The 57,281-nt window shown below is 42.6% G+C and carries 62 protein-coding genes, 1 pseudogene and 1 riboswitch (2 of these 64 only partly in view); of the genes and pseudogenes, 22 read left to right on the top strand and 41 right to left on the bottom strand.

Annotated features, from left to right (window positions below; genetic code table 11):
• The 17 genes from cobU to A7985_RS16125 all read right to left on the bottom strand — a co-directional run.
• Positions 1-48, bottom strand: partial view of a bifunctional adenosylcobinamide kinase/adenosylcobinamide-phosphate guanylyltransferase gene (cobU, locus tag A7985_RS16045; RefSeq protein WP_065791440.1) — the start only. Its footprint begins 495 nt before the window's first position; the window shows 48 of its 543 coding nt (coding positions 1-48); it begins with the start codon at positions 46-48; its stop codon lies off the left edge, out of view.
• On the bottom strand, positions 45-821 hold the full coding sequence (locus A7985_RS16050; RefSeq protein WP_065791441.1) for an adenosylcobinamide-GDP ribazoletransferase: 777 nt from the start codon (positions 819-821) through the stop codon (positions 45-47). The genes cobU and A7985_RS16050 overlap by 4 nt, the downstream gene beginning before the upstream one ends.
• 1 nt (position 822) lies before the next feature.
• Positions 823-1,878: a nicotinate-nucleotide--dimethylbenzimidazole phosphoribosyltransferase gene (cobT, locus tag A7985_RS16055; protein ID WP_065791442.1), complete on the bottom strand. Its 1,056-nt coding sequence runs from the start codon at positions 1,876-1,878 to the stop codon at positions 823-825.
• Positions 1,879-1,890: 12 nt separating this feature from the next.
• Positions 1,891-2,883, bottom strand: coding sequence for a FecCD family ABC transporter permease (locus A7985_RS16060; protein WP_065791443.1), 993 nt, complete (start codon positions 2,881-2,883; stop codon positions 1,891-1,893).
• The gene (locus tag A7985_RS16065; protein WP_065791444.1) at positions 2,880-3,698 is read right to left on the bottom strand and encodes an ABC transporter ATP-binding protein; all 819 of its coding nucleotides are present in this window, start codon (positions 3,696-3,698) and stop codon (positions 2,880-2,882) included. The genes A7985_RS16060 and A7985_RS16065 overlap by 4 nt, the downstream gene beginning before the upstream one ends.
• A gap of 84 nt (positions 3,699-3,782) precedes the next feature.
• Positions 3,783-3,915, bottom strand: a riboswitch (cobalamin riboswitch).
• A gap of 15 nt (positions 3,916-3,930) precedes the next feature.
• Complete coding sequence (locus A7985_RS16070; protein WP_065791445.1) at positions 3,931-4,530, bottom strand: histidine phosphatase family protein; 600 nt, start codon at positions 4,528-4,530, stop codon at positions 3,931-3,933.
• A gap of 53 nt (positions 4,531-4,583) precedes the next feature.
• Entirely contained in the window at positions 4,584-4,796 is a 213-nt protein-coding gene (nqrM, locus tag A7985_RS16075; RefSeq protein WP_023399569.1) for a (Na+)-NQR maturation NqrM, read from the bottom strand.
• A gap of 134 nt (positions 4,797-4,930) precedes the next feature.
• On the bottom strand, positions 4,931-5,959 hold the full coding sequence (locus tag A7985_RS16080) for an FAD:protein FMN transferase (RefSeq protein WP_065791446.1): 1,029 nt from the start codon (positions 5,957-5,959) through the stop codon (positions 4,931-4,933).
• A 98-nt stretch (positions 5,960-6,057) separates the two neighbouring features.
• Positions 6,058-7,284, bottom strand: a complete 1,227-nt coding sequence (gene nqrF / locus A7985_RS16085) for an NADH:ubiquinone reductase (Na(+)-transporting) subunit F (protein WP_063359352.1) — start codon at positions 7,282-7,284, stop codon at positions 6,058-6,060.
• A 19-nt stretch (positions 7,285-7,303) separates the two neighbouring features.
• Positions 7,304-7,912 (bottom strand): NADH:ubiquinone reductase (Na(+)-transporting) subunit E, encoded by a 609-nt coding sequence (gene nqrE / locus A7985_RS16090; RefSeq protein WP_063359353.1) that lies wholly within the window; start codon positions 7,910-7,912, stop codon positions 7,304-7,306.
• Between the two features lie 10 nt (positions 7,913-7,922).
• Positions 7,923-8,555: an NADH:ubiquinone reductase (Na(+)-transporting) subunit D gene (locus A7985_RS16095; protein WP_063359354.1), complete on the bottom strand. Its 633-nt coding sequence runs from the start codon at positions 8,553-8,555 to the stop codon at positions 7,923-7,925.
• Positions 8,555-9,301 carry a Na(+)-translocating NADH-quinone reductase subunit C gene (locus A7985_RS16100; protein ID WP_063383211.1) on the bottom strand — a complete coding sequence of 249 codons (747 nt, stop codon included), beginning with the start codon at positions 9,299-9,301 and terminating at the stop codon, positions 8,555-8,557. The genes A7985_RS16095 and A7985_RS16100 overlap by 1 nt, the downstream gene beginning before the upstream one ends.
• On the bottom strand, positions 9,294-10,493 hold the full coding sequence (locus tag A7985_RS16105; RefSeq protein WP_063373161.1) for an NADH:ubiquinone reductase (Na(+)-transporting) subunit B: 1,200 nt from the start codon (positions 10,491-10,493) through the stop codon (positions 9,294-9,296). The genes A7985_RS16100 and A7985_RS16105 overlap by 8 nt, the downstream gene beginning before the upstream one ends.
• Positions 10,494-10,495: 2 nt before the next feature.
• Positions 10,496-11,839, bottom strand: coding sequence for a Na(+)-translocating NADH-quinone reductase subunit A (locus tag A7985_RS16110; protein WP_065791568.1), 1,344 nt, complete (start codon positions 11,837-11,839; stop codon positions 10,496-10,498).
• 369 nt (positions 11,840-12,208) lie between these two features.
• Positions 12,209-13,399, bottom strand: a complete 1,191-nt coding sequence (gene fabV, locus A7985_RS16115) for an enoyl-ACP reductase FabV (RefSeq protein ID WP_065791447.1) — start codon at positions 13,397-13,399, stop codon at positions 12,209-12,211.
• A gap of 140 nt (positions 13,400-13,539) precedes the next feature.
• Entirely contained in the window at positions 13,540-13,854 is a 315-nt protein-coding gene (locus tag A7985_RS16120) for a BolA family protein (RefSeq protein WP_065791448.1), read from the bottom strand.
• 64 nt (positions 13,855-13,918) lie between these two features.
• Complete coding sequence (locus A7985_RS16125) at positions 13,919-14,500, bottom strand: alpha-ketoglutarate-dependent dioxygenase AlkB family protein (protein WP_065791449.1); 582 nt, start codon at positions 14,498-14,500, stop codon at positions 13,919-13,921.
• A 39-nt stretch (positions 14,501-14,539) separates the two neighbouring features.
• On the opposite strand from A7985_RS16125, the gene A7985_RS16130 reads away from it, so the two are divergent.
• From A7985_RS16130 to A7985_RS16145, 4 genes are read left to right on the top strand one after another with little or no spacing between them, the layout of a single operon-like run.
• Positions 14,540-15,694 carry a methyltransferase gene (locus A7985_RS16130; RefSeq protein WP_065791450.1) on the top strand — a complete coding sequence of 385 codons (1,155 nt, stop codon included), beginning with the start codon at positions 14,540-14,542 and terminating at the stop codon, positions 15,692-15,694.
• A gap of 3 nt (positions 15,695-15,697) precedes the next feature.
• Complete coding sequence (locus A7985_RS16135) at positions 15,698-16,261, top strand: YajG family lipoprotein (protein ID WP_065791451.1); 564 nt, start codon at positions 15,698-15,700, stop codon at positions 16,259-16,261.
• 16 nt (positions 16,262-16,277) lie between these two features.
• Entirely contained in the window at positions 16,278-16,901 is a 624-nt protein-coding gene (locus A7985_RS16140; protein ID WP_065791452.1) for a peptidylprolyl isomerase, read from the top strand.
• Positions 16,902-16,909: 8 nt separating this feature from the next.
• Positions 16,910-18,289, top strand: coding sequence for an AmpG family muropeptide MFS transporter (locus tag A7985_RS16145; protein WP_065791453.1), 1,380 nt, complete (start codon positions 16,910-16,912; stop codon positions 18,287-18,289).
• 45 nt (positions 18,290-18,334) lie between these two features.
• Here A7985_RS16145 and A7985_RS16150 read toward each other — a convergent pair whose 3' ends face one another.
• Entirely contained in the window at positions 18,335-18,580 is a 246-nt protein-coding gene (locus A7985_RS16150) for a helix-turn-helix domain-containing protein (RefSeq protein WP_023399554.1), read from the bottom strand.
• Positions 18,581-18,936: 356 nt separating this feature from the next.
• Here A7985_RS16150 and A7985_RS26540 point away from each other — a divergent pair, with 356 nt between their 5' ends.
• Positions 18,937-19,113, top strand: a complete 177-nt coding sequence (locus tag A7985_RS26540) for a hypothetical protein (protein WP_176716758.1) — start codon at positions 18,937-18,939, stop codon at positions 19,111-19,113.
• Between the two features lie 49 nt (positions 19,114-19,162).
• Here the strand turns inward: A7985_RS26540 and erpA are convergent, their stop codons facing one another.
• Positions 19,163-19,501, bottom strand: coding sequence for an iron-sulfur cluster insertion protein ErpA (erpA, locus tag A7985_RS16155; protein WP_063373153.1), 339 nt, complete (start codon positions 19,499-19,501; stop codon positions 19,163-19,165).
• A 210-nt stretch (positions 19,502-19,711) separates the two neighbouring features.
• Between erpA and A7985_RS16160 the strand changes: the two genes are divergently transcribed.
• From A7985_RS16160 to A7985_RS16180, 5 genes are all read left to right on the top strand, one after another.
• Entirely contained in the window at positions 19,712-21,394 is a 1,683-nt protein-coding gene (locus A7985_RS16160; RefSeq protein WP_065791454.1) for a chloride channel protein, read from the top strand.
• A 19-nt stretch (positions 21,395-21,413) separates the two neighbouring features.
• Positions 21,414-21,848 carry a CopD family protein gene (locus tag A7985_RS16165; RefSeq protein ID WP_065791455.1) on the top strand — a complete coding sequence of 145 codons (435 nt, stop codon included), beginning with the start codon at positions 21,414-21,416 and terminating at the stop codon, positions 21,846-21,848.
• Between the two features lie 152 nt (positions 21,849-22,000).
• Positions 22,001-23,017, top strand: coding sequence for an aspartate carbamoyltransferase (locus tag A7985_RS16170; protein WP_065791456.1), 1,017 nt, complete (start codon positions 22,001-22,003; stop codon positions 23,015-23,017).
• Between the two features lie 16 nt (positions 23,018-23,033).
• The gene (gene hemL, locus A7985_RS16175) at positions 23,034-24,320 is read left to right on the top strand and encodes a glutamate-1-semialdehyde 2,1-aminomutase (protein ID WP_065791569.1); all 1,287 of its coding nucleotides are present in this window, start codon (positions 23,034-23,036) and stop codon (positions 24,318-24,320) included.
• Positions 24,321-24,471: 151 nt separating this feature from the next.
• Positions 24,472-26,313 carry a methyl-accepting chemotaxis protein gene (locus tag A7985_RS16180; protein ID WP_065791457.1) on the top strand — a complete coding sequence of 614 codons (1,842 nt, stop codon included), beginning with the start codon at positions 24,472-24,474 and terminating at the stop codon, positions 26,311-26,313.
• On the opposite strand, the gene mrcB is transcribed toward A7985_RS16180, so the two are convergent.
• From mrcB to A7985_RS16200, 4 genes and pseudogenes are all read right to left on the bottom strand, one after another.
• Positions 26,310-28,640, bottom strand: coding sequence for a penicillin-binding protein 1B (mrcB, locus tag A7985_RS16185; protein WP_065791458.1), 2,331 nt, complete (start codon positions 28,638-28,640; stop codon positions 26,310-26,312). The genes A7985_RS16180 and mrcB overlap by 4 nt on opposite strands.
• Before the next feature lie 109 nt (positions 28,641-28,749).
• Positions 28,750-29,978, bottom strand: a pseudogene (locus A7985_RS16190) (ammonium transporter).
• A gap of 11 nt (positions 29,979-29,989) precedes the next feature.
• Positions 29,990-30,328, bottom strand: coding sequence for a P-II family nitrogen regulator (locus tag A7985_RS16195; RefSeq protein ID WP_063359370.1), 339 nt, complete (start codon positions 30,326-30,328; stop codon positions 29,990-29,992).
• 131 nt (positions 30,329-30,459) lie between these two features.
• A complete protein-coding gene (locus tag A7985_RS16200) occupies positions 30,460-31,728 on the bottom strand; it encodes a response regulator (RefSeq protein ID WP_065791459.1) in 1,269 nt (422 codons plus the stop codon).
• A gap of 247 nt (positions 31,729-31,975) precedes the next feature.
• Here A7985_RS16200 and A7985_RS16205 point away from each other — a divergent pair, with 247 nt between their 5' ends.
• The 5 genes from A7985_RS16205 to serA all read left to right on the top strand — a co-directional run bounded on the left by A7985_RS16205 (position 31,976) and on the right by serA (position 36,941).
• The gene (locus A7985_RS16205; RefSeq protein WP_065791460.1) at positions 31,976-33,499 is read left to right on the top strand and encodes a S10 family peptidase; all 1,524 of its coding nucleotides are present in this window, start codon (positions 31,976-31,978) and stop codon (positions 33,497-33,499) included.
• A 281-nt stretch (positions 33,500-33,780) separates the two neighbouring features.
• A complete protein-coding gene (locus tag A7985_RS16210; RefSeq protein ID WP_065791461.1) occupies positions 33,781-34,317 on the top strand; it encodes a hypothetical protein in 537 nt (178 codons plus the stop codon).
• Positions 34,317-34,952, top strand: a complete 636-nt coding sequence (locus A7985_RS16215) for a 5-formyltetrahydrofolate cyclo-ligase (RefSeq protein WP_065791462.1) — start codon at positions 34,317-34,319, stop codon at positions 34,950-34,952. Before A7985_RS16210 ends, A7985_RS16215 begins: the two co-directional genes overlap by 1 nt.
• Before the next feature lie 93 nt (positions 34,953-35,045).
• Complete coding sequence (gene rpiA / locus A7985_RS16220; protein WP_065791463.1) at positions 35,046-35,699, top strand: ribose-5-phosphate isomerase RpiA; 654 nt, start codon at positions 35,046-35,048, stop codon at positions 35,697-35,699.
• A 12-nt stretch (positions 35,700-35,711) separates the two neighbouring features.
• Positions 35,712-36,941: a phosphoglycerate dehydrogenase gene (serA, locus tag A7985_RS16225; protein ID WP_065791464.1), complete on the top strand. Its 1,230-nt coding sequence runs from the start codon at positions 35,712-35,714 to the stop codon at positions 36,939-36,941.
• Between the two features lie 120 nt (positions 36,942-37,061).
• On the opposite strand, the gene mdh is transcribed toward serA, so the two are convergent.
• Positions 37,062-37,997, bottom strand: coding sequence for a malate dehydrogenase (mdh, locus tag A7985_RS16230; protein WP_065791465.1), 936 nt, complete (start codon positions 37,995-37,997; stop codon positions 37,062-37,064).
• A gap of 242 nt (positions 37,998-38,239) precedes the next feature.
• Here mdh and argR point away from each other — a divergent pair, with 242 nt between their 5' ends.
• Positions 38,240-38,707 (top strand): transcriptional regulator ArgR, encoded by a 468-nt coding sequence (gene argR, locus A7985_RS16235; RefSeq protein ID WP_063373139.1) that lies wholly within the window; start codon positions 38,240-38,242, stop codon positions 38,705-38,707.
• 3 nt (positions 38,708-38,710) lie between these two features.
• Here argR and A7985_RS16240 read toward each other — a convergent pair whose 3' ends face one another.
• The 5 genes from A7985_RS16240 to A7985_RS16260 all read right to left on the bottom strand — a co-directional run bounded on the left by A7985_RS16240 (position 38,711) and on the right by A7985_RS16260 (position 44,712).
• Positions 38,711-39,637 (bottom strand): Dyp-type peroxidase, encoded by a 927-nt coding sequence (locus A7985_RS16240; protein WP_065791466.1) that lies wholly within the window; start codon positions 39,635-39,637, stop codon positions 38,711-38,713.
• A gap of 25 nt (positions 39,638-39,662) precedes the next feature.
• On the bottom strand, positions 39,663-40,694 hold the full coding sequence (locus A7985_RS16245; RefSeq protein WP_065791467.1) for an ABC transporter ATP-binding protein: 1,032 nt from the start codon (positions 40,692-40,694) through the stop codon (positions 39,663-39,665).
• Positions 40,694-42,325 (bottom strand): ABC transporter permease, encoded by a 1,632-nt coding sequence (locus tag A7985_RS16250; protein WP_065791468.1) that lies wholly within the window; start codon positions 42,323-42,325, stop codon positions 40,694-40,696. The genes A7985_RS16245 and A7985_RS16250 overlap by 1 nt, the downstream gene beginning before the upstream one ends.
• A complete protein-coding gene (locus A7985_RS16255; protein WP_065791469.1) occupies positions 42,325-43,329 on the bottom strand; it encodes a Fe(3+) ABC transporter substrate-binding protein in 1,005 nt (334 codons plus the stop codon). Before A7985_RS16255 ends, A7985_RS16250 begins: the two co-directional genes overlap by 1 nt.
• 711 nt (positions 43,330-44,040) lie before the next feature.
• A complete protein-coding gene (locus A7985_RS16260; protein ID WP_065791470.1) occupies positions 44,041-44,712 on the bottom strand; it encodes a tRNA-uridine aminocarboxypropyltransferase in 672 nt (223 codons plus the stop codon).
• Between the two features lie 68 nt (positions 44,713-44,780).
• On the opposite strand from A7985_RS16260, the gene A7985_RS16265 reads away from it, so the two are divergent.
• Positions 44,781-45,317, top strand: coding sequence for a GNAT family N-acetyltransferase (locus A7985_RS16265; RefSeq protein WP_065791471.1), 537 nt, complete (start codon positions 44,781-44,783; stop codon positions 45,315-45,317).
• A 45-nt stretch (positions 45,318-45,362) separates the two neighbouring features.
• On the opposite strand, the gene A7985_RS16270 is transcribed toward A7985_RS16265, so the two are convergent.
• The 3 genes from A7985_RS16270 to folB are packed head-to-tail and all read right to left on the bottom strand — an operon-like array spanning position 45,363 to position 47,004.
• The gene (locus tag A7985_RS16270) at positions 45,363-46,166 is read right to left on the bottom strand and encodes an undecaprenyl-diphosphate phosphatase (protein ID WP_065791472.1); all 804 of its coding nucleotides are present in this window, start codon (positions 46,164-46,166) and stop codon (positions 45,363-45,365) included.
• Between the two features lie 5 nt (positions 46,167-46,171).
• Positions 46,172-46,651, bottom strand: coding sequence for a 2-amino-4-hydroxy-6-hydroxymethyldihydropteridine diphosphokinase (gene folK, locus A7985_RS16275; protein ID WP_065791473.1), 480 nt, complete (start codon positions 46,649-46,651; stop codon positions 46,172-46,174).
• Entirely contained in the window at positions 46,651-47,004 is a 354-nt protein-coding gene (folB, locus tag A7985_RS16280) for a dihydroneopterin aldolase (protein ID WP_065791474.1), read from the bottom strand. Before folB ends, folK begins: the two co-directional genes overlap by 1 nt.
• 103 nt (positions 47,005-47,107) lie before the next feature.
• Here folB and plsY point away from each other — a divergent pair, with 103 nt between their 5' ends.
• Positions 47,108-47,707, top strand: a complete 600-nt coding sequence (gene plsY, locus A7985_RS16285; RefSeq protein WP_141685387.1) for a glycerol-3-phosphate 1-O-acyltransferase PlsY — start codon at positions 47,108-47,110, stop codon at positions 47,705-47,707.
• On the opposite strand, the gene tsaD is transcribed toward plsY, so the two are convergent.
• Genes tsaD through A7985_RS16300 form a run of 3 tightly spaced genes read right to left on the bottom strand, consistent with a single transcriptional unit; the run spans position 47,704 to position 49,691 of the window.
• The gene (gene tsaD, locus A7985_RS16290) at positions 47,704-48,720 is read right to left on the bottom strand and encodes a tRNA (adenosine(37)-N6)-threonylcarbamoyltransferase complex transferase subunit TsaD (RefSeq protein WP_065791476.1); all 1,017 of its coding nucleotides are present in this window, start codon (positions 48,718-48,720) and stop codon (positions 47,704-47,706) included. The two genes, plsY and tsaD, sit on opposite strands and share 4 nt — an antisense overlap.
• A 28-nt stretch (positions 48,721-48,748) precedes the next feature.
• On the bottom strand, positions 48,749-49,348 hold the full coding sequence (locus tag A7985_RS16295) for a YjaG family protein (protein WP_065791477.1): 600 nt from the start codon (positions 49,346-49,348) through the stop codon (positions 48,749-48,751).
• A complete protein-coding gene (locus tag A7985_RS16300; RefSeq protein ID WP_247684865.1) occupies positions 49,332-49,691 on the bottom strand; it encodes a putative signal transducing protein in 360 nt (119 codons plus the stop codon). The genes A7985_RS16295 and A7985_RS16300 overlap by 17 nt, the downstream gene beginning before the upstream one ends.
• Before the next feature lie 35 nt (positions 49,692-49,726).
• Here A7985_RS16300 and A7985_RS16305 point away from each other — a divergent pair, with 35 nt between their 5' ends.
• The 3 genes from A7985_RS16305 (at position 49,727) to A7985_RS16315 (ending at position 52,728) form a co-directional block, all read left to right on the top strand.
• Positions 49,727-50,125, top strand: a complete 399-nt coding sequence (locus tag A7985_RS16305; protein WP_063373126.1) for a DUF2721 domain-containing protein — start codon at positions 49,727-49,729, stop codon at positions 50,123-50,125.
• A 57-nt stretch (positions 50,126-50,182) separates the two neighbouring features.
• On the top strand, positions 50,183-51,709 hold the full coding sequence (locus A7985_RS16310; protein ID WP_065791478.1) for a DUF3369 domain-containing protein: 1,527 nt from the start codon (positions 50,183-50,185) through the stop codon (positions 51,707-51,709).
• A 110-nt stretch (positions 51,710-51,819) separates the two neighbouring features.
• Positions 51,820-52,728 (top strand): LysR family transcriptional regulator, encoded by a 909-nt coding sequence (locus A7985_RS16315; RefSeq protein ID WP_065791479.1) that lies wholly within the window; start codon positions 51,820-51,822, stop codon positions 52,726-52,728.
• A gap of 57 nt (positions 52,729-52,785) precedes the next feature.
• Here the strand turns inward: A7985_RS16315 and ubiA are convergent, their stop codons facing one another.
• Entirely contained in the window at positions 52,786-53,649 is an 864-nt protein-coding gene (gene ubiA / locus A7985_RS16320; RefSeq protein WP_065791480.1) for a 4-hydroxybenzoate octaprenyltransferase, read from the bottom strand.
• A complete protein-coding gene (locus A7985_RS16325) occupies positions 53,650-54,183 on the bottom strand; it encodes a chorismate--pyruvate lyase family protein (protein ID WP_065791481.1) in 534 nt (177 codons plus the stop codon).
• 153 nt (positions 54,184-54,336) lie between these two features.
• On the opposite strand from A7985_RS16325, the gene A7985_RS16330 reads away from it, so the two are divergent.
• Positions 54,337-54,732 carry a flagellar basal body-associated protein FliL gene (locus A7985_RS16330; RefSeq protein ID WP_063376598.1) on the top strand — a complete coding sequence of 132 codons (396 nt, stop codon included), beginning with the start codon at positions 54,337-54,339 and terminating at the stop codon, positions 54,730-54,732.
• Here the strand turns inward: A7985_RS16330 and glpG are convergent.
• The 4 genes from glpG to A7985_RS16350 form a co-directional block, all read right to left on the bottom strand.
• Positions 54,710-55,534: a rhomboid family intramembrane serine protease GlpG gene (gene glpG / locus A7985_RS16335; protein ID WP_065791482.1), complete on the bottom strand. Its 825-nt coding sequence runs from the start codon at positions 55,532-55,534 to the stop codon at positions 54,710-54,712. The two genes, A7985_RS16330 and glpG, sit on opposite strands and share 23 nt — an antisense overlap.
• Positions 55,531-55,848 carry a thiosulfate sulfurtransferase GlpE gene (gene glpE / locus A7985_RS16340; protein WP_065791483.1) on the bottom strand — a complete coding sequence of 106 codons (318 nt, stop codon included), beginning with the start codon at positions 55,846-55,848 and terminating at the stop codon, positions 55,531-55,533. Before glpE ends, glpG begins: the two co-directional genes overlap by 4 nt.
• Positions 55,849-55,938: 90 nt before the next feature.
• The gene (tdh, locus tag A7985_RS16345) at positions 55,939-56,967 is read right to left on the bottom strand and encodes an L-threonine 3-dehydrogenase (RefSeq protein ID WP_065791484.1); all 1,029 of its coding nucleotides are present in this window, start codon (positions 56,965-56,967) and stop codon (positions 55,939-55,941) included.
• A gap of 45 nt (positions 56,968-57,012) precedes the next feature.
• Positions 57,013-57,281, bottom strand: the end of a protein-coding gene (locus A7985_RS16350) for a glycine C-acetyltransferase (protein ID WP_065791485.1). 928 nt of this gene lie beyond the right edge of the window; 269 of the gene's 1,197 nt are visible here — the last part of the coding sequence; its start codon lies beyond the right edge, outside the window; the stop codon is at positions 57,013-57,015.

Here is a 57,281-nt window from a genome sequence, read left to right on the forward strand (position 1 = left end):
TTTACCAGAACGCGCGCCGCCGATGATTAATTCAACGCGCTTTGTCATAACAAACTCACTACACAAAATGTCAAAATTGCGATTTCGCAGATCTGCTGTGCGGCCCCCAAACAATCTCCTGTATAACCACCGAGCTGGTGAGAAAACCATTGTTGACACACCCACCGTGTAAGCCACAAACAAACACCCAAACCGATCAAATGCCAAATGGAAAAATCAGCTAAATAAAACCCCATCGATGCCACCGCAAATCCAGTAGCGTAAAGGACAACCCTGCTCGTCGGAGTTAAACTTTTTGCAACTGGTTTTACTTTGCTTTGCGCATCCAATTGTACATATGGCAACTTGCCTATTATGCTGGTTGCCGCCATTCTGCTCAGCGCATGTGCTAGTACAATGCTGAATAGTAAAACGGACATATCCACACTTAAAGCCAACAACAATTGGTATTTACTCAGCATTAAAATTATCAGTGCTGTACCACCATAGGTGCCAATTCTACTGTCTTTCATGATGTCTAGCTTTTGCTGCTGGCTCCAACCGCCGCCAAAGCCATCCCAAACATCGGCAAAGCCATCTTCATGAAATGCACCCGTGATAATTAACCCCAAGCCTATAGTAAAGAGAATGGCCACCCCCATGGGTAGACACAAAGATAATAGCCAAAGCGCTGACGCCAAACATAGACCGATGCAGAATCCAACTGCTGCGAAGTATCTGCTAGATAGGTTTATATCATCCTCATTAACGTCACCGTTTAATTTGATTGGTATCCGAGTCAAAAAAATCACGGCAAGCTTCAACAACATCAACTGAGACATGTTATTTAACAACCTGAGTTACGCCGGCGTCTTCAAAACTCGCCATGTCATTATAAATGGCGAGCGCGCTCTGAATAATGGGTAGCGCTAGCGCCGCACCACTTCCCTCTCCTAACCGCATTCCTAAATTTAACAAAGGCTCAACAGCCAAGTAGTCGAGCATTTTTTGATGTCCTTGTTCACTCGAGCAATGTGCAAATACCATATAGTCTTTACTGTTTGGCTCGATAGCAACGGCGAGCATTGCCGCAGCACTTGCAATAAACCCGTCCACAACAATCACTTTTTGTGCACTAGCAACCGCCAACATAGCTCCAACAATATGGACGATTTCAAACCCGCCAAGGCATCGCAAAATAGCCAATGGCTGCTCTGAAGACAATTGGTGCACAAGCAATGCCTGCTCAATTAACTGCCGCTTTTTCTGAACCACCTCACCACTGACCCCTGTTCCAGCGCCTACGGTAAATTCAGCTGCGATACCAGACAAAGCCGAGAATATCGCTGCGGCAGATGTGGTATTACCGATGCCCATTTCTCCGAAAGCAAATAAATTACACCCCTGATTTAGTTGCGCTTCTACAAGGGCCGTAGCATTTACCAAACCTTGTTCTAACTGTGTATTTGTCATTGCGGGTTGAAGATGAAACGCAGCTGTCGAATTTCCAAGTCGGCAGTCAATGACTGCGCTATTTTTTTGCGGGGTAAGTATTCCACAATCTACCACATTGAACTGCCACCCGAGCTGTCGAGCTAATACACATATTGCAGCCCCCCCTTGAGCAAAGTTTGCAACCATTTGTCCTGTGACTTCGCTTGGGGCGATCGACACCCCTTCACTTGCAATACCATGATCACCTGCAAATACACTAATACTTGGATTATTAATTGAGAATTTGGTGGTGCGCATTGCATCATCTGACATGCCTTGCGACAAAATTAAAACAAGCTGCTTAGCTAAGGACTCCAGTTTACCCAAAGAGCCCAGCGGCTTAGTCTTCATATCTAGCTTTTGTTGCACACTTGAACTGTGCCTTAAATCTAAAGGTTTAGTCATTTTCATACTCAATTAAATACTCGCTGAACGCTTTTTAAACATCAGTAATGAAAGGAAAAATACACTCCCAATGGCCGCGGTTATCACACCAATTGGCAACTCTTGATTGTCAATCAAACTCCGAGCAAGCACATCCACCCAGAGCATCAACAGGCCACCGCTTAACGCGGTAACCACCATACCTAATACCCTTGCTTGAGAGATGAAAAAACGCACAATATGTGGGATCATCAGGCCAACAAAACCAACCCCACCGCACGCAGCCACTAACACCGCGGTCAATAAAGAGCTCACTAGCAGCATACCCAAGCGTAAACGATGCACGTTGACGCCCAGCGTCACCGCACTTTCATCGCCAAGAAGAAGCGCGTTTAGGTGACGCCTAAAACAGATCACCGTCAATAGACCCAGCGCTACGACAAATGAAGGCAGCCACATCCATGCCCAGTCCGCTCGGCTAAAACTACCTAAACTCCAGAAAATAATCGCAGCAATCGCTTGTGGATCACTCCAGTACAGTAGCAGGCTAGTAAAAGCGTTGAACAAAAACGACAGTGCGACCCCTGCAAGCAACATATTTTCAATCTGTGCAGTCCCTTTATGGTACGCAATCAGTAGCAAGAGGCTCATTGCACATACACTGCCAAGCAATGCGGCACCCGACATGGCTAAACCATTTTGAATCCCGAAGAGAGTGAGCAGAAGTACCACCCCAAAAGATGCTCCTGAGGAAATACCAAATAAGTAGGGATCGGCCAAAGGGTTGCGCGTGACCGTCTGCAAAATTAAGCCAGCAGTCGCAAGGCCTGCACCGGCCAAAAAGGCCAAAACTGTACGGGGCAACCTTAGTTCAATGATAATTTTTTGTGCCAATTGAGTATTATCGTATGACCACAACGCCAGCCATACATCGTAAAAGTCGACTTGAATGGCGCCTATACTCAATGCACTAATAAAGCTGAAAAGGCAGGCTAAAACTAAGAGACTACTGGCAACTACTCTCACCCCTGCCTCCCAGATTTTTGAAGGATCAATTCGGACTCATCAAGTTGATATTGATAGCGAATATGTGGCATCTGGCTCGGCGAATGCAATGTAACTTCTGCCTTTACGCCAAACACATTCGCTAGCATCTCGGTAGTCATTACGTTTTTTGGGGCACCAGTTGCAACCAATCGCCCTTTATCCAACACTAAAATGGCGTCACATAGTGCCGATGCCAGATTCAAATCATGAAACGATGCAATAACTGTAATACCGAGTGACTTAGCCAGTGCCATTATTTCTATTTGATACTTTACATCCAAATGACTCGTCGGCTCATCCATCAATAATAAACTCGGGCGTTGGACAACTGCTCTGGCTATCATAACCCGTTGTTTTTCTCCCCCCGATAAGGACTCATACGACTGCTTTTGCTTGTGGGTTAGCCCAACCTTGTGTAGTGCTTCTTGAATCGTTTGACGATCTCTCAACGAGATGCTTGAAAACAGCCGCTTATGGGGGGTAAGTCCCATTGCGACAACATCGAAAACGGCTAAATTAAATTGGCTAGGGATCTCTTGCAGTACCGCAGCAACTTTTCTTGCATACGTCTGCCTATCAAACTGATTGATATCTGTTTGATCTATTAAAACAGTACCCGATACCGGTGTTTGAAAACGATACAAGCATCGCAATAGTGATGATTTTCCAGCACCATTAGGACCAATCAAACCGATAAACTGACCAGGGGCTACGTTAAAGGAAATATCAGATAAAATATGTTTGTTGTTAATAACCAAGTCGAGGTTATTTATTGATACTTGTGCCGCTACCATACATCCTCTTGATTCGGGCAGCACAGATCACAATAGGCATTAGTTGCCATAAAAAAGACGTTGTGATATCACTTAAGTGCGCCCGCTTAAGTTCTTATTTCAGCCTTGGTATCTGGCTCTTCACGCACTTGATAAAGAAGCACGACGAATACAGTTGCGGGGACAGCTGAGGATTTTCACCTCATTCCCAAGCAGCACTGAAATGATTATGTGTATTATGAAGTCTAGATGGCTAAAAAACAACTTTGGGCCACGCTGCTCCGTTATTATCGAAATAAACTGAAAGGCGCACGATACAGCCATAGCCGACTTCAAAACAATTTAAATGAGTTGCACTTTTCTGTGGTAACGCCAACACGATTGCAAGCAACGCCTTTATCACCCCGCCATGTGTAACCACTAAGATATCATCATCATTGGGAGAGGAAACAATCTCTTGCCACCACGACTCTACTCTCTTCTCAAAACTCGTCATAGGCTCACCATTTGGCGGTGTATGAGACCAAGGATCTTGCCAAAAATCACCAATACTCGGATTGGCGGTATTCTGCCATAACCATTCATAACAATGTCCGTCCCAATCACCAAAGTCCATTTCTTGAATTTTTGGCTCAATTGCTAATGGCACTTGGTGGGCTTCGCTAAATATACGTGCTGCTTGGCTACACCTTTGACGGGGAGAAGAAATGACTTTTTGTATATTAGTACATTCATCTAGCTGATTTTGCAGCCGTTCAAGGCTTGCAAGAGGAAGTGGCACATCGGAGGCACCGATCAAATGATTGGTTTTGACGGTCTCAGTGTGTCTGACAAGGAAAATGGTTTTTAGCATTAATAATACGCACAAAAAAACGCAGGCTGACCTGCGTTTTTATTCGACCCAAATTATAAAATTTGGTTTTCTCGCCATGACTGCTCTTTCGCTAAGCGTTTTTTACGCTTATCGCATGGGTCGTCACAGTCACATATTTTATCGATGCCCATAGAGCCCAAACCCCCGCAACTACTTGCCATTGATTTTTTCTGTACTATTACGCCCACAGCCATTGCTGCTGCAATCAAAACAAGTAATCCAAAAGTAAGAATAAAAAGTGACATAGGCTAAGCCCCTTAATTAACGAACCAACTTAGGTTTATCCCAAGCAACTGACGGTATATTCACAATATTATATATCTAATCCCGACAAAGTTGAATGAATTTACCTCACAAAAAGCAATGATATTTGCTTCCTTTAGTCTTTATTTAAGTAAGGGGCAAATGCTGAGCTCGAATACGTCTTAAGACCATCCTGCGTTTTACTGATCAGATAAACTGCTAGCTTGTGCTGCTCGGCGTAAGCCTTAGCACGTTCAGTCCCCATGACCGTAAGCGCTGTCGCTAAACCATCCGCGGTCATGGCCGATGGGTGCAGTACAGTAACCGACACCAAGTCATGCTTTACTGGTTTGCCTGTTGCAGGATCGATTAGATGTGTGAATACCTCTCCATCCATCTCATAGAAAATGCGGTAATCACCCGAGGTCGCAACACTGTTTTTACCCGGCTCTATAATTCTATGAATTTGACGCTGGCCAACTGGTGCATCCGGCTTTTCGATGGCAATACGCCAGGGTGTTGCGTCCGGCTTACTACCTGAGATGCGCAACTCTCCACCAATTTCTACCATGTAGTTTTCAATGCCTTTACGCTCAATCAGCTCAGCTACTTTGTCAATACCATAGCCTTTCGCCGTAGCTGAAAAAGATAATTCTAAATGACTAAGAGACTTAGACAGACCTTCGCTTGTAAGGCTCAATTTATCTACGCCTATGTTGTCTTGCATTGCCTCTATCTCATTTTGTGAGGGGCGCTTTGTAGGACGCTTGTCAGGGCCAAACCCCCATAAATCAATTAAAGGCCCCATGGTCACATCAAGGGTCTTCGTTGATTGCCCCAAACGGATAGACTCAGCTGTTACCTTTCTGAAGTCTTCGCTTATCGGCATCACGGTATTAGCGGCAAGCCGATTAAATTGATTAATCTCTGAATCAGGAATATACGTCGACATAGACTGGTTAACAGTAATAAGTGCTTCGTCTACTTCACTTTTAAAACGTTCAGCTTCTAGGCTAACAGGGCCAGGGAAGACCTTGATATTATAGGTAGTCCCCATTGTCCTGCCGTTTATTTCAACGGGACTTTGTTGCGCTTTTTGCTCACCACACGCAGATAAGAACAACACTAAAAAAATAACAGAGAAGAAATAACCAAGTTTTTGCATCTATTTTTTAGTCCTTACACCATATAAAAAAACCCCTAGGGAACGCCCTAGGGGTTTAAACTTTTTAAATACGATTAAACATCATATTTAGTACCTAATTAACCACCGAAGTCATCAAGTAGGATGTTTTCGTCTTCAACACCAAGATCTTTCAACATGTTGATAACAGCTGCGTTCATCATTGGTGGACCACACATGTAGAACTCACAATCTTCAGGCGCTTCGTGGTCCTTCAGATAGTTCTCTAGTAATACGTTGTGGATGAAGCCTGTGTAACCTTCCCAGTTGTCCTCTGGTTGAGGATCAGAAAGTGCTACGTGCCACTCAAAGTTATCGTTATCAGCAGCTAGGCCGTCGAAGTCTTCTACGTAGAACATCTCACGCTTAGAACGTGCACCGTACCAGAAAGACATCTTACGGTCTGAGTTAAGACGCTTAAGTTGGTCAAAGATGTGTGAACGCATTGGTGCCATACCTGCACCACCACCTACGAATACCATTTCTGCATCAGTTTCTTTCGCGAAGAATTCACCGAATGGACCAGAGATAGTTACCTTATCACCTTCTTTAAGTGACCAGATGTAAGAAGACATCTTACCACATGGTAGGCTCAAGTTATTTGGCGGCGGAGTCGCAATACGCACGTTCAACATGATGATACCGAACTCTTCTGGGTAGTTAGCCATTGAGTATGCACGGATCGTCTCGTCGTCAACTTTAGACTCAAGATTGAAGAAGCCAAAACGCTCCCAATCACCACGATATTCGTCAGGAATATCAAAGTCTGCGTACTTAACGTGGTGAGCTGGTGCTTCAATTTGGATATAACCACCTGCACGGAAAGGTACAACCTCACCTTCAGGGATACCAAGCTTAAGCTCTTTGATGAATGTCGCTTTGTTATCGTTAGAGATAACTGTACATTCCCACTTCTTCACGCCGAAGATAGAATCTTCTACTTCGATTTCCATGTCAGTCTTAACCGCAACCTGACATGCTAAACGACAACCTTCACGTGCTTCACCTTTAGTGATGTGGTCAAGCTCAGTTGGAAGGATATCACCACCACCAGAATGAACATGTACGCGACACTGGCCACAAGAACCACCACCACCACATGCTGATGAAATGAAGATACCGGCATCAGCTAGTGAGCCTAGTAGCTTACCACCTGGTGCTGATGTAATTGCTTTGTCTGCATCGCCATTGATGCCGATTGTGATGTCACCGCTTGGTACAAGCTTCGATTTCGCTGCGATGATGACTAGCACCAAGATCACAACGATAGCGATGAACATACTTACACCTAATACAATAGTTTCCATCGTATAGTTTCCTCGCTAATTAAAGTGAAATACCAGAGAATGACAAGAAGCCAAAGCCCATTAGACCTACAGTGATGAAGGTAATACCTAAACCACGAAGACCATCTGGGATATCAGCATACTTCATCTTCTCACGAAGACCTGCTAGCAATACGATTGCAAGCGCCCAACCCACACCTGAGCCGATGCCAAATACAACTGACTCACCAAGGTTATAGTTACGCTCAACCATGAATGCTACCGCACCGAAAATCGCACAGTTTACTGTGATAAGTGGCAAGAAAATACCAAGCGCGTTATATAGCGCAGGGAAAAACTTGTCCAATGTCATTTCTAGGATCTGTACAAGTGCTGCGATTACACCGATGAAAGTCAAGAATTTCAAGAAGCTTAAGTCAGCCTCTGGGAAACCAAGCCATTCAAGTGCACCCGGTGCCAGTACCGCGTGATAAACAATGTTGTTTACCGGCACAGCTACACCTAGTACAAAGATTACTGCAACACCAAGACCGAACGAGGTTGTTACTTTCTTAGATACCGCAAGGAATGTACACATACCTAAGAAGAAAGATAGCGCTAAGTTTTCGATGAAAACCGCTTTTACAAATAAGCTAAGATAATGTTCCATCTTTCTCCCCTTATGCCTTCGCTTCTACTTGGTCTTTCTTATAAGTACGAAGTACCCAAATGAAGAAACCAACTAAGAAGAATGAACTGAATGGCATAATTAATAGACCCATTGGCTGGTACCAACCACCGTCAGAAACAAGCGGAAGGATTTCAACACCAAATAGTGCACCTGCACCGAATAGCTCACGTACAAAACCAATTGTAAGTAGAACTACTGAGTAACCAAGACCGTTACCAATGCCGTCTAAGAAAGACATAAGCGGTGGTGACTTCATTGCATAAGCTTCTGCACGACCCATTACGATACAGTTTGTAATGATTAGACCAACGAATACCGTTAGTTCTTTAGCCGTTGCATATACGAATGCTTGAAGTGTCTGGTCAACAACGATTACCAATGATGCAATAATTGTCATTTGAACGATGATACGTACACTTGACGGAATGTGGTTACGGATCAACGAGATAAATAAACTTGAGAACGCAGTTACCACAGTCAAAGCAAGTGACATGATAAGTGCATTTTTAAGGCTTGAAGTAACCGCTAGCGCAGAACAAATACCCAGAACTTGCAGAGCAATCGGGTTGTTTGCGAAGACTGGTCCTAACAAGACTTCCTTCATTTCTTTTGCATTAGCCATTAGTTCAATGCCCCTTCACGTACTTTCGCTAGGAATGGACCAAACGCTTTATCGCCTGTCCAGAACTTGAATGTGTTCTCAACACCGTTTGACGTTAGTGTCGCACCAGATATTCCATCTACTTTGTTTACATCGCTACCAGCTGTGCCTTTTACGATATCTACAGGTAGTTGCTTGCCTTCCCAAGTAGCTGTCCACTTAGGGTTCTGGATTTCGCCACCAAGACCCGCAGTTTCGTTGTGCTGATAGAAATTGATTGCTTTAATCGTTTTCGTATCAAGGTCTAGTGCGATGAAACCGTACATGATGCCCCATAGGCCGTAACCTTGGATAGGCAGAATAACCGATTCAACCTGACCATTGCTGTTCTTAGCTAGGTATACTGGAGATTCATGCGTCATACGAAGTACGCCAGCTAAGTCATCTTCTTTCGGAAGTGCAAAGCTGCGCTCAGCGTCGAACTTAGTCATCGTGAAGTCGAACGAGTTAGGATCTGTTTCAACAAAGTCACCTGACTTGAAGTCAACAACGCGTGCGTCAATGACTTCATTGTACTTTTGTGCAACGTTTTCAACGTCTTTAATACCAGCCGCAGCTAGGATGTTACGTTGAACGTCTTCAATTTTGTTAGCTTGCTGTAGTGGGCGTAACTGTACTGCCGCAAAAGATACGACGATTGCACACACTAAACATAGACCAACAACAACGCCTAACGTTTTGCCGATAGTTTCATTGTTACTAGACACGTGCCAATCTCCTCTTCACATTAGACTGCACTACAAAGTGGTCGAATAGCGGTGCGAATAGGTTAGCGAATAGAATTGCTAACATCATACCTTCTGGGTATGCAGGGTTAACAACACGGATAAGTACAACCATAACACCAATTAGTGCACCGTATGCCCATTTACCTTTATCAGTGAAAGACGCTGAAACAGGGTCTGTCGCCATAAAGAACATACCAAATGCAAAACCACCCAGTACTAAGTGCCAATGCCAAGGCATAGCAAATGTCGCGTTTGTGTCAGAACCGATCATGTTCAACAGTGTAGCCATTACAACCATACCTAGGAATGTACCTAGTACGATGCGCCATGACGCGATGCGAACATACATCAAGAACAAGCCGCCAATTGCAAGTGCAAGCGTCGACGTTTCACCCACTGAACCTTGGATGAAGCCGTAGAAAGCATCCCACCACAATTGCATGTTGTTGTAATCTAGTGAACCAATCGCTGCTTGACCTAAGTATGTCGCACCAGAGAATGAATCTACTGCTGTCCATACTGTGTCACCTGAGATATCACCTGGGTATGCGAAGAAAAGGAACGCACGGCCAGCTAGTGCAGGGTTAAGGAAGTTACGGCCAGTACCACCGAATACTTCTTTAGCGACTACAACACCAAATGTGATACCTAGTGCAACTTGCCATAATGGGATTGTTGCAGGCAGGATCAATGCAAATAATACTGAAGTTACGAAGAAACCTTCGTTTACTTCGTGCTTACGCACTGATGCGAATAGAACTTCCCAAAAACCACCTACGATAAACACAGTTCCGTAAATAGGTAGGAAGAAACACGCACCGTAAAACATTTTCGCAGCCCAGCCGGAAGTCGCTGTGAGCTCACCACCTAGCGCTTGGAAAATACCCGCCTGCCAAGTGTTTGCGATGTCAAAACCGTTACCAATTGCGATTGCAGCTTGGTGACCGATATTGAACATACCAAAGAACATAGCCGGAAACGTCGCCATCCATACCAAAATCATGATACGTTTTAGGTCGATGTTGTCACGCACGTGCGTGCCGCCTTTGTTTACATAACCAGGCGTATAGAAAACCGTCGCGATTGCTTCATAAAGCGCATACCACTTCTCGTGTTTTCCACCTGGTTCAAAGTGAGGTTCAATGTCTTCTAAAAATTTCTTTAAGGCCATTTTTAACCTTCCTTCTCAATAGTAGTCAGGCAATCACGCAGGATTAAACCATAATCATACTTGCCCGGACATACGAAGGTACACAATGCTAAATCTTCTTCATCAAGCTCAAGTGCACCCAAAGAGATAGCACTGTCTAAATCGCCTGCGATAAGATCACGAAGTAATAGCGTTGGTAGGATGTCTAAAGGCATAACACGCTCGTAGTTGCCGATTGGCACCATTGCACGCTTAGAACCACCAGTAGACGTTGTCATTTTGAACAAACGGCTAGGAGCTAAGTGTGAAATGAATGTACGTGTTACTGAGAATTTGTTGCTACCTGGCGCAATCCAGCCAAATAACTCTTTCTCACGACCTTCAAGAAGCACTGAAACCTGTACGTGATAACGACCAAGGAAAGCGTGAGGGCCGGTTGCTGTTTTACCAGCTAACACAGAGCCAGAAATGACTCGGTTATCACCGTCTTCAACTTCACCTGATACTAAATCTGTTAGCGACGCACCAATTTGAGTCTTAACTAAACGAGGATTCTTTACGCGAGGACCTGCTAAAGAAACAACTCGGTCTGTGTAGATCTCGCCGGTTAGGAACAGCTTACCAAACGCGATAACGTCCTGGTAACCTAAGTGCCAAACCTGCTTGTCTGCACCAACTGCATCTAAGTTGTGGATGTGAGTGCCCACTAAGCCTGCTGGGTGAACGCCAGCGAACTCATGAACTTCAACTTGTGACAATGACGAGCTAGGTACTTTACTACCTGACTGCTTACATACGAAAACTTTACCATCAGTTAAACGAGACACAACAGCTAGACCGGCTTCAAACGCTTCCACGTTATCCGCAATGATCACGGCTGGATCTGCTGCTAATGGGTTAGTATCGATGGCTGTCACGAAAATTGAGCTCGGAGCTGCACCAGGCACTGCTACACGGCTAAATGGACGTGCACGAAGCGCTGGCCACTGACCAGATTCAATAAGCACTTCTTTCACTTTCTCACGATCTAGGTTGCTTAAATCAGCAGCCGAGAACTTGTCGAAAGTGATTTGCTCATTGCCTTGTACCTCAATCACTACTGACTGAAGCACACGCTTAGCACCACGGTTGATTTCTTTAACTACACCAGAGGCTGGCGCAGTAAACTTGACACCTGGGTTCTTTTTGTCTTCAAAAAGAACTTGGCCTTTTTTGACTTGGTCATCCACGCGAACATGCATGGTTGGACGCATACCAATAAACTCTTCACCAAGCACAGCTACACGTTTGATGGCAGCGCCATCATGAATAGCTTGCTGTGGTGCGCCCTCTATGGGTAAGTCCAGACCTTTTTTTATGTTGATCATACGCACTTGCATTACATTAACGGAAAGAAATTGAAAAATCTTTACTTACCACGGCAGCCATCTCATCTAGTTTTTGGTATCAAAGAACTCGCTCATCATGTCTATGACTTGACAAAAGCCAAATCAACCAAAAATAAGCGCCGTGATATATAGTCCTCACATATTTCCGCAATTTTAACATTAATCGCCCTGACTATGCGAGTACAATTATCAAATTAATACGACTTAACAATGGTTTTAGCTCAGTTCAGCTAATTGCGATTAAATCAATATAGACCAAAGTGGTATTGATTGAGAAAGTGAAGTGATTGGATCAGGGAAAGAAAAATTGAAAGGCGAAGCAAGAATGCTTCGCCCAAAGTATAAAAATTATACTAAACCATTGATTTCAACAACAGTATTTACATCGGCTTCATAGTCGACGCCATCTACGCCAAAACCAAATAATTTTAAGAATTCGTTATGATAACCTTCGTAATCAGTGAGCGAATCAATCGTATCAGTATCTACTGTGTCCCAAATTTGCTGAATACGTGCCTGAACACCGTCTTCCAATTCTTTATAGTTTTGGAACAAGTGACCGCCGTCGTCAAAACGAGGCGTCTCACCAAACAGGTTTTCATTGAACAGGCCGTGGATCTGCTCGATTGTTCCTTCATAAGTGCCATCTTCTTTAGTCACTTTAAATAGTGCAGAGATGTATAGAGGCATAATTGGAATCGCAGAACTCGCTTGTGTCACAACCGCATTCAAAGAAGAAACATAAGCTTCGCCATTTAAAGCAGCAGTTGATGCTTTAATCGCTTCAGCTGCACGGTCTAGGTCTTCTTTCGCTTTACCTATTGTTGCGTAACCGTAAATTGGCCATGTCAATTCTTTACCAATATAGGTGTATGCCGTTGTTTTGAAGTTGTCAGCTAATACATCCGCTTCTTTTAAAGCGTCTAACCAAAGCTCCCAGTCTTCACCGCCCATCACTTTTACAGTGTTGGCGATTTCGTCTTCATTTGCAGCTTCAACGCTTACTTCGTCAATAACACGCTTTGAAGTGTTTAAGTTTTTCGTTGTAATCGGCTCGCCAATCGGCTTAAGCACAGAGCTGTGTGTTTCACCCGTCTTTGGATCTGTGCGACGTGGAGATGCTAAGCTGTAGATAACTAAGTCAACTTTGCCCATCTCTGCTTTGATGGTCTCAACTGCTTTCTCTTTCAGTTCATTTGAGAACGCGTCGCCATTGATGTTCTTAGACCATAATCCAGCTTTGTCAGCAGCATTTTGGAAAGCCGCAGTATTGTACCAGCCTGCTGAAGCAGTTTTCTTTTCTGTCCCTTCTTTTTCAAAGAAAATACCCAGTGTTTTTGCGCCAGAACCGAATGCTGCAGTGATGCGTGAGGCTAAACCATAACCAGTAGAAGCACCGATAACCAGTACATTCTTTGGTCCATTTTTTAATTCACCTTGCTGCTTTACATATGCAATTTGCTCTTCAACATGCGCTGCACAGCCTGCTGGGTGAGCATTGGTACAGATAAAACCACGGATCTTCGGCTTAATTACCATTTTTTTTCCTACTAAATTTTGAATATGTTTCAATTGATTTAGGCACATCTCTACCACATAAAGTCATGAAACTTGTCAAAGAGGGTGCCAAAAAATGCCTATAGTGTAATGTCTGATCGTCTAAATACAGGTCTGATCAGCTATTTATCAAACTTTGAACCACCTAAGCAGTTCGGAGACGCAGGCACTTGGTGCTCTGACTCGTCAAACTCCTCAGGGGTATATGCATGAATCGCTAGTGCATGAATATCATTAGCCAACTCTGATTTTAAGACCTCATTAATACGTCTATGTCGTGGCAAAAGCCTTAATCCAGAAAACTCTTCGCTTACGACAACAACTTTGAAGTGTGAATCGCTGCCACGACTGTGCATATGACTTTCATTAATTACATCGAGGTGTGTACACGCAATGGCGTCTGCAAGCTTTGCATGGATTTGTTGCTGCATTGACATCTATAAAGTGCCCTTTTCAGATTGGTCCTAGAAATTGCTTTATACTATACGCGGATAGACTAAATTAACCAACCGTTCTAAAGGTCAGGTTTATCCGCCCTTGAGATACTTTGGCTTGCTTGGGTAAACTGTGTTCAAAGTCATGCTGACTGCGCCCAGACATCATCAAGAAGCTGCCCGTTTCTAACAGTATTGAATATGTCTCGCGTGTCACCTTGTCACGAATTTTAAATAACCTAGAGGCCCCCAAAGATACGGATACTATCATTGGTTCATTACCCAGCTCTCGCTCATCATCACTGTGCCAACCCATGGTATCCTGCCCATCACGATACCAATTAAGCAATAACGCGTTAAATGCTTGACCATACTGCTGCTGCAAACGTGTTCTGATAGAACTCAATACAGGCAACCATTCGCAACTATCTAACTGCTTTCCTGAATAGCCGTAATTGGCATTTTGATCTGCAATAAAACATTGTAAGCGAGGAATGCGATGCAATTTCCCGTAAACACGTATCTCTGGCTGCTGCCAAGGCAAGTGCCCACACAAGTAGTCATATAACGCTAAGCTTTTATCAAATGAAATACCGTGAGGAAAATACTGAAAGCCTTCGGGCAAACATTCTTTGTTCAGCTTTGACATGTTATTATGCACCTACAATTTAGTGAAAAATATAGAACTATGACAACCGAAGCGGTACTTGCAAACCACCCGTTCATATTACATCGATTTCCTCTTGAACAAAAAAATCGCAGTCTACAAGCATGGGATGCCGCAGACGAATACCTCCTTGATCATATCGTATCTGAGCATCCAACTGCACAAAAAATCTTAATACTCAACGATAGCTTTGGTGCTCTGTGCTGTGCTTCAAGTGTTGTCTTTCGCAAAGAACAGACCCTCCCCACGCTCTTCTTTATCAATGACTCTTTTGTAAGCAAGGCAGCTTGTCAGCACAACTTATCTGAAAACCAGTTACCAACTGAACACGTCACCTTTTTAGACAGTTTGGAAACTTTGCCAACAGACATTGACTTGGTTCTTATAAAGATTCCAAAAAATGCGGGATTTTTGCAATATCAACTCTCTTTGCTCAGTCACTTACCTGCAGATATTCCTGTTATCGCTGCTGGTAAAGCAAAAGAAATACACACCTCAACACTAAAATCGTTCAATCATTTTTTATCCGAGCCAAAGACCAGCCTTGCGGTGAAAAAATCCCGTTTAATTTTTTCCAAAACAACTGCCAAGCCAGTAGACAGTAAGTTCCCAGTATCTTGGCCGCTTGAAAGTACAGACTTCACGCTCTTTAACCATGCCAATGTTTTTTCACGAGATTCCCTTGATATTGGCGCTCGATTTTTCTTGAACTATCTTCCTGCAGGTAAAAAGTCGATGAATATCATTGATCTAGGCTGCGGAAATGGTGTGATTGGGCTGCAAACTTTAAATCGAATGCCAAATAGCAAGGTCACTTTTGTCGATGAATCTGCAATGGCAGTAGCTACAGCAAAACAAAATGTGAGCCACAATTTGCCAACACGTGTAGCTGACTGCCACTTTGTGCACAATGACTGTCTCACTGATTTTGAGCCCAATAGTGCTGATTTAGTGCTTTGCAATCCTCCATTTCATCAGGCACAAGCCATCACCGATCACATTGCATGGCAGATGTTTTTACAAGCTAAATACACCTTGCGAAATGGTGGGGAGTTAAGAATTATCGGCAATCGTCATTTAGACTACCAAGACAAGTTGCAGCGTCTGTTTGGGAACTGTAAGGTACTTGGCAATAATAAAAAATTTACCGTGTTAAGTGTAATTAAAAGGAGCTAATCTATGGCCAATCTCATTAAATCACTGGCTGCCGTAGGCCTCGTATCTCTTTTGTCAGGGTGTGCCAGCTCACCAAAATCAGTGATCCTTAATCCGAGTTACTCTGCTGGACAAGTCACGACGATTAATCAACCCGTGTCTATCAAAGTAGAAGACCTCAGAACCTCCAAGTTTACTGTTAAAGTACTCGATAAAGAACCAGCCGTGTATCTACCCGATGCAAATTTACCCGTCACCATCTCAAAGTTAATCAATGGTGCTTTTAAGGCAAATGGCGCAGACATTGTTAATAGTGCAGATGTAAAAATTACGGTTCAAGTAAAGCAGTTTTTAGCAATTGTATCAGAAACTTACACGAAACATGAAAGCAATGCGCAAGCTGAGTTTGTGGTTACAGTCACCAAAGACAAAAGTACATTTGTAAAATCTTTTACTGGTAACAGAAAATTGACTGGCTCATTAAAGCATGATCAGGCAAAAGTAGAAGGCCAATTAAATGTACTTGCCCAACAGCTAGTAACGCATATGATAAAAGACCAAGAGCTCATTCAATTCATCTCACAATAAGATATAAGGAACACAGATGATCCGCTGCGCCATACTCATATTTACCATACTCGCAAGCGCCCTTGCCTTTGCGGGTAATAAAGAAGGCCGTTTTGTACAAAAAGACAATCTATTTCCAAAAGTACAGATCCACACCTCTTTGGGCAAAATTACTGTGGAACTCGATCGCTCACGCGCCCCAATCACAGTCAACAACTTTCTGACCTACGTTATTAACGACGACTACAAAGGATCTGTTTTTCATCGTGTCGAGCGCGACGAAGCCAATGAGAAAGATTTTGTTATTCAAGGCGGAGGATATGACAAAGACTATGATGGCATGTTTGAAAGAAAGCCAATTTTTAATGAAAGTGGTAATGGCATGAAAAACGACATGTACTCTGTTGCCATGGCTTATCAAGACAACAAACCACATTCGGGCACGAGGCAGTTCTTTTTTAATATGGATGATAATGACCATTTGAATCCAGGTCGAGGCTGGGGTTTTGCAGTATTTGGTAATGTGACTGATGGGTATGAAACACTCGATAAAATCATGCAAGTTGAAACTGGTTACAATAAAAAGCTCGGTTACAGCTTTATCCCCAAAACGGCTGTGATCATACACAGCATCGATATTTTGCCAGCAGAAGAGTTTTAATCAAGACGATGGCGACCACAACAAGCATTTTTAAATACCTAAGTTATTACAAAGACAAACGCCTATTGACTGTATTTGCTTTTGGTATGAGCCAAGGCTTTCCTTGGGTACTGATTGGTTCAGTGATGTCTGCGTGGCTAAAAGATGAAGGCCTAAGCAGAAGCCTAATTGGACTATTTGGAATTGTCTTCGGTGCTTACACCATTAACTTTTTGTGGTCTCCACTTGTTGATAGACTTAAATTACCACTCATTGGCGCGCGACTCGGACAGCGACGCAGTTGGATATTCCTTGGTCAAATTGTCGTTACTTTGTGTGCTGTAAATTTGGCTTTCGTCGATTTACAAAATAATTTGTTTCATGCTGCTTTGTTATGTTTTCTGATAGCCCTTTTTGCCGCCACGCATGATATTGCAATCGATGGTTATCGTATCGACATTTTACCTCAAGCAGAAAGCGAAAAATCAACCGCAGCTGCGGCGATGGCCACGTCTGGGTGGTGGACTGGGTATGCATTGCTCGGCGCTATTCCATTTTTTGCTGCTGACTTGCCTAATATCGAGTGGCCAGATGTGTATCTGATACTCTCAGGTATTATGAGCTTATTGGTCGTTGTGACATTACTCGCAAAAGAACCAGAATCACACCGTGATACAGCGCAAGCCGAAATTCAAAAAGCCTATGAAGATAAGCTAGCAACGCATGGCCACTCAAGGGCGAATAAAATTTTGGCTTGGCTCGGTGTCACCATCGTTGCACCGTTTGTGAGTTTTTTCAAAAATAACGGCGTCAGCACCGCGTTAGCATTACTCACTTTCATATTCTTATTTAAAATCGGTGAAGCGTTTTTAGCGCGAATGTCTATTGTTTTTTATAAAGAGATTGGCTTTAGCAATACGCAAATAGCCCAGTACTCAAAGCTCGGGACCGGTTTAATTACCATCATCTTCGCATTTTTAGGCAGTATCTTTAATCACAAATACGGCATTGTGAAAGGCTTATTCATCAGTGGCGTTGCTATGGCTGCATCCAACTTAATGTTTTCTTGGATTGCAATTGCAGGTCCAAAAGAGCACCTTTATGCATTGGCAATCGTTATCGATGGGTTTACTCAAGCTTGGTCACTTGTTGCTCTGGTTGCATTTATTTCAATGCTATGTGATAGGACATTTAGTGCAACCCACTATGCCTTGCTCGCGTCTCTTGGTAGTTTGAGTCGAACTTTGTTATCGAGTTACAGTGGTGTAGTCATTGATGACTGGCTGGATGGTGACTGGGCTGTTTTCTTTGTGATTACCGCACTAATGGTACTGCCTTCGCTGTTGTTCCTCTATTTCATAAGACACAAGCTTTATCAAATTGAGGCAAGCTATCATAAACAAAGTTAAGGTGCATCTCCTTGCACCTTGCTTTTCAATCCACTTAAGTTGGATTTATAGCTCTTCTTTATTAATTAGTGAAAGGCCTTCGTACGGGTCTACTTCCAATGCCTCACAATAACGCAAGAACTCGATGACATCTAAACGACGTTCTTGGTTCTCTATTTTACCGATAAATGAATGCGGCGTCCCTAAAACTTGAGCAAGGCTACGCATTGTGTGGCCTTTCTCATGACGCTTTGATTTCAACCATTTTGTTAACTTTCCGTTTTCTTCTGAAGAAACCGTTTTACCCATCATAAATAAACATCTCCTACTTGATGATTTATCTTAAACAGCTTCGTGAAATTTGCCCGTCTCACTCAGCTGCACATCGTATATTAGAAAAAATACTCGCTACAGACCCTACAGATCTTGCGTATTTCCTGTTTTGCCAACAGGCCTTGTTCCTGTGTACCCAATTAGGTATAGACCATCTTAGCGCTAAAACCTAATAAAATTTTGAAAAATTATATTCATTTTTTTCATGTAGGGTACAGAGTACACTTTAACAAAAATTTTATATCTTGTACCAGTATTTGAAATAATTTATTTTTCTTTAAAAATTAGTTGTTTAGAGCTAACCTTAAATTTAATTAAAAAATTAGGGTGAAAAAATGATTCGGATCTTATTTTTATTACCACTGATTCTTTGTTTTGGCTGGTATTACTTTTTGAAGGTAAATGGTGTCCCGCTAAAGCAAGGTAAGCGAGGGTTTATTTATATTCTGGCATTTTCCGCATTTGTGTTGGGCTTTTTCGTATTGATGATACATGTCACCAACCCTGCATAAAAAAGCCATGCAATCGCATGGCTTTTTTTTACTTTATAGTGAGGTCTTTCTACACGCTGAAACTCGCGCCACAACCACATGTCGTTGTCGCGTTAGGGTTGTTAACGAAGAAGCGTGCTCCCTCTAGTCCTTCCGTGTAGTCAACAATACCGTCAACTAAATATTGAATACTCATAGGGTCAACGACCATGACCACACCATTTTTTTCAATTTCTAAATCGCCTGGGTTTACTTTTTCATCAAAAGTGAATCCATACTGGAAGCCTGAGCATCCTCCACCAGTTACATAAACGCGAAGCTTTAAGTCTGGATTTTCCTCTTCAGATATCAGCTCTTTTACGCGAGCAGCAGCCGCATCGCTAAATTTAATCGGTAACTCTTCTGACATGTGCATTCGACCCTTGTACATTAATTAGCGGAATTATCTAATACCCGACTATTTTAATCAAGTATCTCCCTTTGTGCCTTTATTTCATTGGGTGGTCATATGTAAACTGCAGAAACCAGCATTTTTAGTTAAAAAGCTAGATTTATGTCAGGGACTTAGCGTTGAACTTTTGATAAAATACAAGTACATGTTCAAATTCAGCGACAAAATATGACTCTAGATCAAGTCAGACGCCGTCTAGCAAAACCTAAGACTTCAGCACAATTGTGCGTGCTTGGCGTATGTGCTGGCCTCATTGCTGCAATATTGATCATTCTGTTTCGCCTAATGATTGAACTGGTGCAATCAACCTTTTTAGACAGCCACGATGATTTCACCACATTGGCACAGCATCAGAGGCTGTTGTTGCCTGTGGGTGCAGCCTTAGTAATCGCTTTATTCGCCAGTCTTACAGGCTTTAAACATTACCGCCTAGGCATTCCTTTTGTGATCAACCGTATCAAACATCATTATGGCCATATGCCCATTTGGAACTCAGTCAACCAGTTTTTTGGTGGTGGTATTGCGCTAATTTGTGGCTTTTCCGTTGGCCGTGAAGGTCCGTCTGTACATATGGGTGCAACCGGGGCAAGCGTGCTTACTGAACGTCTGCACCTGCCACATAACTCAGCCCGAACTTTAGCTGGTTGTGGAGTCGCAGCTGGTATAGCTGCTTCATTTAATACGCCTCTCGCAGCGGTCATTTTTGTGATGGAGGTCGTGTTACGTGAGTATAAGATCCATATTTTCGTACCAATTATGCTTGCCGCCGTCACCGGTGCACTGGCCACGCAATTTGTGTTTGGTAATGTTTCAGAGCTGTCGTTAATCCAAATTGAGATGCTTAGCTTTTGGCACTATCCCTATTTAATAATATGTGGTTTCGCACTTGGAGCCGTTGCGTTTGCTTTCAACCAAAACCTCATGCTCATTATTAAAACATTTAAACCAATCAGCATGTTCCCTCGCCTTTTGCTTGCGGGACTTATTGCAGGCCTGATCGGATACCTGGTACCAGAAGCAATGGGCTCTGGCATGAGCGCAATTAAACTGGCAGTGGAAACGCCGGATAACCTTCAACTGTTAACAACCATTTTTATTGCTAAATTACTGGCAACCCTGTTTGCTATCGGTCTCGGTATTCCAGGCGGTTTGATTGGCCCTGTCATTGGTCTAGGGGTCATTTTAGGCACATTAATGGCATTTTTTGCTCAATTTATTTCCCCCGACACGGCTGTCGCCGGAACATATGGTGTCCTTGGCATGGCCGGATTGCTCGCCGCAACTCTGCATGCGCCTTTAGCTGCACTCACGGCTGTGATGGAGCTGACATCAAACCCTCAAATTGTTGTGCCAGCCATGTTAATTATTTCAACTGCGTATGTGACCGCACTACAAGTATTTGGCAACCGTTCGATATTTTTACAACAGCTGGATTTTCAAGGTCTCCCCTATCAAGTTTCCCCAGCAAAAGAAGCACTACAAAAAGTGGGCATTGTCGAAGAAATGGAAGAAAACTTTAAACTTTTATATTCCAATGACAAACAACAAATTAAAGACACCTTGTCAGCCGTAGAAAGCCAAACCCCCCTCATTGTCTACGACGAAGAGAGCGGGTATCAATTGGCTGAGTATGACTTAACACTGGTTTCAGATGACAGTGCGACAATTAAATATGTCCCTCTACAGGGCCTCAGCACACAAGCGACGCTTGCAGAAGCATTTGAATTATTGAAAGACAAAAGATCTGGAGCCGTTTACGTTTACAACCAAAAAGACAGCCTTCAAATCATGGGGATTGTCCGCTGGGATAAACTGCGGCACATTTTAACAATGAGAAATAGTTTACTTTAACCGATTCATAAGGGGCATTATGAGCGCACTGTTGGTTTACAAAGCCTTGCACATCTTTTTTATGGTGGCTTGGTTTGCTGGTATTTTTTACTTACCGAGACTATTCATTTATCACACCATGACCGAAGAAAAAGCCTGTAAAGCGATGCTTAAGATCATGGAAAGACGCCTACTTTACTTCGTCACACCTTTTGCCATTTTAACTGGTATCTTTGGCACTCTGACCATTGTTGAATACGGTCGAGAGTGGTTCAAATACAACATGTGGCTTCATTACAAATTGGTTTTTGTCATTATTTTATACATTTACCACGGGTACTGTTTTAAATTACTGGCTGACTTTAAAAACGATAGAAATATCCGTAGTACTCGCTTCTATCGCTTCTACAATGAGTTTCCCGTTTTCTTATTGCTGCCAATTATTCTATTGGCGGTATTAAAGCCATTTTTTTAATGTAAATATGACGGCGACAGTGCCGTCATACTCACCAGATAGCTATGAACTATGCTATTATGTCGTTCCAGTAACCTAGTTGTTGCCAAGGTTATCTCGGTTAGGAGCGCACCCTTGCCTCCTGTTGTCAATCTGTGATTAGGAATCGCCGCATGTTAAGTTTCCAAGGTGAAAACATCCTTTCTGTCAATCAACTCGATAGAGAAGCAATAGAACTTATTTTTGAAGTAGCCAAGCGCATGGAACCTTATGCTAAAAAGCATAAGCGAACACAAGTGTTAGAAGGCGCTGTGCTTGCAAACCTATTTTTTGAACCCAGTACCCGCACACGTGTCAGCTTTGGTACTGCTTTCAACTTATTAGGTGGTCTAGTAAGAGAAACAACTGGCATGCAAAGCTCTGCTTTGACAAAAGGTGAGTCGCTATATGATACCGCACGGGTAATCTCAGCATATGCTGATGCTGTTGCAATGCGACACCCGGACGCAGGAAGCGTTGCAGAATTTGCGACAGGCTCTGATGTTCCTGTACTCAATGGCGGTGATGGCCCTAATGAGCACCCGACCCAAGCTCTGTTAGATTTATTGACTATCGATCGAGAGCTTGCCCGTTTTGGGCGAGGTGTCGATGGCATGCACATCGCTTTAGTGGGCGACTTGAAATATGGCCGCACAGTACACTCCCTTTCAAAATTACTGTGCCATTACAAAAACATCAAATTTTCTATGGTCGCACCAGATGGTCTGCAAATGCCAGATTATGTGCTTGATGCAGTAACCAATTCAGGTCATCAAATAGAGTTGGTTTCGAAAATGGAAGGTAATTTAGCGGCTGATATTGTATACCAGACTCGTATTCAAGAAGAACGATTCCCATCTCAAGAAGAAGCCAATAAGTACCGTGGTGGATTCAGAATCAGTCAGGCTATCTATGATGCGCACTGTAAGCCTGAATCTGTTTTAATGCACCCACTGCCACGAGATAGTCGCAGTGATGCGAACGAATTAGATAACGATTTAAATACTAATGATAACTTGGCCATTTTTAGACAGGTACAAAATGGCGTACTGATCCGTATGGCGCTTTTCGCACTAACTTTAGGCGTTGAGAATAAAGTACAACAATACGAGACAAATGTACCTTGGTTTAGCAGAAAGCGCCAAAGTTAATCAAAAAGGACACATTATGACAATTAGCCAGAATTTATTTGAGCGTGCCCAAACTTCTATTCCTGGTGGTGTAAACTCACCAGTTAGAGCTTTCAATGGTGTTGGTGGCACACCATTATTCATTACAAAAGCTGAAGGCCCCTTCACTTTTGATGCCGACAATAATCGTTATATTGATTATGTCGGTTCTTGGGGACCGATGATCCTTGGTCATAACCACCCTGAGATAAAGCAAGCAGTATTAGATGCCGTTGAAAATGGCTTGAGCTATGGCGCGCCAACAGAAACTGAAATTCTCATGGCAGAAAAAGTAAAAGAGCTTGTACCTTCAATAGAAAAAGTGCGTATGGTAAGTTCTGGCACCGAAGCAACGATGAGTGCAATTCGCTTAGCCCGCGGCTTTACAGGCAGAGATAAAATTCTCAAGTTCGAAGGTTGCTATCATGGACATGCGGACTCACTGCTGGTAAAGGCGGGATCTGGCGCACTTACAATGGGCGTCCCTAACTCTCCGGGTATTCCTGCTGATTTTGCCAAGCACACTTTAACCGTGTCTTTCAACAATCTAGATGAGGTTAAAGCGATTTTCGAACAGTATAAAGATCAAATCGCCTGCGTAATAGTTGAACCCGTTGCTGGCAATATGAACTGCATTCCACCTGTTGAGGGCTTCTTAGAAGGCCTGCGCTCAGTATGTACCGATAACGACGCAGTGCTCATTTTTGATGAAGTTATGACAGGGTTTAGGGTTGCACTTGGCGGCGCTCAACAATACTACAATATCGAACCAGATTTGACATGTTTGGGTAAAGTAATTGGCGGTGGTATGCCTGTCGGCGCGTTTGGTGGCAAACAAGAAATTATGGACTTCATTGCACCGGTTGGTCCGGTTTACCAAGCGGGCACATTATCTGGTAATCCAATTGCGATGGCCGCAGGGCTAAAAGCGCTTGAGCTCTTATCTGCGCCAGGTCTGCATGAGTCATTGGAAGCAAAATCTAAAGCACTTTGTGCTGGTTTTCAAACGGCAGCAGACAAACACCGCATTCCACTGACGACTAATTATGCTGGTGGTATGTTTGGCTTCTTCTTTACCAGCGCCGAGCGTGTGGATAGCTATCAGCAAGCCACAGAGTGTGACTTAGAAAGGTTTAAGCGCTTCTTCCACCTGATGCTTGAAGAAGGCGTTTACCTCGCCCCTTCGGCCTTTGAAGCGGGTTTTGTTAGCACTATGCATAGCGAGCAAGATATAGAAGAGACAATTCAAGCAGCGGATCGCGCTTTTGCTAAGTTAGTCGCTTAACCGTCTCCCCCGCAATACCGGGTGATAAAAATACAAATAAAGGCCCTTATAGGGCTTTTTTTTCACTCTTAAAAAAAATTACTGATTCTTTGAACTATTCTTTGTATTAACAAGGTCTTTATCTCGTGACTCAATAACAAAGAATTAAATTATGACAGGACTCAGATCAGTTTGTAGCCCCGCCATTGCGTTTATGGCGCAGTTAAAATACAAAACAAAAATCAGCTTAGTCTTTGGTATTCTTATTTTGCCTCTGGCACTAAGCCTGTTTTTTTTAAACTCTACTTTGACGCACTCAATTGAAGTGAGTAAACAGCAACAACAAGGGCTAAACCTGTACCCTCAACTACTTGAGAATATCATTAATAACCGCCAAAGCGAGAATCAACAATTGCTGGCGCGCAGCGGTTTAATGGTAAATAGCCAAGCGTCTAATACACCGTTAGAGCAGGTTTCAATTGCATCAAAGCTTGCCATCGATAACGACTTAAGCCGCTCATACCTAAACCGTTCATTGGTAGAGTCACTACCTAAACTGGTATATCAAGTCAATAATATTGCAGAGCAGGCCAATGCAATCATCGCCAGAGGTCGGTTTACGCCCGATTCCTTTATCGCCTTATCTAACCTGAATAAAGCGTTACCGATTGTGAAAGGGCAACTTTTAGACAAACTCGAAGTCGCAACTTTAGAAAACAGCCAAGTCAAAGCGCAATTGTCAGACCAAGTAGATACCTTAAACCGCGCATTAGACAGTTATCAGCTAGCGATTCGCACTAAGCTACTCGAACCCGATGACATCGAATTAAGTGCAGCCGCTTTCACCAGTGCCCACCAAGATGTACAAAGAAAAACACGTACGCTCGTAGAAGCAGCCTTACCAACCTTAAAAAGTCTCTTGCAAGATAAGCTAGAGCAAGAGCAAATGATACGAAATGTAGTCGCAACAGCATCTATTTTAAGTTTGTTGGTCGCTATCTATTTAATGCTAGGTTTTTACTTTGCAGTCGTGGACACCATTTCTGAGTTTTCGATATCAGCGCAAAGAGCGGCACAAGGCGATTTAAGAGCTAAAGCACAATCACATGGCGATGATGAATTAAATGACATTGTCGCCCAGTACAATCGCGTATTAGATGCCTTTACTGAGCTATTGGGGGACGTACACAATACTTCCAGTGATTTACACAATGCAACAGACAAACTCAGCCATATCAGCCAAGATACACGTCATGATGTAGAACAGCAGCAAATAAAGATCACAGGGATCCATTCCGCTTTATCAGACATGGCCAATGCGGCCGATGCCGTTGAAAGTTCAGCCCAACATGCGACAGAACTCGCCAGCACAGCAGCTGAGCAGGTCAAACAAGGTAGCATCAACACAACTGAGCTCGCTCAGCATATGACGGTATTACAGCAAGAGTTTGAAGAAAGCAGACAGGCACTCGATAAGCTCGCCCAAGACAGCCAAAACATCAGTAAAGTGAGTTTAGGGATCAGTGAAATTGCCGAGCAAACCAATTTGCTCGCGTTAAATGCGGCGATAGAAGCAGCTCGTGCAGGGGAGCAGGGTCGCGGTTTTGCTGTTGTTGCTGACGAAGTTCGTACCTTGGCAAAACGGACCCAACAGCAAACTGAAGAGATCCATTCCATCATCAAATCTCTGCAAAACGCATCAAATGATACACAGCAAAAAATGCTTAGTAGTGTCGAAAAGATGGAACGCGGCGTAACCGCAGCCACTGAAACCAATGCCATTTTGAGCGCCGCCGAACAAAGTATGACGGACATTGACCAACAAGGCCATGTTATTAGAGAGTTAGTTCAACAACAAACTCAAGCAACTCAGCAAGCACTCTGCGAATCGAGTGAAATCAGTTCCTTAGCAGAGCACACACTGGGCTCCGCAGAGGCCACGCAAGACGACGCCCACCAATTGAGCAACATGGCCGCACATTTAAAATCGGCCATGAGTCAATTCAGAACTTAATTACAGCTCGGTTTGGGGTTAAATAATTCAGCTCTCAATGGGAGCTGAATTGTTGGGCCGCAGTGTGGAGCGGCCTGCTTGCCTGTTTCTTTGTTCACAAAAGCCCAGCGGATCCCTTCAGGTCGTTCGTCTGCAATCGCCTGTGGATTGAGTGGCTTGAGATATCGAATATAAAGCTCCAGTGCGCCTCTTCCTCCTGTTAGCTTCGCAGGCTTATTGTCATCGCGCCCAATCCAAGTGACGGTCACTGTATTATGATCAAAACCAGCAAACCAACTGTCTCTTAAATCATTACTTGTACCTGTTTTTCCAGCTAATTGAATTGCAGGAAAATGCTTGTTAAGTCGTTTCCCAGTTCCGCTCTTTGTTACCCTCTTTAAACCATACTTGGTCATATAAACCGACGAGGGGTCAAATCGCTGTGTTTTTTCAGGTCGATGTTGATAGAGCATTCTACCTGTAGAGTCCGTAATCGCTGAGATACTGGTCAAAGCGCTATAACGCCCATTGGCTGCAATCGTCGTGTACATTTGTGCAATATCAAAGCTAGATAGTTCAACAGCCCCCAACAACATTGAAGGATAGGTTGGGATATCTGCATTAACACCTAATTCAGTCATCGTATTGGCAACGTTGTAGACTCCTAGCTCAAGCCCCAAATTAACCGCAGGAATATTTAAGCTTTCACTGAAAGCGCGATATAGCGGTACTTGCCCTCTAAATTTATGGTCAAAGTTTTCCGGCGCCCATGTCTTTCCCGCGGCATTGGTAACTTGCAATGGACTATCGTCAACCAGCGTGCCTAAATTATAATCTCGCTGCAAAGCAGTTAAGTAAATGGCTGGTTTTACTAATGAGCCGACACTGCGTCTGGTATCCAAAACCCGGTTAAAGCCCGAAAAACGCATTTGTCTGCCCGATACTAACGCCGAAACACCCGACTTTTCTGTGTTTACTGATAGCATCGCAACCTCCAATCCCGAGGTGTTAAAACGCCTCTCTAAATACGGTAAGCCAGAAGTAATGGCTTCTTCCATGGCACTTTGCTTTTGCAGCTCAAAATAGGTGAATATCCGCACCCCAGCATGCACAACATCTTCATTTGGCACTAAGTTTTTTAGTTCCCTATTAACAAGCTCCAAATACCCAGGATAAGACTGGAGCATGCTCTCCTTTAACGGTTGGATCTCAATTTGACGATCAAGTGCGCTGCGGTACTCCGTCGTTGTGATAATGCCATTTTCGGCCATCAACCGTAAAACCAGATCTCGACGCTCCATCGTTCGTTCTGCGTACCGTCTTGGGTTGTAATACGATGGTCCTTTCACCATGGCCACCAGCAGCGCAATCTGATCAAACTCAAGCTCATCCACAGGCTTCGCAAAGTAGAAGTCTGACGCCAGTCCCATACCATGCACACCTTGGTTATATGCCTGCCCCAGATAGACTTCATTTAGATATGCTTCTAAGATTTCGTCTTTGCTGTATCGATAATCAAGGATCAATGCAATAAAGGCTTCATTAATTTTTCGCACCAATGAACGTTCACGGGTTAGATAGAAGTTTTTGGCCAATTGCTGAGTCAGCGTACTGCCCCCTTGAACGGTGCGCCCAGCCCTAATATTGCTATAAAGCGCCCGCATAATAGACCACAAAGATACGCCATGATGTTCGTAAAAATTGCGATCTTCGACAACCAACAATGCTTCTTTAAGCACCTTAGGAAACTTGTTCAAAGGCACAAACTCGCGATCCTGATTCGTTTCGTTACCAATACGTGCAATTTGTACTGGCTCGAGCCGTGCTGTGGGCACTCTTCTTCCACCTTCATCCACAATACTCGCGAGTTTTTTACCTGCAAAGTTGAGAGTAAACTTAGTCGCTCCCTCTTCACCTTCATAAAACTCAAAAGTACGACGGTAAACCGTGATGGTACGGCCCTGTACAAGGTATTGGCCAGTGCGTTTAATGCGATTCACTCGGGAGTAGTTAAGCCGCTCAAGTTCCCATACGACTTCATTTTCAGAAAGGTACTGGTCAGGGTGAAATGTCATCGCCCGTGCGTAAACTTGAACCGGTAATTGCCACTTATTGCCTTCAAACTGTTTACTCACTTTGGCATCAAGGTAAATAATATACAGAGCAATTGCACAACAAACAGCCAAGCCGCCTTTCCAAAACAAAGACCAGAGTGCACTTAAAAGCCGTGACTTAAAAAGACTAAGGCGTTGTTTAAAAGAAGGTGACGACGGTTTCGATTTAGAAGATTTTCGAGTTGTTTTTTTAGGCTTAGACTTGGCACCAGTAGTACGTTTTTTATCTGACATGTACCTATGCAATTTTCGCTGTAGTTTCAATGATGCTAGATTAACTTAGATTAACCGCCACTGAAACTAAAAAGCGAGCCAAAGCTCGCTTTTTCTGACGTTTTCTCATTTAGTGATTGCGAATTGTCACAAACTCCGGATAGGCATCTACACCGCAATCATGCTGGTCCATTCCGCTGAGCTCTTCTTCTTCACTTACCCTGATACCCATAGTGGCCTTTAGCGCAGCCCACACCAAGTATGATGTCACGAATACGAAGCCTAAAATGGTCAGCAAACCGATTAGCTGCGTCATAAAGTTTGCATCAGCATTAGAGAATGGCACCATCATAACACCAAGACACCCGCACACACCATGGACTGAAATTGCGCCAACCGGGTCATCAATTTTCAATTTATCCAACCCAACAATGCTAAACACAACTAAGCTTCCACCGATTGCACCTAAAATGCATGCAAGCATCGGTGTTGGTGAAGCAGGTTCCGCAGTAATTGTTACTAAACCTGCCAGTGCACCGTTGAGTATCATAGTCAGATCGGCTTTACCCCACATCACTTTACACACCAGCAATGCAGCAATGGCACCGGCAGCTGCAGCAGCATTGGTATTGAGCATAATTTGACTCACCGCGACGGCATTTTCTTTATCTGCCAAGAACAATTGAGAACCGCCGTTAAACCCAAACCATCCCATCCAAAGAATAAATGTACCGAGTGTCGCCAACGGTAAATTTGAACCGGGAATTGGGTAAATTTCCCCATGTTTTCCATACTTTCCTTTTCGAGCACCTAGCAATAGCACACCCGCAAGTGCCGCTGCGCGCCCGCTCCGTGCACAATGGCTGAACCTGCAAAATCGACAAAGCCAAGTTCAGATAAAAAGCCAGCTCCCCATGTCCAATAGCCTTCGATTGGATAAATGACGCCCGTCAAGACGACTGCGAAAAGCAAGAAGGCCCATAGCTTCATACGCTCAGCCACGGCACCAGATACGATTGACATTGCCGTTGCAACAAAAACAACTTGGAAAAAGAAGTCAGACTCTAATGCATGATCCGCGTCGGTTGCCGTCTCACCAATAAGTGCACCAAAACTTGGCACAAATCCGCCCTCAGAATTGCCGACATACATGATGTTGTAACCGATCAACAAATACATCGTGCATGCTATCGCATACAAAGCGATATTTTTTGTCAAAATCTCAGTGGTGTTCTTAGACCTTACTAATCCAGCTTCTAGCATGGCAAAGCCGGCCGCCATCCACATCACTAAAACACCAGAAATTAAAAAGTAGAAAGTATTGAGCGAGAATTGTAATTCTATAATTGCGTTGTCCATCTTTGGCCCCCTTAAATCGCTTCTTCGTCTAGTTCGCCAGTGCGGATCCGCACGATTTGCTCTAGGTCATACACAAATATTTTGCCATCACCGATTTTCCCGGTATTGGCAGCTTTTGCTAACGTGTCCACGACTCGCTGACAGTTCTCGCTGTGCGTGGCTATTTCCAGCTTGATTTTGGGAATGAAGTCAACTTGATACTCAGCGCCTCGGTATAGCTCGGTGTGTCCTCGTTGTCGACCAAAGCCTTTTACATCGACCACGGTCATGCCTTCTATACCAAGATCACCAAGTGCTTCTCTAACTTCGTCCAATTTAAATGGTTTGATAATTGCGCTTATCATTTTCATTGTTGGCCTCCAAAGGAGTCTTATTCCTGTTGATGATGACAGGACCAATCCAACGTTTATGCCAAAATAATAAAGCTATATTTTTCAGGAGTGTAGAAAGGGGAAAATTTTAAATTGAAGAAAAAGTGCACTTATGTGGTGCACTTTTCCGACATTTGATGTGAATTGGTGCAAGCTGCCAAAGCGCAATTTCGGCCTTGTGCTTTCGCCCGATAAAGCGCTTGATCCGCATGTCTCATCACTTCACTCAGTGTGGCATATTCACACTTTGCGATGCCAATACTCAAAGTGCAATGTAACGCTTCGCCTTCGATAAAGAAGATATTGTCAGCAAAACTAGCTCTAAAGTTGTCGAAAATAGCCTGCGCTTCTTCGATACTTTCACCAGGTAATAGCACGGCAAACTCTTCACCACCCACGCGAGAAACTAAACAGTCCCCAAATGATTGATTAAGTAGTTCAGCAACTTGAGTCAGCACACTATCCCCGCCTAAATGACCATATTTATCATTGATCTCTTTAAACAAGTCTAGGTCTAGTAACGCTAAACAGCTGGGTAAAGGGCCATTTTTCAGAGCTTTGTCCATATGTTGGCAAAAGTACCTTCGGTTATAAAGTCCGGTTAAATAGTCCCTATGTGCATAATCTTTTATATCAGCAATCAGGTTAAGTTGCTCCATTGTCTGCATCACGCGACAATGAAACTCCTCATTCATGAAAGGTTTCATAAGAAAGTCGTTCGCACCATACTTTATAAACTTAGCAGACAACCCATGCGTGCCTGCACCAGATAATCCGACAATCGCCAAATCATCACGCCCTCTAAAGTTACGTACCGCTTTAACTAATTCGAAACCATCCATCGTCGGCATGGCATAATCAGTCAGTAACAGCTTTATATCATGATCAGACTTAAGCATAGTAAGCGCTTGCTCACCGTCCTGCGCTTCAAAAACAGTAAAAAGCTGCTTTTCCAACATCTGACGCATCACCGCTCGACTAATCATAGAGTCATCCGCAATGAGCGCTTTGCAACCTTGATTACGCAGTAGCCTTGAAACCAACTTGATAGCGTATAAATATGAATCTCGATTGTCTTTTATAACATAGTCAACCACACCCATTTCCAGCATTTGTTGGCGGCTGTACTCATCAATTTTTGATGTGAGTACAACAGTGGGAACATTGTGGCTCAAAGTAAGCTGAACAACTTCAGCATCCATGGCATCTGGCAAAGTGAGATCCACCAAGGCTAAAGTGTAGCGAGTGTTTTTAAGTAGCGCCTTACTTTCCTTGAGAGACCAAGCAAAATCCAATTCGACGTTTAAGTGTTGTGATGCCAAATGGCGCAAGATCTGCTGAACGACCTTACTATCTTCGACAATTAATACTCTTTGCATGGAAAAAATCTCTAATGACTACAACTGGGGAAGCAGCTAAACAAGAATTTAACAGAGCTAAATACTTTCATACTACAGACATAAGGATGAAATATACTCGAATTTTATGACAAAAAAAACAAGCAGTGGCGTTAATTCGTGAACAAATTGTAATGAACCACAAATATTGCGGTTTAGTCTCATTAACTTTGAAAAAGCACTGAGAAAAGCCTTAAATAAATGCTCAAAGTGAATACTGAGGAATCTCATGACTGCTGTACCCAAAATATTATCAGGTTTGCTGCTACTTTGCATCAGTGCAACAAGCGTCGCTAACAGTCTAAAACCCCAAAAATTAAGTTTCGACATTGATCACACTGTTGTGACAAAACACAAAGCAACCATAAACGGGGAGAGATTAAACTACACGGTCTCCACAGGGATGCAACCTTTATGGGATGATAAAGGCAACCCAATAGCTTCTCTTCACTACACCTATTATAAAAAAGACAAAGTAAAAGATACCGCGAAAAGACCTTTGCTGATTTCTTTTAACGGAGGACCTGGCTCAGCGTCAGTATGGATGCATATTGCTTACACTGGGCCACGTGTTCTTAAGATTGATGATGAAGGATATCCGCTGCAACCCTATGGCTTGAAAGACAACCCCTATTCTGTATTGGATACAACCGATATTGTATTCGTAAACCCTGTCAACACTGGGTACTCTCGAGTATTACCAAACCAAGAAGGTAAAATGCCCAATAAAGAAGTGCAGCAAGAACGATTTTTTGGTGTAAATGCTGACATTAAGTATTTAGCACAGTGGCTGAATACCTTTATTAATCGACATGGCCGCGCGCTCTCTCCTAAGTTTTTAATTGGTGAAAGTTATGGTACGACACGCGTCGCGGGGTTGGCCCACGAACTTCAAAATAACCAATGGATGTATCTAAATGGGGTTGTTTTGGTCTCGCCAACAAATATTGGAATAAAGCGCCAAGGCCCCGTAGATGTCGCAAATAGACTGCCCTACTTCGCAGCGACTGCGTGGTATCACAAAGCGCTTCCAAGCGAATTACAAAATAAAGATCTACTAGAGGTACTTGAAGAGGTTGAGCAGTATACTTTGGATGAGTACTTACCAGCGCTTGCCAAAGGTGCAATGATAAGTGTAGCTGAGAAACAGGCAGTCACTCAGAAGGTAGCCAAATATAGCGGCTTGTCTGAGCAGTTCGTAGCACAAAACAACTTAGATATTCCAACATCTGCATTTTGGAAAGAACTGTTGCGCGATAAAGAACTGACACTTGGTAGACTAGACTCACGCTACCTTGGTATAGACAAGCGAGCGGCAGGCGAAAGACCTGATTACTGGCCAGAGCTTACTTCTTGGTTGCACTCATTCACACCCGCAATTAATCACTACTTTCGCAATGAACTAAATTACAAGACTGACATAAAATATAACATGTTTGGTCCAGTTCATCCGTGGGATAGAACCAACAACAATGTCGGTGAGCAACTGCGCCTCGCGATGGCACAAAACCCATACTTACACGTTATGGTCCAGTCAGGATATTACGATGGGGCAACAAACTACTTTGACGGAAAATACAACTTATGGCACCTAGATCCAAGCGGCAAGATGAAAGATAGATTGAGCTTTAAGGGGTACCGCTCTGGGCATATGATGTATTTACGTTATGAAGACCTAAGGTTGTCCAACAATGACCTACGCGCTTTTATTAAAAATGCTTTACCAGCAGCAGGCAGCGCAGCTAAGTACTAATTGAGCCGCTTTCCAACCACATAGAGCCAGGCCTCATCGAGTCTGGCTTTATTATTATGTGCATTGTTATTGTCGCTAAATACTACGGCGTATCGATCTCCTTCATCATTTCGCGTTATCTAAGCCTAAAACCAAACCACAACGCCCTATTATTGGCGAACAACTCTCTATTGAATCAAGTATGTTCAGCAAGAATAGGCACTTACCATTCCAAGATTTAATCAATGCTTGTCATGATTTTTTGGGTATACTCAACATATTAGAATTAGTAAGGGATCAATATGGGTGATCAATATCGTGTGACCTTCGCTGGGTTTGATGCTGATACAGATGGCCAAAACGCCATCGAAAGACTCGCCATGAAGCTTGGTGTATCAACGCAAAAAGTAGAAGCCTTTACCCAAGGTAAACCTCTTTTTGGCAGCTCAGAAAAGAATAAATGTCTTAAACAGGCGAAGTTGTTAGCCATTTATGGTTTTCAAAGCAAAATCCAAGAAATTCAAACAAGCTCAAGCAATGTAGCTAATCACGCCGCTAACGAACGCGTATTTGAAGCGTTAGACTATATCACTAGCAGTTTGATCAGAATAGAAGAAAAGCTTGAGGATCTAGAGCAACGAATAGACGGGCAACAAAAAGCGGATGATGATAAAGAAGAGGAACAATGGCAAAGTGATGACCTTTTTGATGAGTTAGATTTAGACTCAGAGCCAAAGCCCAAGTCTAAAAAGCTATTATATACCTTGCTATCCATCTTATTTGTTTTGCTGATTGTTTTAGGCTTTAGCCTTGCTTTTCCAGAAATGGTCCAGTTCTAATGAAAAAAAATTCATGTTACAAATCAAATAAAGCTCATATTCGGAAAGAAATTCGTGTTGAAGTTAGAAAACTTAGAAATCGGTTAGATGAAAAATTTCAAACTCAAGCTGAATCCGATCTAAGTATGAATTTTACTCAACATATAAAACTCCCTAAAAACGCCGCTATTGGCGTTTATTTACCCAATGATGGGGAGGTGAGAACAAACCTTTTAATTCAACAACTTTGGAAAGAAAACCACCTCATTTACCTACCTGTAATACACCCCTTCAGCGGCACTCATTTACTCTTTCAAAAATATGAGAAAAACTCAACCATGAAAGAGAATCGCTATGCTATCTTAGAACCTAAATTGAATTGCAGTGAAATTTGCCCAATTTCTCAGCTCGACATCTTACTCATGCCGTTAGTGGCTTTTGATGATAGGGGAAATCGACTCGGAATGGGCGGTGGTTACTACGATAGAACGTTGGCAACTTATTATGAAAAAAGTTGGTCTACCCCAAAGCTAATCGGGCTTGCTCATGATTGCCAAAAAGTGGACGAGCTGCCAATTGAAGCATGGGACGTACCATTACCAGCTATTTTAACACCAACAGAATTCTATCAATGGCCAAGCACACATAAGGACTAAAAATAGTCCTTGCTTTGAGCAGATATTGACATGCAATTTAAGTGTTTAAGCGTATAATCCACACTTAATTAAGTACAAAAAAGTGATTACGTTATGACACAAGATGAAATGAAAAAAGCGGCAGCTTGGGCTGCACTCGAGCATGTCAAAGAAAATACCATAGTCGGTGTAGGCACAGGCTCAACTGTAAATCATTTTATAGATGCTCTTGGCAGTATTAAAGATGATATCAAAGGTGCAGTTTCGAGTTCTGAAGCCTCTACTGAAAAACTAAAAGCGCTTGGTATTGAAGTATATGAATTAAATGATGTTGCTCAATTGGATGTCTATGTAGATGGCGCCGACGAAATAAATGCGCAAGGCCACATGATTAAAGGCGGTGGCGCAGCGTTAACTCGCGAGAAAATCGTTGCTGCAGTTGCTGAGAAGTTTGTCTGCATTGTCGATGAAAGCAAACATGTAGACACATTGGGTGCGTTTCCACTGCCAGTAGAAGTTATTCCAATGGCGCGCAGCTATGTTGCTCGAGAGCTGCTAAAACTAGGAGGTGATCCGGTTTATCGACAAGGCGTGATTACCGACAATGGTAACGTCATTTTAGATGTACACGGATTAAATATTGCCGATCCAAAAGCGCTAGAAGAACAGATAAATCAAATCGTAGGTGTTGTTACCAACGGACTGTTTGCTCACCGTGGTGCCAACGCTGTTATTACTGGGACTCCGCAAGGTCCACAAACTAGGTAACAGGAATGAGTCATGAGTAAGGTATCTTTGTCAAAAGATAAAATTAGAATTTTATTGTTAGAAGGCGTGCACCAAAGCGCCGTTGAAACGCTAAAGCGCAATGGGTATAGCAATATCGAATATCTCAAGACATCGCTACCTGAAAGTGAATTAATAGAGCGGATCCGCCAAGTCCATTTCATCGGGATCCGCTCTCGCACACACCTATCTGAAAATGTTTTAAACGCGGCCGAAAAGCTCGTGGCAGTTGGCTGCTTTTGTATAGGCACAAATCAGGTGGACTTGGACGCTGCAAAGCGCAAAGGCATTGCCGTATTTAACGCACCATTCTCAAATACGCGCTCAGTAGCAGAGCTAGTTCTTGGGGAAATTTTGTTGTTATTTCGTGGCATCCCTAAGCGCAATGCAATGGCACACAGAGGTGAATGGTTTAAGTCTGCAATCGGCTCATACGAAGCTAGAGGGAAAACACTCGGTATTATTGGCTACGGTCATATCGGCACTCAGCTTGGGATCATGGCTGAAAATATCGGTATGAAAGTTGAGTTTTACGATATTGAAGACAAGCTCACCCTCGGAAATGCCCAACAAGTGCAAAACCTGACACAACTGCTTCAGCGTGCTGATGTCATTAGTCTTCATGTACCAGAAACACCACAAACTAAAAATTTAATTGGCATGGCTGAAATTGAGGTTATGAAACAAGGTGCAATCTTAATAAATGCATCTCGAGGTACCGTGGTAGATATTGATGCGCTTGCAGAAGCGTTACAACATGAAAAACTAGCGGGTGCTGCAATCGATGTCTTCCCAGTTGAACCGAAGTCTAATGATGAAGAGTTTGTTTCGCCGCTAAGAGAATTTGATAACGTAATACTGACGCCACACGTTGGGGGTTCAACCCAAGAGGCACAAGAAAATATCGGTATTGAAGTTGCGGGTAAATTGACGAAATACTCTGACAATGGTTCAACAGTCACGGCTGTAAACTTCCCTGAAGTTTCACTACCAGAACTCTCTAATCGAAGCCGCCTACTTCATGTACATGAGAATAGACCGGGCGTATTAACTCAAATAAACCAAGCATTTGCTCAGCATGGCATTAATATCGCCGCTCAGTATTTACAAACTGATGATTGTATTGGCTACGTTGTAATTGACGTAGACAGCGACCATTCAGAAGTTGCATTAAAAGAGCTAAGTGCAGTTGAAGGCACCATTAGAGCCAGGATTTTACACTGATTGTTGACTGACTAACTGAACTTAAAAACCGGCATATCGCCGGTTTTTTGCATTTAAAATGCACATAAACAAAAAAAGCAGCTTGATAGCTGCTTTTTTATCAAAGGTTTCAATCAGGCATTATGCCATGAAATCAACACCTTCTTTGATGTCTTTTTCAAGTGTTGCAAGCATGTCGTCTTTTGCTTGTTGCTCAAACGCGCTCAATTCACCGTATGGTAGAAGCTCTTCAACACCGTTTTTACCTAGACGGATTGGCTGTGCAAAGAATTCTGCATCACCCGTGTTACCTTCAACGTAAGCGTACTCTAGTACATTTTCTTCACCTTGAAGACCTTTAACTAGTGAGAAGCAGAAACGTGCTGCTGCTGCGCCCATTGAAAGTGTCGCTGAACCGCCACCAGCTTTCGCTTCAACAACTTCTGTACCAGCATTTTGAATACGCTTAGTAAGAGAAGCAACTTCTTCGTCAGTGAACTCAACACCTTCAACTTGTGAAAGTAGAGGTAGAATCGTTGTACCTGAGTGACCACCGATAACAGGTACTTTCACTTCTGAAACGTCAAGGCCCTTAAGTTCAGCGATGAAAGTTTCAGCACGGATAACGTCAAGTGTCGTTACACCGAAAACGCGAGCAGCGTCATAAGTGCCCGCTTTTTTGAATACTTCACGTACGATTGGAACTGTACCGTTTACTGGGTTTGTGATTACACCAACAAACGCCTTAGGACAGTTTTTAACGATACCTTCAGCTAGAGTTCTAACGATACTCGCGTTCACATTGAACAGATCCGCACGGTCCATGCCAGGCTTACGCGGCATACCAGCTGGGATCAATACGATATCAGCGCCAGCTAGTGCAGGATCTAGGTCGTCTTTACCATAGCCAGCTACTTTAACAGCTGTTGGGATGTGAGAAAGATCAACTGCAACACCAGGAACAACAGGTGCAACATCATATAGTGCTAGCTCAGAGCCCGCAGGTAAACCGTTTTTAAGCAAAAGTGATAACGCTTGACCGATACCACCAGCGGCACCTAATACAGCAACTTTCATTATAATTCTCCATATATTGAAGGTAGGAATTTTGTGTGCTGTAAAGATAATGAAAAGCGCGAGTAAAGACAAATTTATCCGCGTTATTTTCGAGATTTTTTCGACTATAGTTGTAAACAACGGCAAACTGTTAAGCAAATTCACTTTACGGTACAGCATGAAAATTACTCTGGCGTGAAAATTTGGGTAACGGTGTCGATTTGTGTAAAATCGGGTAACCAAACAAGAAAGAAGAGATGTATATGCAAGCGCAAGAGAAACAAGAAGCTTTAGTTAGAGCCTTTAAAGCCTTATTAAGAGAAGAAAACTTTGGTTCTCAGGGCGAAATCGTCGATGCACTCAAAGATCAAGGCTTTGATAATATTAGCCAAAGTAAAGTTTCTCGCATGTTAAGCAAGTTTGGCGCTGTTCGTACTCGTAATGCAAAACAAGAAATGGTTTACTGCCTACCAGCGGAGATGGGTGTACCGACAGCCAAAAGCCCATTAAGGCAATTGGTTATTGATATTATGCATAATGAGATGATGATCATTATTCGCACCAGCCCTGGCGCCGCGCAACTTATTGCTAGGCTGTTAGATTCGTTGGGGAGCGCAGATGGCGTACTCGGTACAATAGCTGGAGACGACACCATTTTTATTGCCCCTGCTAAAGTTTCAGAGATTGATGCCACACTCGAAAAAGTCAAAACACTATTTGATAATGTTTAGACATTAGCTTTCCATATTCTGCGCCATCTGATGTAAAAACTGTATTGATGGCGCAAAGAAAGCGGCCCCCATATCTGCCTCGGAATAATCCAATAATGGGTCGTAACACTCTTGACCCGACAACAGTCCAAAGCGGCTCATCAACACCGTTTCAAAAGCATTGCCATGTGCTGAACAACTTAAGCTAATACTTCCCTGCTCAAACACATCACCAAAGGGCATGCTTTGATCGAGTAGTAACACCAAACCATCTGCGTCTTTAATTTCTACTCGGCTTGCATGACTAAATGCCACTTTAGGCTCAATTAGCTTATTATCTAATCGCGTTCTGCCCATGAGGGCTTCTTGGTCAGCAACGGCTAACTGTTGCCAACGTGCCAAATCAAATTTCACCCGTTGAATATGAATATAACTACCTTGATGGTCGAGTCCGTCGGGATTATCTACCAGTGCCACTTTCCTTTTAAAACGACCATGAGGCGTCTCACTGCCATAAATAAAGCCATTAAAGTTTCGCCCGTCTAAAAACCGGAACCCACGCACATGGGCAACTAGCTCTACACTTCCAGAGAGCATATGAATGACACTTTGGGCAAATAAATGGTTTACATCTTCTCGGTCTGAGCGGATCACATATAGCAGGTCAAACGGCTGACTATGGATGAGATGATCTGCTGATTTGATATGCGGAAAACTTTTTAATTCTGGGGGAATAAATTCAGGGTAAATATGCGGCCAATATTGTGCCCCCACAGCGACGAAGCTACTTAACATCGACTCTGAAAAGCGATCGCTGAGCTCGTCTTGAAGCCGACCAACTTGCGCCAGCGCAGATCTAACAGCCTCATCTTGGCCTTCAAGTACATTGAAGAACAAGTGTAAACCGTGCAAATTAGCTTCTGCACATACTCCAGATTGCGGCTGGGCCATCGCCTTTCCCTATTTATAATTGACTCTAAGAAAAGAAATTTACCGCATGAGGCTTAATTTTTAAAGAGATAGGTTTAGACAAATCCAGTGGTTTATCTGCCGGCTTAGCAATTTCCAGCTGCTGCCCTTGTAACTCTACCGCATACAGGTACTCAGTACCGACAAAACGCTCCTGATTGACTTTTATCTCACCGGTATCAGCATTGAATAACTCAATGTTACTGGGGCGAACAAATATTTTTCCCTGCTCTTGCGGTTTAGATTGCTCAGTTAACGAGTTTACCAATCCAAAGTTTGTCTGAAAGCTATCATTGCCAGACGCTCTTGCGTCTAAATAGACTCCTTGCCCTAAAAACTCGGCAACGATTTTACTTTTGGGCGTTTGAAACAACTCGGTCGGGCAGCCCAGTTGCTCAATCTTACCTTCATGCATAATGGCTAATCGATCAGAAAATGCAAACGCTTCATCCTTAGAGTGACTGACAAAAATGGCAGATACTTTTTGGTCTTTAATAATACTGCGAATATCACTTATTAATTGAAAACGTACTTGCGCATCAATGTTTGAAAAAGGCTCATCTAATAACAACAAGTTGGGCTTGTATGCCAATGCTCTGGCGATTGCTACACGCTGTTGCTGGCCGCCTGATAATTCGTGAGGGTAGCGTTTCCCAAAATCACTTAAGCGCACCAGTTCAAGCATTTCGTCAACGCGAGCTTGTTTTTCCGCACGACCTAGCTTGGCAAGTCCAAAGGCAATATTCTGAGAGACCGTCAAATGGGGGAACAAGGCATAATCTTGAAACATCATACCTACATTTCTATTTTGTGGTGGCACAAATGTACCGTCGCTGTTAACGCACTTTGAACCAATGCGAATAGCACCGCTTTGTGGTTTTAAGAGCCCAGCAATGGCTTTTAAAGTTGTTGTTTTGCCACAACCACTCGAACCTAGCAGGCAAACTATTTCATTTTCTTTGACGTCTAGATCTAAATTATCAATGACGACGTGGCCATCATAACTATATTGCAAGGATTCAATAGATAAACTGTACATTACTTTTGTTGCTCCATAGAGCGATTTACTAAATACAATGGTATTAACCCAACTAGCACGATAAACAACGCAGATATTGATGCAAGCTCTAACTGTTCATCACTGACAAACTGAAAAACATGTGTTGCCAAAGTCTCAAAGTTAAAAGGGCGAAGTAATAACGCCGCGGGGAGCTCTTTCATACATTCAATAAATACCAATAGACCAGCTGTCAGTATCCCACGCTTTAAAAGTGGAACATGCACTCGGCTCAGGGTTTGTAGATTATTTTTACCTAAAGAGGCACTGGCCATATCAATGCTTGGGCTGATCCTCACAAAACTAGCCTCCACAGCGCCATGCGCAATTGCATAAAAACGCACTACATAGGCAAAAACCATCGCGAAAATAGTGCCACTTAGCAATAAACCCGGCTCAAAGCCCGTTCCACTAAACCAGCGATTCAGATAGTCATCGAATAATGTCAGCGGCAGGAGCACAGCTATCGCCAATACAGTTCCCGGTAAAGCATATCCCATGCTGGAGACCTTACCAGGCAAGCTTTTGGATTTTTGTGTTCCGATACGCTGATAAAACACCACTAAAATACTGAACAAAATTGCGATCACACTCACATAAGCGCTGATTTTTAAACTTTGCCATGCATAGGTAAAAAACTCGTCATTCCATGCTTGGTCAAAATAGTCGACCGCATAACTAAACAGTATCCCCACAGGAATAAAGAACGCGACAATAAGTACTAAACTACAAAATATCGTTGCCACCCACCCTGCTTTGCCACTGAGTTCATACAAGCAGGTGTCGTTGACGCTGCTTTGACGTTCATGTACAACCTGATTCTTACGGCTCATTTTTTCCAGTGTGAGTGCAATAAATAAAAACAGCAGCATAATGCCAGAGATTTTAGCGGCCGCCGTTAAAGAGTAGTACCCGAGCCAAGTATCATAAACCGCTGTCGTTAGTGTACTTACTGCGAAGTAATGGACGGTCGCAAAGTCGGCCATGGTTTCCATACTGATCAGGGCTAGCGCCGCAACTATCGCTCCTCGCGACAAAGGCAGACTAACTCTTAAAAAACTTTGAAATGGCGATAACCCCATCAACTGGCTAGCTTGAACCAATTTAAATGACTGTTCCCTCAATGCCGTTTTAAAGATTAAATAAAGGTACGGATACAATACGAGTGCTATCATCACAATTGCACCTGGTAATGTACGAATATCAAAAAACCAGTAATCGTCGGGACTGGTCCAATTAAACCATTCTCGCAATTGGATTTGCACAGGGCCGGCATAATCTAAAAGATCGGTGTACACATAAGCAATGATGTAAGTTGGCATTGCTAACGGCAGCATGAGTGCCCATTCAAACACGCGTTTTCCAGGAAAATGACAGTAGGCAGTCAACCAACCAAGTGGTAGTGCTATTAAAGCACTTAGTAGTAAAACCCCTGCGATTAGCCATACTGTGTTACTAATGTAGTCCCACAGTACGGTATTCCAAAGGTGGGAGAATACTTCAGATTCTCCTTGCAAAGACTCAATTATTAAAAATGCGAGCGGGGTCGACAGGCAAATGCCTATCACCCACGCAGTTAGCTGCCATTGAGACAGATTATTTTTTAGTTGCATTAAAGGTCAAATTTTACCTCATCAATTAGCTTTAACGCTAATGGACGGTATTTGCTAATTTCGGCCAGTGGCAAGCTGTCTTCCTTAAACGCTCCCCAAGAAGCCACCATTTTAGATAATTCGACGCCCGGCTTAACTGGGTACTCCATATTCGTCGATGCATACATATTTTGCGCCTTATTGTCCGTCATAAACTCTATGAGTTTCAAGGCATTTTCTTTATTTTTTGCATACTTTGTTAATACTACACCAGACACATTTAAGTGCGAACCTCGGTTCTGTTGGTTAGGGAAGTTGATATATACAGATTCTGCCCAAGACTTTTGTTTGGCATCTGTCATCATCTTACCGAAATAATAACTATTGCCTAACGCAACATCACATAAGCCTTCTTTTACTGCTTTCACTTGAGCACGGTCATTACCTTGAGGCTTACGTGCTAAGTTATTCTTGACACCAACTAGCCATTGCTTAGTTTCTGCTTCACCGTGGTGCGCGATCATCGAAGCAACTAATCCTAGATTATAGGGATGTTTACCGGAGCGCGTGCATATTTTGCCTTTAAACTTAGGATCAGCGAGTTCTTCGTAACTCAACGCGTCAAGCTTACCTAAACGAGACTTTGATGAGTACACGTTACGTACCCGCTTAGTCAAGGCAACCCATTGACCTTCTGGGTCTCTAAATGCAGACGGGATGTTGGACTCTACCGTTTTACTGTCAATTGCTTGTGTTAACCCTAAATCTTCTAACTGGATCATTGCGCTGAAATTCGAAGTCAGAACTAGATCTGCACGAGAGTGTTTGCCTTCTCTTTTTACACGCTCAATCAACCCTTTTTTAGCAAACACCACTTTCGTTTTAATACCTGTCTGCTTAGTGAAGTCATCCAAAATTGGTTGAATTAAAAAAGGCTGGCGGAAAGAATAGATATTTACTTCATCTGCAGCGAATGCGGGCAAGCAGGTCACAGCAGTTAATAATGTGGCAATAGCTCGTTTCATGAGGACTCCAAATCCAAACAATTATTATTCTCAGGCAATTCTAACGCGATTGTGAATAAATTACAGCCCACTAATTGGTGTGCCAAAGAGATTATTGTCGCATTAAGACAATTTTTGTGTGCGATATCTCTCACTCTGTAAGTGGATATCTATGAAGATACCGCTGATATTATCGCCTACTTTTTAGAAACTCTTTGTTATTTAATAATTTTTAATATCACAATAGAACATAGTCTGTTTTTTATGAACTTCAACTTAATGTTCAATTCCAAGGACTCAGCATATACTTAATTTGTCTCTAGGGGAGAGGCAAAGCAAGGAAAACGGATGTGAATGGCTAAATAAGGAACTAGGTCCCCACTTGGAGTATGGAACTTGGATTATGATGTGTTTGTAGGAAGCAAGCATTTAAGTAAGGAAGTTGATATACAGGAAGTTAGGATGTTAGGGATTTAGGAAGGGATATGGATTGCCCAAAAAAGGATCTAAGCGAAGGAATTTGGCTTATGGAAAAGCTGAGGCAATAATGGACGGGGCTTGGATGGCCCAAGTGGAAAAGTGCGGGATGCACGTGAACTTGCAGAACCAAAACGCCAAGCGAGTTGTATGGAAATGTGTAAGGAGTTGATCAAATCAACATAGCAGGATGCTATTTAGAAGATTCCGTCAAGCGCGGCTCGAAAGAGTCGCGCTATCTTCGTTTGAAGGCATTCAGTCATTAAGTTTACTTCTTTTTCCCTTTAAGTATGCATCTCTAAAATCGGTAAAATGTTGTGTTAAATGCGCAGCTGCTTCGGCCTCGCCATTTTCATCAAATACGACACAAGCCACCTCAGCTGTGCCGAGTTGATGTTCGTGTGGTGCAACGCGAAGCTTGTAATTAGACAGGCTTTGGGGCGAAATTGACAAGACAGGCAGTGCATCTAGGTAAGGGCTTTTCCGGAACATTTTTTTCGCTTCTCGCCATGTTCCATCTAAAAAGATATACAAAGGCGTCTTCCCACTTTCACGGGTTACTTTTTTGATTACTCTGTGCGGTTCTACATTTTCTTCAGGGAAAACAATAATGGGTTGGTACTGCTCGTTAGACAATAACGCAAGTAATACTTTATCAGGCTCTGTTCTATCCCACCTGAAAGCGTAATTGTCAGGTACAATATCAGCAATAAGTCGCCCTGTGTTAGATGGCTTGAAACTTTCGTTGTGATACATTATCAAGCACACCGCGCTGCTACATTCAGCCTGTTTCACGCCGTCACATATACACAGTGACTCAGCTAATAAGCAGGTTTCACAGCGGGCAAGTTTAGACCCTCGGGCTTTAAACTCTCTTTTAGATTCAGCAATTTGTTGCGCACGAAGAGCCAGTACAGAGTTGCTCAAAATAACCTCCGATAATAAACGACGGGGCATTGTATCAAGTCTCACAATAAAAGGATAAATTGAATACCATGAAAATCAGTGCTACTTCGCGGTTAACCTACCGCCTACTGACGCCAGCAGACCGTAATTTGCTATTTGCATTGGATCAAGACCCAGAAGTGATGCGCTATATAAACGGTGGCAAACCAAACACCTTAGATGACATTGACAACTTCTTTATCCCGCGTCTGCGTCAATTTACTAACCAGCAAAAGGGGTGGGGATTATGGGGCTGTTTTTTAAAACCTCACAATGAATTTATCGGTTGGGTATTAGTGCGCCCGATGGATTTTTTTACTGCGCAAAGAACAGATAACAATCTAGAGATAGGCTGGCGATTTATGCAACCTCACTGGGGCAAAGGACTTGCTTCAGAAGCCGCACTTCAAGTGAGTGAATCTCTCATACAAAGTCGTGTTTGTGACACACTGACTGCCATTGCGTTGCCAGACAATTTGGGGTCAATCAAAATAATGGAAAAAATCGGTCTGACCTACAAAGAATCCAAACTACATCAAGACCCTCTTGGGAATGTCGATGTTGTTTTGTATGAGCGGTGCCTTTGAGTATGATGCAACGCGGGAGTATAAATACCTCCCGCGACACTTGGATTACATTGACAAGAAGATAACCAAGAAGCCACCTAAAGCAAGACGATAAATGACAAATGGCAACATGCCCATTCTTTCAATCACTTTTAGGAAAAAGTGAATACAGGCGTACGCTGCAAAAAATGAGAGTACGGCTCCTGTAACAATATCCGTGGCATTAAACTCTGTACCTTCAGAGATTAACTTATAAGTTAAGTAACTACCCGCTGCAGCAATAACAGGAATTGACATCAAAAATGAAAACCTTGCAGCGCTTTGCTTATTTAACCCCATCATTAACCCAATCGTCATCGTAATACCTGAACGAGACGTACCTGGCAAAACCATCGCAATAACCTGAGACAAGCCTATGCAAAGCGCCATAAACCAATTTACCTGATAAATGGTTTTTACTTGCTTAGCCGTTTTGTCCGCATACCAAAGTAATAAACCGAAGCCAATTGTTGTGCCTGCAATGATCCAAGCATTGCGTGAATACTCTTCTACAAAGTCTTTTGCAAAGTACCCGATGACTAAAGATGGCAATGTTGCTAACAAAATAAACCAGCCAAGCTTGCTGTCTTCGGTCGTCCCCTGACTACCAAATGACTTAAACCACGCAGCTAAGATTTCACTCACCTCTTTTCTGAAGTAAATCACGACAGCAAACAATGTACCTACGTGCACTGCCACGTCAAATGCCAACCCTTGATCTTGCCAGCCAAGTACTTGTGAAGGCAGAATCAAATGTGCTGAGCTAGAAATTGGCAAGAACTCAGTTAACCCCTGAATTAAGGCCAATACAATTATTTCAATAATACTCATTTATTTTACAGCTCCACTTTCCATAGTTTTTGAGAAGGGTTGTGATAATTTTGCCAAATTGCATTTATTTTCTCACCCACAACTGGGTGCACGACTTCCGCCGCCACTTCAGATAAAGGCAATAACACAAAAGCGTTTTTGGTAATTTCATCTCTTGGCAGTTGGGCCGGTTTATCGCAAATCATGCCATCGTACATCAAGAGATCGAGGTCTAATGTTCGAGGGCTGAATTTTTTATCGCTTCTCGTACGGCCATTATCTTGTTCGATTTGCTTTAATATCTGGCAAACTTGCTCAACGCTTTTTGTTGTTTTTGCTGCAAATACCGAGTTAAAAAAGTTTCTGCCACTAAACCCAACGGGTTCGCTCTCGTATACATTAGAATGCACATAGTCGGGAAAGTGCTCAATTAAAGCGGTCAACCCATTCTTGAAATGTCGCTCTCTGTCCACATTAGAGCCAATGCTGATGTAAATTTCTGCCATTAGTTTTTTATCCGTAAGATCTCAATACCCACTGTTTGGGCTTGTGCAACAGCAGCAGGTTTACTCACTTTTATTTTAACATCACTGACAGAAAATTCGGTTAGAATCATGTCAGCTAAACGCTCCAGTAAAGTTTCGAGTAGCTCAACTTGGCAAGAAGTTGATAGTTCAATCACTCGCTCACTCACTTTGGCATAATCTACAGCGAGATTAATGTCATCCGTCTTGGCTGCTTGGGTAATATCTGTAGACATTTCAATGTCAAAATAAAGGCTTTGTTTACTTTCTTTCTCAAAGTCGTAAACTCCTATTATGGTCTCGACGTGCAATTGCGAGATATAGACCTTGTCCATGTATACTCCTAGCATGACTAAAACAGGTCGGCTCAATATTTATAGCCGTATAAAAGAGTCGCGATCATAGCCCAAATTAAAGCAAGAAAAAATAAGGAAGCTTGTGTTAGTCATTTTAATGTGTGTTTGTGCTTATTTATTTGGTTCAATTTCCTCAGCGATATTAATCTCTAGGCTTTTTTCATTGCCTGATCCTCGCTTTTCAGGCTCAAATAACCCAGGCGCAACTAATGTTCTTAGGCTTGGTGGCAAGCTTCCTGCCGCACTCGTGCTTGTTTTTGATGTTTTGAAGGGCACAATTCCTGTTTGGGGTGCATATTTTCTAAATATTGAACCGATATGGTTAGGTGCGGTCGCAGTGAGTGCCTGCCTTGGGCATATTTACCCAATCTTTTTTCATTTCAATGGTGGAAAAGCTGTAGCCACCGCATTTGGTGCACTGTTACCCATTGGATTGCCACTGGCTGGTTTGTTAATTTTGACGTGGTTATTGGTTTTATGGGCTTTTCGATTTTCATCACTAGCCGCGATTGTCACCGTTGCCGCAGCGCCGTTATATACTTGGCTTATTAAGCCGCAATATACATTACCTGTAGGCTTTTTAACGATATTGATCATATTTCGACATAGAGCAAATATCTCTAGGCTCTTACAAGGCAAAGAACCTAGAGTCGGGAAAAAAAGTGAGGATAAGACAAGTTAAGTCAGTGGCGGCAGACTATCCAAAGGCCAACGCGGCTGAGTTTTCATGTCTAACGGCGCAACCTGCCCTGCTTTAAGTCGTTGCATACCGGCAAACGCAATCATCGCACCGTTGTCTGTGCAGAATTCAGTTCGAGGATAATAAACTCGACCTTGCATTCCCTGCATCATTCGCTCTAGTTTTCCTCTCAATTCAACATTTGCACTCACACCACCGGCAATGACTAAACGTTTAATGCCAGTTTGCTTTAATGCTCGCTTGCATTTAATTGCTAACGTATCAATGACGGCAGTTTGAAAAGCATGGGCAATGTCAGCTTTAGTTTGCTCATCGCTACCTTCATTTTTTATCGTATTGGCTGCTGCTGTTTTCAAACCACTGAAGCTAAAGTCAAGCCCAGGTCGGTCTGTCATGGGCCTGGGGAAAACAAACCTGTCAGGTGTACCTTGTGTCGCTAACTTCGCCAGTAAAGGGCCGCCTGGATAATCCAAGCCCAACAACTTGGCTGTCTTATCAAACGCCTCGCCCGCAGCATCATCCACAGATTCACCTAAGATTTCATATTCACCAATACCCGCAACCTTTACCATCATGGTATGTCCGCCAGACACCAACAAAGCAACAAACGGAAACTCTGGCTTATCTTCTTCAAGCATAGGAGCAAGTAAGTGCCCTTCCATATGATGCACAGCGACAGCAGGGATATTCCAACCAAATGCCAATGAGCGGCCAATCGAAGTCCCTACCAGCAAAGCACCCACTAATCCAGGTCCAGCGGTATATGCAATCCCATCTAATGACTCTGGACCACAGTTCGCTTGCTCAAACGCGGCTTCGATTAATGGAATGGTTTTTCTAACATGATCTCGAGATGCTAGCTCAGGTACTACACCACCGTAATCAGCATGCACTTTTACCTGACTGTACAGCTGATGTGCCAATAAACCTTGTTCATCATCATAAATGGCTATGCCGGTTTCATCACAGGAAGATTCAATACCTAAAATACGCAACCTTGTTCTCCACTACTTTATATACTACTTACGCTGATTCAATAGCCAGACCGATATTGGTCTGCCCGTCACTCACAGCTTGTGCTTTAAGCTGCTTAATTGATTCGGAAGTGATTCTCCCCATCCCTTCTACAAAGTCAATTAATTCTGAAAGCACGTCAATCTCGTACTGCATCAAAGGATGCTCCCGCACTAACTTATTGTCTGGGGTAATATCCTCCGACATCAGCAAAAACTCTATGTATCTTGCAACAGTCGCCTGAGAAATTTTTGCCACGTTGACAAACTCTGAGTCATCTTTAGTCATTAACCCCTGAATAAACCCAAGTAATGCCGTCGATACATCAATCGCAGGGTAAGTACCAAACATATCGAAGTCTGACAGCTCAGGTACGTTTGGCTCAATTTTTTCTATTTGTTTTTCAAGACTAATTTTACTTTTTGGTAAAAGCAGCTTTTCCCAACATAAATTTAATGCGTTTTTGAATACTTGCTCTTCACCAAAACCCGTTGCTTCACTAAAAAGCCCGTAGTTTGGTGTCATACGCTCCAAAATAGCAGCTGCAAGAACGGCTTTTTGTAGATAATTGAGTTCTCTTATCCGCTGAAAGTTATTTGCTTTGTTCATATTCACTTCCGCAATGCCAACAACATTGAAATGCCGCACCATTTTGCTCATTACAATTTGGACACTGCCAATCTTCATTTGATTTTGACTGGTGGTAGTTTACCAATATTTCTTCACCAAGGGGCAACTTTATCGCTGGTACAAGGATCTTTATTGCATTATTAGCAAAGGGCAATTCACCCAGCGAAGAACTCAATGCTTCCCCCTGAATTTTAGTCGTTATTCTTGCTTGGTTTAGCAAGCCATTGACTAAGTGCGCTTCGATTACATTGTCTGTGCTAAACAAGCAACACCAAGTGTCTAATTCGTTTCCCATAGCGTCCAAGTCTAATTTTGCTATCATAAACAATATTGTAGTGTGTAAATCGGAAGAGCTCTATGACTCTCACAACACCGGGATTACTTTTTCCTGCTATTTCTTTACTTTTACTTGCATATACCAATCGGTTTTTAGTACTTGCTCAATTGATTCGAGAATTAAACGCTCGAGAGGGAGACACCTTGCGCTCATTAGTCGTGCAACAAATCAATAATTTAAAAAAGCGCATCAAGCTAATTAGGCTGATGCAAGTTTGGGGCGTCTTTTCGTTTTTACTCTGCACCCTATCCATGTTTGCACTGTTTATAGAAGTGAACTTACTTGGTATTGTGCTGTTTGGTGCGAGTTTATGTTGCCTCATCGCTTCGCTCATGCTTTCCCTATATGAAATCCATATTTCATGCGACGCAATTGAAATAGAACTCAATAATATTGAAAAAAAGCCAATGCAAGAGTAAGCATCTCGTCTTGGCCTGACTATACTGACAATAACAACAGTAAAAGGCGGGCCGTTTGTGAGTGGTTTTCTTTTTTCAAATGAACAACTAAGTGAAGAAGCAAGTATTCCGAAAGAGGATGCCTTCTGGGAAGTACTAGTCGTAGACGATGAGGAAGATATCCATCAGGTTACCAAACTAGTTCTTTCCGATTTCAGATTTGAAGAGAAGTCATTAAGATTTCATCATGCTTATTCCGCACAGCAAGCCATGGAAATTTTAGAGGGTGATAACTCAATATCCGTAGGCTTAATCGATGTTGTTATGGAAAACAATCACGCAGGTTTAGACTTAATCAAGTTCATTCGCAATGATATTGCTAACCATGATATTCGATTAATTTTGAGAACGGGACAACCAGGAGAAGCCCCAGAAGAATCTGTCATTAGAGACTACGATATCAATGACTACAAAAATAAAACTGAGCTGACTGCCGTCAAACTAAAAACGCTTCTCTATTCTGCACTTCGTTCTCATCGGGACTTACAGACCATTGAGCTACACAAAAAAGGGCTTGAGCGTATTATTGCAGCCTCTTCGAGTTTTCTAGAGTGTGATAATGTACAAGACTTTGCTTCTACCATACTCGATCATGTTTCTCAGGTGTTAGGCTTATCAGATTCTGAAATATACTGTGCTGCGGCAACCAACAGGCAAACCGACTCTGGTTCACAATTTAAGTTATTGGCGGCATCAGGGGAAGGCGTAGAGCCCAGTTCAGAAAAAATACCCACAAATGTCAAAAACCTTTTTATTGAAACACATAACAGAAAAACTTCTTGCAAGTCTTGCAATGAATATGTCGGCTATTTTACCTCAAAAGGCGGCTTAGAGACGATGCTTTATGTGAGCAAAAAAAGCTCTCTACGTAGCACTGACTGCCAACTTTTAGAGTTCTTTGCAAACAATATTGCGCTTGCCCACGACAATATAAAACTACGAGAAACAGTGAAAGAATCGCAACGAGAACTTTCATATATTTTGGGTGAGGCTGTAGAAAAGCGTTCAAAAGAAACCGGGTCTCATGTTAAGCGTGTCGCGATGTACAGCAAATTACTGGCCGAGCTTTCTGGTATTAATAGCTATCAAGCTGAAATTATTAAAATGGCTTCTCCTTTGCATGACATCGGCAAAATAGGTATTCCAGATGTTATTCTTAATAAACCAGGAAAACTTACCAGTGACGAATGGGAATTAATGCAAACACACGCTCAGTTAGGGTATGAGATATTGAAAAATTCTACGAATGAAATTTTACAATGTGGCGCAACAATTGCCCATCAGCACCATGAGAAGTGGGACGGTAGTGGTTACCCACAAGGGTTAAGTGGCGAGAATATCGACATAGTAGGCAGAATCACTGCTTTGGCTGATGTTTTTGACGCACTCGGAAGCAAAAGATGCTATAAAACAGCTTGGCCGTTGGAAAAGGTTATTTCTGAGATTAAATCTCAAAAATCCAAGCAATTTGATCCCAAATTAGTTGATTTGTTTATAAATAATCTGGAACAATTCATTTTAATTAGGGATAACCATCCCGACTAAAACTTTGTAAGCGAAATGTAAAAAATTCACTTGGATGTTTCCTTAATCTGTATTAGTATTAGGAAATCAACGTTATGATTGCATTTTTGTTGAAATAAAAGGAATTTCAAATGAGATTTGAACAACTTGAGCAGTTTGTTGCTCTTGGCAACCTTCGTCATTTCAGACAAGCTGCCGAACAAACCCAGATCAGTACTTCTGCGTTGACTAGAAGTATACAAACTCTGGAAGACGAAATTGGGTGTGAGCTTGTTAAACGCTCCACACGATCAGTGAAATTAACTGAACAGGGAGAGCTGTTTTTAAACTACTGTAAAACCACGCTAAGTGAGCTTGACGTAACTAAAAATACGATTAAGCAGAGCTTGTTTGGCCGAGACCAACAAAAGCTTATCGTGGGCTATACAGCCAACGCCAGTGAAATTGTGCCGATGTCATGCGGTAAATTCTTAGCTGATTACCCCAATGTGAAAATTGAGATGCAGCTTTTGGACGAACATGAGTTAACAAGAAAGGTGCAGCTTGGTGAAGTTGATATCAGTGTTTATCTTTCTTCTGCGACTAGCTTAATAAGTGATATTCATTTACCTGATCAACTTATTCTGTTTGTTTCTAAAATGCACCCTCTGGCTTCACAAGATTGCATTCGTAGAACAGAGCTATCTCAGTACCCTATGTACGGCTGTTTTTCTCAATCTAAGCAAGTACAGAGTATGCTTAATGAAGCTGTCGAAGGCCTAAATAAGTCAACAAGCGTTAAAATAGGCAACATAAGCCAAGTTATTGATGGTTTGAAGTGTAGTCAAAGTTTTGCCATTGCAAGCATTGAACACTCGAAGACAATTGCACAAGATCCTGAGTTAGCGCTGTTAAAGACTAATAAAGATGACAGTCATGAGCAGTTGGTTATTAATACCAACCATCAAATTAGTGGCAATAGCCATGTCAGCAGCTTGCTTAAATTGATTGAAAAGACTGCTGGTCAATTACAAATGAATAGTGCGCCAGTGCATTCTTAATTTTTCTTATACTTGACGCACGTAGCCCACATCCTAGTTGTGATGTGGGCAGCGTTATCAGCCTAACAGCACACCCACAAATATAATCAAACCAACATAATTATTATTTAGAAAAGCTTTAAAACATGCATCTCTGTCGCGTGTAGTGATTTCTCTTTGTAAATATCCCAGCGCAATGCATGCCACACCAAAAGCCAACCAAAAACCGACGCCTAAATTATAAACCATTGCAATATAGGCCATTATTAACATAAACCCTAGGTTTAAAAGTGCAATAATATGTCTGTCCCACTTCCCAAATAGAATTGCTGTAGACTTTATTCCAATTTTAAGGTCATCATCTCTATCGACCATGGCATACATTGTATCGTAAGCAACAGTCCACAATAAATTAGCCACAAATAGATACCAAGCCACCATAGGCACCTCACCGGAGGCAGCCATGAAAGACATGGGGATCCCCCAACTAAAAGCGGCCCCAAGTACAACCTGCGGCAAATGCGTGTACCGTTTCATAAAAGGATACATAGCAGCCAAAATTACACCGCCAATAGACAGCACAATCGTTTGCCAATTTAACAACAAAACCAGTAAAAATGCTGCAAGCACCAACACAAAAAATAAATACAGCGCTTCTTTTGATGAAACAGCTCCTCTTGCCAAAGGCCTCATTGCTGTGCGTTTTACTGCCCCATCAACCTTTCGATCTGCGTAGTCGTTAATCACACATCCCGCACTTCGCATCAAAAAAGTGCCCATGGAAAATACAAATATATGTAATAAGCTAGGTGTGCCATTTGAAGCTAGCCATAAGCTCCACATTGTTGGCCACAATAGTAAAAATGTACCTATGGGCTTGTCTAGCCGCATAAGTTGCTTGTATTCAGGGTAATTTGATAACTGCAAAACGGCACTTTTCATTTATTCAATTCCATTGTTGAATATTTCACATACCAAAACTTTAGCATTTTGATTCGTGAATATACTTCGCCTAGCAAAAAAAGGCACAGCAGGTGCACAAAATAGTTCTGCCAACTGTTTACGACTTTGTGAACATTGAATATGGCATACCTCGAGTTCACCACGTTGCCAATCCGACTCTTGAAACAACCGTTCTCCCAAAGGCTTACTTCCCATGTTGCTCAAACCCAACTCATTGGCTTCGACAGTGATCCAACTTTGAGCATAAACATGTGGTTTGCCATCACACAACAAAAGTACTTCTCTGCATAGGCTGTGGTCATAGGTATCACCCAACAGCTTGGCTATATTTGAAGGTGGCCTCATTAGCGTCTCGCCCAACACTTGTACAGAAAAATTGGTACATTGGCTTTTTAATAGCGCGGTCAGAGACCCCTGCTCCACCAATCTATTGTACAACCATATGGGTGCTTTTTCATTCAGTTGGTTGATGCCACACCACTGATAATCTAGGGAAATAGGATTTTTTAACAATGCAATTATTCAATAAAGACAAAATCGCCGCCATGATACCAAAGCTTAGCAATGCAAAAAAGTTTGTGATTATCATATTGCCCGCTGTTCATGTTTTGGATTTAAGTATAAACTAAGCTTATTATTGATATTTGGTTACTTTTTTAGGCAATTATGGTTCGTTTTCATTTATTGTTAATCGCATTATTGGTAAGCACCTTGAGTTTTAAGCTTAAAGCTGAGTCAACTGTTGGTTATTATGGTTTTGAGCCAGATATCATCACCAATTATATCGGCCAGTCCAACAAGAAATTAGGCTACGTCAGGGTCACTATCGACCTTATGCTAGATGATATTTCAAATATTGCGGTCGTAGAGCACCATACTCCCTTGTTGAGAGATGCTATTGTTCAAATATTAAGTAAAGAACCAGAAGAAACGATTAAGTCTCTCACTGGTCGAGAAGAAATCAGGCAAAGGTGTGCTGCGAAATTGAAATCTCTTTTAAAAGATGAAACCGGTCAAGAAATCATCAGAGAAGTGTTGTTTACAAAGTATCTCTATCACTAAGTTTTGTATATATCAGCGCCACGCATACTCCCGAGAGAAGCCCAAATAAGTGTGCCCAGTTGGCCATACTTATAAACAGTACATCGGCGAAACCTAAGACCATCCATATCAACATGAAACCGATAATGGGTTTAGACAATATAGGATCTTCGTCAGTATTGAGTGCAGAATAGACCCAGCAAAACCCCAGCTGCGCATACACCACTCCACTTAGCCCACCAAAATCAGCATCAACGAACAGAAATTGTGCCCAGTTGCTAATCAGCGCACTCGAAATAAATAGCCCCGCTAATGTATAAAAGTGGGTTCTTAGGACTATTTGATTCCCTAAATATAGCCACCAACTTAGATTAAATAGCAGGTGAATAATCCCAAAATGAACAAAGGCAGGTGTAATCCAAGTTAATGGTTTATCTGAATTAAATTTAAGTGCATTGAAAATGCTAGTAGCGTCATAGATAAAAAAACTGACAAATATTAAAACGCTTACAATGGCGACAGACTGCAACAACCAGTTGAGGCGTATAAAACGTGAGAAAAGGTTGAGTTGAGTGCCTTCATATTTTAAAGGGTTTTGCGTCGACCCCACTTGCCATGAAGCCTGACCGTACTTATTGCTGTAAGGGTCAGAGATAAATTCACGCCAATATGGTTCAGCCAATGCGTAGTCTTGCTCTTTTACCCATACCGTGACAACTCGTCCATCTTCACTGTGAAGCTGACAGTGAATTCCTCGCGTTCTTAGGTAGTCGGCAGCTCCTTGCACCGCTCTTGGGTCAGAAAAGGAGCCTAGACACTTCATTTTTCTATACTACTTGGCAGAGATTGTTCCCACTGCGTAAACCCGCCATCCATGCTATATACATCTTCAAAGCCCTGCTCAACCAAGTAATTTGCTGCATTTTGTGAGCTTATACCGTGGTAACAAACTATGATGATCGGTTGTTCAAATTCTTTTTCTTGCATAAAGTGTGCAAGATTGTCATTGGATAAATGCTCAGAACCTGGAATATGGCCTGCTGCAAAAGAGTTTGGATCTCTAATATCTGCAATGACGACATCCTCGCGAGACATCATTTCATGGGTTTGTTCAATAGTGATATGTTTAAAAGACATCTTACTCTCTTTAAAAAAGCCTTTATGAATGCGGCTAACCTATCATCAATTAGCCGCAATAAAACACTTGAGTGTTCGATTTTTACAAGCTTACTGTGCCCAGTTTAAAATCACTTTTCCAGATTGGCCAGAAATCATTGTATCGAAGCCTTCTTGGAAATCATCAACATGGAATTGATGTGTAATAATTGGCTCTAGGTTTAGGCCTGATTGAATTAAGCTGGCCATTTTATACCAAGTCTCAAACATTTCTCGGCCATAGATACCTTTGATGACCAGACCTTTGAAAATAACCTGATTCCAGTCAACCGCCATATCACTCGGAGGAATACCTAGCATAGCGATTTTTCCACCGTGGTTCATGTTATTCAACATGCTATTAAACGCAACAGGCACGCCTGACATCTCTAAACCAACGTCAAAGCCTTCTGTCATCCCTAGCTCTTGCATGACGTCTTCCAGCTTTTCATTCGCTACGTTGACCGCTTTGGTTGCCCCCATTTTTCTTGCTAGGTCTAGACGGTACTCATTCACATCGGTGATCACGACATGACGTGCACCAACATGTTTAGCGACTGCCGCAGCCATTATACCAATTGGGCCAGCACCTGTGATTAATACGTCTTCACCTACTAGATCAAATGACAGTGCTGTATGAACCGCATTGCCGAATGGGTCAAAGATAGAAGCTAATTCATCGGAGATATTATCAGGAATTTTAAATGCGTTATAAGCTGGAATAACAAGGTATTCAGCGAAAGAACCTTCCCTATTTACACCAACACCTATGGTATTACGACATAAATGTACACGCCCACCACGGCAGTTTCGGCAGTGTCCACAAGTGATATGACCTTCACCAGATACACGATCTCCGATAGAGAAACCACGCACCTCTTGTCCCATATCTACGATTTCACCCACATATTCGTGGCCTACAACCATTGGTGTAGGTATCGTGTTTTGCGACCACTCATCCCATTTGTAAATATGGACATCCGTACCACAGATCGCTGTTTTGCGGATCTTAATAAGCAGATCATTGTGCCCCATTTCTGGTTTTGGCACATCGGTCATCCAGATCCCTTCTTCAGCTTTCAACTTGGATAATGCTTTCATAATATTCACTCGTTAGAAAGTAGGTGCCAAACAGGCACCTAGCTATTAAATCACACCTAAATCTTTACCAATGCGGATAAATGCAGCAATTGCTTTATCGAGCTGCTCTTTAGTGTGCGCAGCAGAGATCTGAGTACGAATACGTGCTTGACCTTTTGGTACAACAGGGAAAGAGAAACCGATAACGTAGATGCCTTCAGCGAGCAATCTGTCTGACATTTCTGCCGCAACTTTTGCGTCTCCCAGCATGACCGGAATAATTGCATGGTCTTTACCTGCGCAAGTGAAGCCAGCAGCTTCCATCTCACTACGGA

The organism is Pseudoalteromonas luteoviolacea, assembly GCF_001696455.1.
GTDB lineage: Bacteria > Pseudomonadota > Gammaproteobacteria > Enterobacterales > Alteromonadaceae > Pseudoalteromonas > Pseudoalteromonas luteoviolacea_C.

Coding starts and splice junctions, on each gene's coding strand:
- A7985_RS16050 (WP_065791441.1), bottom strand. CDS start 821: ATGTCTCAGTTGATGTTGTTGAAGCTTGCCGTGATTTTTTTGACTCGG.
- cobT (WP_065791442.1), bottom strand. CDS start 1,878: ATGACTAAACCTTTAGATTTAAGGCACAGTTCAAGTGTGCAACAAAAG.
- A7985_RS16065 (WP_065791444.1), bottom strand. CDS start 3,698: ATGGTAGCGGCACAAGTATCAATAAATAACCTCGACTTGGTTATTAAC.
- A7985_RS16070 (WP_065791445.1), bottom strand. CDS start 4,530: ATGCTAAAAACCATTTTCCTTGTCAGACACACTGAGACCGTCAAAACC.
- nqrM (WP_023399569.1), bottom strand. CDS start 4,796: ATGTCACTTTTTATTCTTACTTTTGGATTACTTGTTTTGATTGCAGCA.
- A7985_RS16080 (WP_065791446.1), bottom strand. CDS start 5,959: ATGCAAAAACTTGGTTATTTCTTCTCTGTTATTTTTTTAGTGTTGTTC.
- nqrF (WP_063359352.1), bottom strand. CDS start 7,284: ATGGAAACTATTGTATTAGGTGTAAGTATGTTCATCGCTATCGTTGTG.
- nqrE (WP_063359353.1), bottom strand. CDS start 7,912: ATGGAACATTATCTTAGCTTATTTGTAAAAGCGGTTTTCATCGAAAAC.
- A7985_RS16095 (WP_063359354.1), bottom strand. CDS start 8,555: ATGGCTAATGCAAAAGAAATGAAGGAAGTCTTGTTAGGACCAGTCTTC.
- A7985_RS16105 (WP_063373161.1), bottom strand. CDS start 10,493: ATGGCCTTAAAGAAATTTTTAGAAGACATTGAACCTCACTTTGAACCA.
- A7985_RS16110 (WP_065791568.1), bottom strand. CDS start 11,839: ATGATCAACATAAAAAAAGGTCTGGACTTACCCATAGAGGGCGCACCA.
- fabV (WP_065791447.1), bottom strand. CDS start 13,399: ATGGTAATTAAGCCGAAGATCCGTGGTTTTATCTGTACCAATGCTCAC.
- A7985_RS16120 (WP_065791448.1), bottom strand. CDS start 13,854: ATGTCAATGCAGCAACAAATCCATGCAAAGCTTGCAGACGCCATTGCG.
- A7985_RS16125 (WP_065791449.1), bottom strand. CDS start 14,500: ATGTCAAAGCTGAACAAAGAATGTTTGCCCGAAGGCTTTCAGTATTTT.
- A7985_RS16130 (WP_065791450.1), top strand. CDS start 14,540: ATGACAACCGAAGCGGTACTTGCAAACCACCCGTTCATATTACATCGA.
- A7985_RS16135 (WP_065791451.1), top strand. CDS start 15,698: ATGGCCAATCTCATTAAATCACTGGCTGCCGTAGGCCTCGTATCTCTT.
- A7985_RS16140 (WP_065791452.1), top strand. CDS start 16,278: ATGATCCGCTGCGCCATACTCATATTTACCATACTCGCAAGCGCCCTT.
- A7985_RS16145 (WP_065791453.1), top strand. CDS start 16,910: ATGGCGACCACAACAAGCATTTTTAAATACCTAAGTTATTACAAAGAC.
- A7985_RS16150 (WP_023399554.1), bottom strand. CDS start 18,580: ATGATGGGTAAAACGGTTTCTTCAGAAGAAAACGGAAAGTTAACAAAA.
- A7985_RS26540 (WP_176716758.1), top strand. CDS start 18,937: ATGATTCGGATCTTATTTTTATTACCACTGATTCTTTGTTTTGGCTGG.
- erpA (WP_063373153.1), bottom strand. CDS start 19,501: ATGTCAGAAGAGTTACCGATTAAATTTAGCGATGCGGCTGCTGCTCGC.
- A7985_RS16160 (WP_065791454.1), top strand. CDS start 19,712: ATGACTCTAGATCAAGTCAGACGCCGTCTAGCAAAACCTAAGACTTCA.
- A7985_RS16165 (WP_065791455.1), top strand. CDS start 21,414: ATGAGCGCACTGTTGGTTTACAAAGCCTTGCACATCTTTTTTATGGTG.
- A7985_RS16170 (WP_065791456.1), top strand. CDS start 22,001: ATGTTAAGTTTCCAAGGTGAAAACATCCTTTCTGTCAATCAACTCGAT.
- hemL (WP_065791569.1), top strand. CDS start 23,034: ATGACAATTAGCCAGAATTTATTTGAGCGTGCCCAAACTTCTATTCCT.
- A7985_RS16180 (WP_065791457.1), top strand. CDS start 24,472: ATGACAGGACTCAGATCAGTTTGTAGCCCCGCCATTGCGTTTATGGCG.
- mrcB (WP_065791458.1), bottom strand. CDS start 28,640: ATGTCAGATAAAAAACGTACTACTGGTGCCAAGTCTAAGCCTAAAAAA.
- A7985_RS16195 (WP_063359370.1), bottom strand. CDS start 30,328: ATGAAAATGATAAGCGCAATTATCAAACCATTTAAATTGGACGAAGTT.
- A7985_RS16200 (WP_065791459.1), bottom strand. CDS start 31,728: ATGCAAAGAGTATTAATTGTCGAAGATAGTAAGGTCGTTCAGCAGATC.
- A7985_RS16205 (WP_065791460.1), top strand. CDS start 31,976: ATGACTGCTGTACCCAAAATATTATCAGGTTTGCTGCTACTTTGCATC.
- A7985_RS16210 (WP_065791461.1), top strand. CDS start 33,781: ATGGGTGATCAATATCGTGTGACCTTCGCTGGGTTTGATGCTGATACA.
- A7985_RS16215 (WP_065791462.1), top strand. CDS start 34,317: ATGAAAAAAAATTCATGTTACAAATCAAATAAAGCTCATATTCGGAAA.
- rpiA (WP_065791463.1), top strand. CDS start 35,046: ATGACACAAGATGAAATGAAAAAAGCGGCAGCTTGGGCTGCACTCGAG.
- serA (WP_065791464.1), top strand. CDS start 35,712: ATGAGTAAGGTATCTTTGTCAAAAGATAAAATTAGAATTTTATTGTTA.
- mdh (WP_065791465.1), bottom strand. CDS start 37,997: ATGAAAGTTGCTGTATTAGGTGCCGCTGGTGGTATCGGTCAAGCGTTA.
- argR (WP_063373139.1), top strand. CDS start 38,240: ATGCAAGCGCAAGAGAAACAAGAAGCTTTAGTTAGAGCCTTTAAAGCC.
- A7985_RS16240 (WP_065791466.1), bottom strand. CDS start 39,637: ATGGCCCAGCCGCAATCTGGAGTATGTGCAGAAGCTAATTTGCACGGT.
- A7985_RS16245 (WP_065791467.1), bottom strand. CDS start 40,694: ATGTACAGTTTATCTATTGAATCCTTGCAATATAGTTATGATGGCCAC.
- A7985_RS16250 (WP_065791468.1), bottom strand. CDS start 42,325: ATGCAACTAAAAAATAATCTGTCTCAATGGCAGCTAACTGCGTGGGTG.
- A7985_RS16255 (WP_065791469.1), bottom strand. CDS start 43,329: ATGAAACGAGCTATTGCCACATTATTAACTGCTGTGACCTGCTTGCCC.
- A7985_RS16265 (WP_065791471.1), top strand. CDS start 44,781: ATGAAAATCAGTGCTACTTCGCGGTTAACCTACCGCCTACTGACGCCA.
- A7985_RS16270 (WP_065791472.1), bottom strand. CDS start 46,166: ATGAGTATTATTGAAATAATTGTATTGGCCTTAATTCAGGGGTTAACT.
- folK (WP_065791473.1), bottom strand. CDS start 46,651: ATGGCAGAAATTTACATCAGCATTGGCTCTAATGTGGACAGAGAGCGA.
- folB (WP_065791474.1), bottom strand. CDS start 47,004: ATGGACAAGGTCTATATCTCGCAATTGCACGTCGAGACCATAATAGGA.
- A7985_RS16295 (WP_065791477.1), bottom strand. CDS start 49,348: ATGAACAAAGCAAATAACTTTCAGCGGATAAGAGAACTCAATTATCTA.
- A7985_RS16300 (WP_247684865.1), bottom strand. CDS start 49,691: ATGATAGCAAAATTAGACTTGGACGCTATGGGAAACGAATTAGACACT.
- A7985_RS16305 (WP_063373126.1), top strand. CDS start 49,727: ATGACTCTCACAACACCGGGATTACTTTTTCCTGCTATTTCTTTACTT.
- A7985_RS16315 (WP_065791479.1), top strand. CDS start 51,820: ATGAGATTTGAACAACTTGAGCAGTTTGTTGCTCTTGGCAACCTTCGT.
- ubiA (WP_065791480.1), bottom strand. CDS start 53,649: ATGAAAAGTGCCGTTTTGCAGTTATCAAATTACCCTGAATACAAGCAA.
- A7985_RS16330 (WP_063376598.1), top strand. CDS start 54,337: ATGGTTCGTTTTCATTTATTGTTAATCGCATTATTGGTAAGCACCTTG.
- glpG (WP_065791482.1), bottom strand. CDS start 55,534: ATGAAGTGTCTAGGCTCCTTTTCTGACCCAAGAGCGGTGCAAGGAGCT.
- glpE (WP_065791483.1), bottom strand. CDS start 55,848: ATGTCTTTTAAACATATCACTATTGAACAAACCCATGAAATGATGTCT.
- tdh (WP_065791484.1), bottom strand. CDS start 56,967: ATGAAAGCATTATCCAAGTTGAAAGCTGAAGAAGGGATCTGGATGACC.